The organism is Sphingobium agrisoli (genome assembly GCF_041877245.1).
Taxonomy (GTDB): Bacteria; Pseudomonadota; Alphaproteobacteria; order Sphingomonadales; family Sphingomonadaceae; genus Sphingobium.
In genome coordinates, this window is sequence record NZ_JBHDJI010000010.1 from 113849 (window position 1) to 165000 (window position 51152).

A 51152-nucleotide genomic window follows, 5' to 3' on the forward strand; every position below is an offset into this window, starting at 1 on the left:
AGCGTGTCGGCGGTGGCGGGCGTCGTCGCCATCATCATCGCCCCTGTCATCAGGGCGGCCAATTTACGCATGAACAGGCTCCTTGGGGTGCAATCGCGCCAGCAGATCGGCGTGCGGCGGCATGTGGCGGACCTCGCTGGTCGCCGCCTTGTGAACCGTGTCGAGAAAGGCGGCGAGCTGCCGCTCGTCCAGTTGCTCGGCCAGTGGATGCCACCCATCGGGCAGGATATTCTGGCCGACCATCACCTGCACCCACCCCGGCACGTCGAACAGTTCATCGCCCTCGCGGATGATCCGCCCATGCGCGCGGAACAGCGCGATCCGCTGCGCCAGCCGCTCGGACAGATCCATCTGCCGCAGCCGGTCCCAGAACGGCTCGCCCGCCCTTCCGTTGGCGGCATAGTGCAGGATCACGAAATCGCGGATTCGCTCGATCTCGAAGGCGGTCAGTCGGTTATAGGTGTTCCGGTCCGCCGCCGCGATCCTGCCCTCCGGCAGCAGGTCTAACAATCGGCTGATCCCGGTCTGGATGAGGTGGATGCTGGTCGATTCGAGGGGCTCGATGAAACCCGACGACAGGCCGATGGCGACCACATTATGCCGCCACGCCTCGCGCCGTCGCCCGGCCGTGAAACGGATCGTGCGCGGTTCGGCCATCGGTTCGCCGTCCAGCCCCGCCAGCAGCATCGCCGTCGCTTCGTCTTCGCTCATATAAGCGGAGCAAAAGACATGGCCGTTGCCGGTGCGATGCTGGAGCGGGATGCGCCAGCGCCACCCGGCGCGGCTGGCGATCGCGCGCGTGTAGGGCACCGGCCCCTCGACTCGCGCGCTGGGCACCGCGACCGCCCGGTCGCAGGCCAGCCATTCGCTCCAATCCTCATATCCCGCGCCCAGCGCATCGGCGATCAGCAGCCCGCGCATCCCCGAACAGTCGACGAACAGCGCGCCCTCGACCGACCCGCCGTCCGCCAGCCTGATCGCGCGGACATCGCCGCTCTCGCCGTCGCGCCGCACCTCCACGATCCGCCCCTCGCGCCGCACGACCCCGCGCGCCTCTGCATAGGCGCGCAGATGGCGGGCATAGAGGGTCGCGTCGAAATGATAGGCATAGGGCATGGGCGGCAGCGCGCTGCCAGGCGCGCGCTCGACCGGCGCGAAGCGACCGGCTTCGCACGCCGCGACGTTCAGCACATAATCGCCGATCGGCCGCGCCAGCCCCAGCGCCCGCCCGCGCAACCAATATTGGTGGAAGGGCAGCAGCCCCAGGCTCCGCCCGACCAGGCCAAAGCCGTGGATATAGCGTTCGTCGAACCCGCCCCAGCCTTCAAAGGCGATGCCCAGCTTGTAGCTGCCCTGCGTCGCGCGCAGGAAATCGGCTTCGTCGATGCCGAGCGACTGGTTGAACAGGCGGATCGCGGGGATGGTCGCCTCGCCGACGCCGATCGTGCCGATCTCGTCCGATTCGACCAGCGTCACCCGCCAGCCGCGCGGCAGGAAGCGGGCGAGCGCCGCCGCCGTCATCCAGCCGGCCGTGCCCCCGCCGGCGATCACGATGGTGCGCGCGGCCGTTCCATCCATGGGATGATCCCCCTTGCGAAGATATGCCCCGGCGGCGCGACCTGTGCCGCCGGAACCACTCTACATATCAGAAGCGGTAGTTGAAGCCCGCCATGAAGCGGCGGCCATAGCTTTGATAGTTGCGGATCTGGAGCGGCGCGCCCGGATCGATCGACACGAACGGTTCGTCGGTCAGGTTCTGCCCCTGGAGGAACAGCGACACGCCTTCGAGCGCGCTGCCCTTCTGGAACTCATAGCCGATCTGGCCGTCGACGATGGTCTCGCTCAAGGCCCGGCGCAATTCCCGCTCGCCGCCGAAGCCGACGAACTGGCCGACGAAGGAGGAACGGTAGCGGACCGATCCGCGTGCGGAGAAGCCCCATTTCTCGAAGAAGAGCGTACCGTTTGCGACCCAGCGCGAATAATCGGGCAAGTCCTCCGCATCGGCGCCCACGCCGGGGCGGATGCTCGTCTTGGTATAGCCGACACCGCCGGTCAGGCCGAACCCGTCGAGCGCGGGCGTCACCACCTCGAACGGCACCGTGCCTGCAAGTTCAAAGCCATAGAGCTTACCGCCATTGCCGTTGACCGGCCGGGTGATCGTGCCGCGCAGGTCGGTCACGCCCGGCGGCACCACCACCGGCAGGCCGTTATAATCGAACGGCACCGTCTCGCGATAGACGTAGCTTTGCAGCTTCTTGTAGAACATCTGGAGGCCCAAATACCCCTTGGTTCCGAAATATTTCTCGATATTGAAGTCCGCCGCCCAGGCGCGATAAGGCCGCAGATAGGGGTTGCCGCCGGTGCCGGTCACGATGCCGCTCGCGGTGTTGAACCCGTAATCCAGGCTCACCTTCATGTCCTCGAAGCGCGGCCGCTGGATTTCGCGCGCCGCCGCCAGCCGGACGACGAGGTCACTCGGCAGGCGCAGCGACAGGTTCATGCTGGGCAAGATATCCCAATAATCGTCGCCCCGGGTGGTTGGCACCAGCGATGCGGCGGCCAGATTGACGAATCCGCGCGACTTTTGCTCGGTATTCTGCGCCAGCACGCCGATATTGCCGGTGAGTTCCGACGCACCGACCGCGGTCTTGATGTCCGCCATCAGATAGGCCGACATGACCCGCTCGGTCACGGCATAGGCTTTGGCGGGCACGTCCTTGCTGGGGTTGAGCGTCTTTACATAAACCCCGTCCGCCAGCAGCTTGAACGGATCGTAGGACAGGATGGGGCCAGCGCCGATGAAGCTCAGATCCGTCGCGCCCATGCGATATTCCTGCGGCACCGCCAGCTGGCGCGCGCCGCCCGCCAGGTTCAGGAAATATTCGTCAGGGGTCTTGGCCTTGGTGCGGTCGGTATAGCCCAGACCCGCCGAAATCTTTGAGAAGAAGCCCCCTTCCAGCTCCTTGCCGACTTCGATCTGATAGCTTTTCAGCTCATCGTCGATGATGCGGTCGTTATAATAGCCTTCCTGATGGCCGAGCGGCGCGCCGCCGCCCCAGCCCAGCGGATCGGTCAGCACGATCTTGTTGACGTCCGAATAGTCGAGCTGGTGGCTGGTGAAGCGCGTACCCTTCTTGCCGCTGACGAAGGTCAGCGTGTCGGTCGCGCCCACGCCGCCGCCGGGGCCGGTGCCGGCATTGGTCTCCAGCGACAATTCGCTGCGGTCGGTGCGCGAATAGCCGAAGTCGAAGCTCGCCGACCAGCCGTCGTCGCCGATATATTTGGCGTTGAACCCGCCGGAGAAGATGGTGGAGGTGCGCTCATAGCCATGGTTGTTCACCACCGCCTCGACATTGGAGAAGGTGCCGCCCTTGATGAAGTCGCCATCGGTCTCAAGCCCCGTCGGCGACAGCTGCGCGCCCGACCAGAAGAGCGGGAATTCGATCCCGCGCTTGATCTGCTTGTCCTTGAAATCACCATAGAAGCCGTCGAAGGTCAGCATCAGCGTGTCGCTGGCGCGATATTGCACCGCGCCCTGGATGCCCAGACGCTTGAGCTGGGTCGACACGCCGAACGGCTTCATGCCGCCGATCACCTTGTCGCCGTTCGGCCCGTCGGCATAGCCCCAGGCCTCGAACTCCTCGCTCTGATAGGGTTCGTCGCTATAGGCGACCGACAGCGCGACACCGATCGTATCCCCGCCGAACTGGTCGACATAGGTGCCGGTCAGCCGATAACCCTTGTCTTTGCTGTCGGCATTGACCTTGCCGAGGTCGGCATAGACGCCGCGCGCGCCCAGCGCGACCAGCCGCTTGCCATAGTCGAGCGGGCGGATGGTGCGGATGTCGACCGTGCCGACCAGCCCCTGGTGGATGAGGTTCGCCTGCGGCGTCTTGTACACGTCGACCCGGTTGACGACTTCGGCCGGATATTGGTCGAACTCGACATTGCGCTGCTCGCCGGTGGAGGTCTGCGGCCGGCCGTTGAGCGTGGTGGAGGACAGGTCGGCGCTCGCGCCGCGGATCGCGATGGAATTGGCGCGGCCGAACAGCCGCTGCGATGTGAGGCCGGGCAGGCGGGCGATGGATTCGCCGATCGACGCATCGGGCAGCTTGCCGATATCCTCGGCCGACACCGATTCCACGATCGTCTGCGCATTCTTCTTGACGTTGACCGCGCTCTCCAGCGCGGCGCGGAAGCCCGTGACGACGATCGTGTCGGCCGGCTCGTCCTGCGGCGCGGCGGTGCTCGCCTGCGGCGCCTGCTGAGCGGTCGCCGGCGCGGCGATCGCGATGGCAAGCAGGGATGCGCCCAGCCACGGAGCGCGCGCGATATGGTTAGCCACTGTAAGATCCTCTCCCCTATGACATCGGCACAGCCCTCTTGGCCGATGCGGATACCCTGGTTCCGCAGGCGCGACCGTGCAGTGTCGCTGTCCTGCGGAGATTTCGTCATAGGCCCGTCCGGCCGTCAGCGGCCATACGGCATACGTATGCGCGGTTTATGCAACACGCCGCTGTGGCCGCAGCGTCACGATCCTGTCTGGCCGAAAGGACGCAATTGCCAAGGTTTCCGCGCTGCCCTATCGTCGTTGCGGCGTGACAAGCGCGCCTTTTTGGAGCGGAGCCATGGGGCGGCAGCCCAGCAGCAAGCCGACCAGTTTCGACATCGCCTATCTCGCCGGCGTGTCGCAGCCGACCGTCAGCCGCGCGCTGCGCGGATCGCGCTCGGTCAGCCTCGAAACCCGCGAGCGGATCGAGGCGATCGCGCGCGAACTCAATTATTCGGTCGACAAGAACGCCTCATCGCTCCGTTCGCAGCGGTCGAACACGATCGCTCTGCTCTTCTTTGAAGACCCGACCCCGGACGAATCGAACATCAACCCCTTCTTCCTCGCGATGCTGGGTTCGATCACCCGCCAATGCGGCGCGCGCGGGCTGGACCTGCTCATCTCCTTCCAGAAGATGGAGGATGACTGGCATGTCCGCTACCAGGACAGCCATCGCGCCGATGGCCTGATCTTGCTCGGCTATGGCGACTATACGCTCTATGAGCGGCGGCTCACCGATCTGGTCGGCCACGGCACTCATTTCGTGCGCTGGGGATCGGTGGGGGACGATACGATCGGGCCGACCGTGGGCTCCGACAATGTGGGGGCGGGGCGGCTGGCCGGCGAACATCTGCTGGGCCTGGGGCGGCGGCGCATCGCCTTCCTCGGCCATGCCGATGGCCATTACCCCGAATTCGCCGATCGCTTCGCGGGGTTTTGCCAGGCGCTGGCGGCGCACGGCCTCTCGCCTGATCCCAAGCTTCAGGTCGACGCGCTGACCGCCGAGGAGGCGGGTCAGGCCGCCGCCCAGACGTTGATCGCGCGCGGCGTTCCGTTCGACGCCATCTTCGCCGCCAGCGACCTCATCGCCATCGGCGCAATGCGCGCGCTCGCGCAGGCTGGTCTGCGCGTCCCCGAAGATGTGGCGATCATCGGCTTCGACGATATTCCCGCCGCCAGCCTGACCAGCCCGCCGCTCTCCACGCTGATGCAGGACTTGAAGGGCGCAGGCCGGTTACTGGTCGATACGCTGGTCGCGCAGATCGAAGGGCTGCCGGTGCCGCCCTCCACCCTGCCCGCGCGGCTCGTCATCCGCGCCAGCACGGCGGCCTGAAAAGAGCCGCTATCCGGCCGCGCTATGCTGGCCGCAGGACGCGGAGACCGCGACACTGCCGAGGTAGCCGAGCTGCGTCGCCTTGAACACGGTCTGGCTGCGATTGACCGCCTCCAGCTTCATCGCGGCATTGTGGATGTGGAACCGCACCGTCGCGCAACTGCGCGCCAGGATCATCGCGATCTCGACATCGGTCTTGCCGAGCGCCGCCCAGCGCAGGCATTCGACCTCGCGCTTCGACAGGCGGCAATTGCGCGGAATCCAGTGCCGCTCGCTCGCCACCCGCGAATAGCCGGTGATGAAGCGCCGCGCCTGATATTCCAGCACATCGGCATAGAGGTCAAACTCGCGCGATAGATCGTCGCTGCGGTCGTCGATCAGCGAGAAGCTGACCACCCCGATCTGGCCGAAGGGCAGGTGCACCGGCACGACGATCACCGCCTTGGCGTTCACCTCGTCGCGGAAATGCGACAGGTCGATCTGGTCCAGCAGCGGGTTGGGCGCGCGGGTATGGATGCCCTTGGCATTCACCCAGAAGGGTTCGCTTTCATAACGGCAGGCAAAGGTCAGCGGCGAACTCAGCGCCAGCAACGGCTTCTTCCACCACTGGTCCTTCGATCCGGGCCAGCCGAACACGGCGGAGGCCAGCGCATGGCCCTGCGCGTCCATCATCGGCGATTTGGAGGCGATGTTGGCACAGGCGGCGACCTGGAAATTGCCGATCTCCTTTGCAAGATCGCGCAACGCCTCCGCGGCCGGCCGCACGTCTTCGATCGACGCGATGCAGATGGTGCCCTGCCTGCTTGACCGGAAATCGACCGGGCTCATGCTCTCTGGGTCGAAACGATCCGTGCAGGCGACGAATGAGTCGTCTGTTCTCTCCATAGACGGAAAGCTACGCCTCTCCAGATGCTTAGACAAGTGTTCAAAAACCTGTGACTAGTGAGAGGTTTTTGGCGGCCATCGCCCCGATCCTATCGGAAAGCGCAGTCGGCCTGCCCGCCGTCATGATGCTTTAACCGGCCGCCGGGGCGCGACGCTTTTGCGCCACCGGCGTGGGAGAGCAGGGGTCAGGCCGCCGTGAACTTCGATTTGAATGACGAGCAGCTGATGCTCCGCGATCTGGTCGACCGCTTCGTCGCCGATCATTATGATGCCGCCCGCCGCCTCGCCTATGTCGCCCAGCCATTTGGTTTCGCGCCGGCGAACTGGCGGACGCTTGCCGACACTGGGTTGCTCGCGCTCCCCTTCGCCGAGGATATGGGCGGGCTTGGCGGCGGCGCGGCGGAGCTGATCACCGTGGCGGAAATCATGGGACGCGGTGTCGCGACCGAACCGCTGCTCTCCGTCATCCTGCTCGCAGCGTCGCTCATCGATCGATCGGGCGACGTCGCCGCGCGAGAAGCCATCCTGCCCGGCGTCATCGCCGGCACCCGCTTTCCCGCTCTCGCCCATATGGAACGTAGCGGCCGCTACCTGCCCGTCAGCCTCGCGACGCGGTTTCAGGACGGCACGCTCAGCGGCCAGAAGATCGCGGTACTGGGCGGCGGCTTCGCCGACCTGCTGCTGGTCACGGCCCGCGACGACAATGGGCATGATCAGGTCTTCACCGTCGATCCGGCTGGCCCCGGAGTCGCCCGCGCCGACTATCGGCTGGTCGACGGGTCGGTCGCGAGCGACATCGTCTTCACCGCCGCACCCGCGACTTTGCTCGCCGGCGGCGCGGCGGCGCTGGACGCGGTGCTCGATCAGGCCCGGCTCGCCATCGCCGCCGAACTGGTCGGCCTCATGACCCACATGTTCGACGCCACGCTCGACTATGTGAAGACGCGGCAGCAATTCGGCCAGCCGATCGGCCGCTTTCAGGCGATCCAGCATCGGCTGGCGGACTGCTACGCGCTGCTCGAACTCAGCCGCTCGCAGCTCTACCGCGCCGCCGCCCAGCCGCCGCCGCAGGCACGCGCCGCGATCCTGGGCGCGAAAGCCTATATCAGCGCCAGTGCGATCCATATTGCCGAGGAAGCGGTGCAACTCCATGGCGGCATCGGCACGACCGAGGAATTGATGGTTGGGCAGGCGTTCAAGCGGGTCATGCTCCTCACCCGCCTGCTCGGCGACGCCGATCATGACCTGCGCGCCTATGCCGCGCTCAGCCGCGCCGCATGACCCCCTTGCGCCGCATCCCGCCCGCATGGCAGACGCTCACACCCATGCAGGAGCGGAGATAGACATGGCCGGGACTTTCCACCGCGTCGCCAGGGCGGACGAAATTGAGGGCCTCGGCCCCCACCCCTTCATCGTGCATGGCTGGCCGGTGGTGCTGGTCCGGGACGAAGGCCGGCTGCACGCGCTCATCAACCGCTGCACGCACCAGGCCGCCGCGCTCGCGCCCGATGGCCGGGTGCGGCGCGGCGCGATCATGTGTCCGCTCCACGGCGCGCGCTTCAAGCTCGACAGCGGCGAATGCCTCGGCGGCGCGGGCTATGCGCCGCTGATCCGCTTCGACGTGCGGGAGGATGCCGATGGCTGGGTCGAAGTCGCCGTGCCCGACGAAGCGCCGGGCGCGGAGCATCTGCCGGTCGGGCCGCTCAGCTGACGGGCTTCTCCTTCGCCCATTCGATTCCCCGCCGCAGCAACTCGCGGAACACCGGCAAATCCCACGCGCAGCGATCCACCTGCGGCCACCAGTCCAGGAAAGGCTGCATGTCATAATGCCCCCGGCAATGGCCGAGCGTGTTGTAGAGGACCGCGCCCGCGCCCTGCGCCTTGATATACAGCACCGGATGCCGGTCCTGCGCCCATTCATGTTCGTCGAACCCGGTCGCCTGGCCCTGAAATTCCGTGTCCAGCAGCACATGCAGGTCGCCATGCCGCTCCATCAGATAGAGTTCGTCCTTCGTCTCGAACGGCGCGATTCCCTGTGTTAGCGGATGGTCGCGATCGGCCACCTCCACCTTGTAGGGCGCGATCGGCGGATGGGCGATGAACTGCGTGCCCAGCGTCTCCATCAGCAGCGGCGCCCAGCGCGGCGCGCCGTACAGGCCATTGTCGAACAGGCGCAACACGCTGTTGGTGCCATGGAGCGCATACCAGCGCCCGCCGCCCCGCACCCAATCGCGCAGCGCCTCCTGCACCTCCAGCGGCGGCGTCACGTCGCAGGTGTAGGTGATCAGGAAATCGGCCTGCCGGATGGCGTCCAGATTGCCATAATCCTCGAACACCCGCGTCCGCACGCGAGGGTCTTGCGCCAGCAGCGTCAGCAATTCCAGCCGGGCAAAGTCGAAATCATGATACAGCCCGCCCGCGATCAGGACGCAGTTGAGCCGGGGCGGATGCGCGTCCTCGCTCATGCCCGCCTCCGTCAAAACTGGACGCGCTTGGTCAGGCCGCCGTCCACGACCAGGCTCGCGCCGGTCATGAAGCGGCAGGCGGGCGACGCGACGAAGGCGATCGCCTTGCCGATCTCCTCGCCGCTGCACATTCGCCCCGTCGGGATCTGCGCCAATATGCCGTCGTGGAACTCGGTCATATTCGCCTTGATATAGGCCCATGGCCCGTCGTCGGTATAGACAGGGCCCGGGATCACGCAATTGACGCGAATGCCCTCCGCCGCATGTTTCTGCGCCAGTGCGCTACTGTAGTTGATCACGGCCGCCTTCAGCGCATTGTAGGGCTGCGGCCCCATGAACTCCTCCACCGCGCCGGTGGACGAAATGGTGACGATCGACCCAGCGTCGGACTTCTGCAAATGCGGCAGGGCGGCACGCACCCCGCGCGAGAGCGGCAAGATGTCGGCGTTCATCACCGCCATCCAGCCTTCGTCGCTGTCCACGCCCAAATTGGTAGATACGAAAGATATGAAGATGTCGCACCCGCCCAGAGCGTCGGCGGCCGCGTCGATGAAGGCGGGCAACGCTTCCGCGTCGCTTGCGTCGACCGCCTGGCCGAAGGCATCGACGCCCAAGCCGCGCACCGTCTCCACCACCCGGTCGACCTTCTCCTGGGTCCGGCCGCACAGCGCGATGGCGCATCCTTCCTGCGCCAGGATTTCGGCAGTGTGACGACCGACGCTCGCATTGGCGCCGATCAGGATCGCCTTCCTGCCCTTCAAGCCCAGATCCATGTCGCTCTCCCTCGTGCGGATTCTTGGGGATGCAACATAAAGCGCCACGCACGCTGCGGCACTGTCGATTTCGCCAGTCTCCGCCACCCAACCAATTTGACAGGGCACAAGCGCCGCGCCCCACGCTATGATGGCGCAGGATAACGGAGGATGACCGCGCATGAAGAGGATCGGCGACTATCTGCGCGATCATGCCGCAAACCGGGGCGACGCGATCGCGCTGTCGTTCGAGGATCGTGAAACGACCTTCGCGCAGCTCGACCGCCGCGCCAGCCAGGTCGCCAACGGATTGCGCGCTGCCGGTCTGGCCCCCGGCAGCCGGGTCGCCTATCTCGGGCGCAACCGCGACCTTTATTTCGAGTATTGGATGGGCGCGATCCGCGCCGGCATGGTGATGGTGCCGATCAACTGGCGGCTGGCTCCGCCGGAAATTGCCTATGTTCTCGCCGACTGCCGCCCCGCATTCCTTGTCGCCGATCCCGATTTCGCCGCCCGCCTCGAATCAGTCCCGGACTGCCCGCTGCTGCTGACCGAAGGCGAAGGCGCGCTCTTCGCCGACTGGTGCGACGCGCAAGACGATGCCGATCCGCACGCCGACGCCGGACGCAACGATGTCGTGCTGCAACTGTACACCTCGGGCACCACGGGCCATCCCAAGGGCGCGATGCTCACCAACCGCAGCCTGCTCGCGCTGCGCGACAGCGCGCCGCCCGAAGCGCTGCCCGCTTGGTATCGTTGGAGCGGGGAGGACGTCGCGCTCGTCGCCATGCCCATCTTCCACATCAGCGGGTCGGGCTGGGGACTCTGGTCGCTCCAGCATGGGGCGAAAGCGATCGTCGTGCGCGAATTCGATCCGCAGCAACTGCTCGACCTGCTCGTGCGCCACCGCATCACCAAGCTGATGATCGTGCCCACCGCGCTCCGCATCGTCTGCGATCATCCCGGCGCGGCGGAGGCCGATTTCAGCTTTCTGCGCTATATCTGCTACGGCGGATCGCCGATGCCGACCGATCTGCTGCGGCAGGCGATCGCCATCTTCGGCTGCGGCTTCGCGCAGATGTACGGCATGACCGAGACGGCGGGCACCATCACTGGCCTTCCGCCGGAGGACCATGACGTCGACGGCAACGAAAGGATGGGCAGCGTCGGCCTGCCGTTACCCGGCGTCGAGGTCCGCATCCTCGATGCGCAGGGAAACGACGTGCCGCGTGGCCAAGTCGGCGAAATCGCCATCCGCTCGCCCGCCAACATGGCCGGCTACTTCAACCGCGCGCAAGCCACGGCGGAGACGATCGACGCCGACGGATGGCTCCGCACCGGCGACGCCGGCCGGATCGACGCGGACGGCTATCTCTATCTCGCCGACCGGATCAAGGACATGATCATCACCGGCGGCGAGAATGTCTATCCCGCCGAAGTCGAGAACGCGCTGTTCAGCCATCCCCAGGTCCAGGACGTCGCCGTGATCGGAGTGCCCGATCCCAAATGGGGGGAGGCGGTCCGGGCGATCGTCGTGCCGGTCGCAGGTACGCAGCCCGATCCCGCCGACATCATCGCCTGGGCGCGCGCGCGCGTCGCCGCCTACAAGGCGCCCAAGTCGGTGCTGTTCACCGACAGCCTGCCCCGCAACCCCTCAGGCAAAATTCTGCGTCGCCTGCTGCGCGAGCGCTCAACCTGAGATTTTCAAGAGTAGGGGTCGCGACCGAACCGGCATAGCCTTGCTTGCAACAAAGCAGATCAGGAGAGACGCATGAGCCGCAACTATAGCGGGCCGCTCGAAGACCGCATCGCCATCCGCGAACTGATGGAAAGCTATGTCGACGCGGTGAACCGGGTCGATCGCGATCTCATGACCAGCCTCTGGGCGCAGGACAGCCACTGGGATCTTTCCCACTATCCGCAACTGGGCGTGGTTTCCGGCCGCGACGCGATCATGGACTTATGGGCCAGCGCCATGCCCGCCTACCCCGAACTTTCCTTCGTCGCCATGCCCGGCATGATCCGGGTCGACGGCGACACGGCCGTCGCCCGCACCTATTTCTCCGAAGTCTATACCGACCCCGAAACCGGCAAGGATAAGCGCGCGCGGGCCTGCTACAATGACCGACTGGTGAAGCGGGACGGAGAATGGCTGTTCGCCGAGCGCGTCTTCACCATCCTCCACCAGACCTGATCCGGCCCGGCGAAATTTGCCGGCATCCTCTCTCCATATCGGATGCCGCCAAGCGGAAGGGCTGGACCGTCCGGACGATCCAGCCCTTCTTGCGTCAGGTAAAGCGGCTCAGCGCGCCGTCATCCCGCCATCGATCACCAGTTCCGATCCGGTCATGAAACTCGCCGCCGGGCTGGCAAGGAAGGCGATCCCCTCGGCGATCTCCGCCGGCCGCCCCATCCGGCCCACCGCATGGCCGGCCGACACCGCCGCGCGCGCCGCATCCATGTCCGCGAACAGCCCTTCATCGACATAGCGGGCGAAAATCGTGTCCATCATGTCGGTCTCGATCCCGCCGGGATGCACCGAATTGACCCGGATGGGCAGTTTGAGCGCGGCGAACTCCAGCGCCGCCGACTTGCTGAACAGCTTCACCGCCCCCTTGCTCGCGCAATAGGTCGACATCATCGCCGCGCCGCGCAGTCCGCCCACCGACGACAGGTTGATGATCGATGATCCCCCCTCGCGCCCCTCACCGGACCGCGCCAGCAGCGACTGCGCCGCGCGCGTGCCCAAAAACACGCCCTCCACGTTGATCGCGAAGCATTTGCGAAACTCGGCCAGGCTGGTCGCCGCGACGCTGTTGGTCACGCTGATCCCGGCATTGTTCACCAATATGTCGAGCCGCCCGAATTCCCGCTCGGCCCGCGCGATCGCATCCGCCCACGCCGCTTCGCTCGTCACGTCGAGCGGCGCATAGGCCACCGCCCCATCGACCTGCGCGTCCACGCCGATGTCGGTGGCGATCACCCGCGCTCCCGCCTCTGCCAATGCCGCCACGGTCGCTCGTCCGATCCCGCCGGTCGCACCAGTCACCAACGCCACCGTGCCCTGAAGGTCCGTCTTTGCCGTCATGTCTTCGCTCTCCCTCAGCGCGCGGTCCAGCCGCCATCGACCACGACTTCGCTGCCCGTCATGTAGCTGGCGTCGTCGCTCGCCAGGAAGGCGACGACCTTGCCAATCTCCACCGGCTGGGCCAGCCGCTTGAACGGCGTGGTCTGCGCCATCGCCTCGATCATCGCGTCGGCCGTCGTGCCTTCGCGCGCGGCCCAATTCTCGAATCCTTTTCGCAGCAAGGGCGTTTCGACAAAACCGGGATGCACCGAATTGACGCGGATCGGCACGCCCGCGTCGGCGAACTCCAGCGCATTGGACTTGGTGAACAGCCGCACCCCGCCCTTGGACGCATTATAGGCGCTGACCTCGCCCATCCCGACCAGCCCCATGATCGAGCTGATATTGACGATGCTCGAGCCATAGGGGGTGGACGCCCCCGCTTTTGCCAGCAGCGGCTGGAACGTCTTGGTCCCCAGGAACACCGTGTCGAGATTGAGCGTGATGAGCCGCCGCCAGTCGGCCAGCGCCAGATCCTGCACCTTCCCGGTCAGGTCCGCGCCGACATTGTTCACCAATATGTCGAGCCGGCCGAAATCCTGCTCCACCTGCGCCCGCGCCGCGATCCAGGCGTCCTCGCTGGTGGCGTCGAGCCGGATATACTGGCTTGCCGCCCGCGCCGCCTCGCTGTCCGGCGCATCGAGGTCGGTCGCATAGACGACCGCCCCATCCGCCTCCAGGCAATCACAGATCGCCTTCCCGATGCCGCGCAACCCGCCGCTCACCAGCGCGATCCTGCCCTCCAGCCTGCCCGCCATGCCGCTCTCCCGCAATTTATCCATCCTCGCGTCTTGTCCACGCTTGGCCTTCGCCCGGCACCTGCTTCTTTTTGCAGGGTGACGTGCCCCGCGCCAGCCGGCATGGTCGGCCGGAGAGGCAGGATCAGGAGAGGCCCATGGACATGGAACGCTACGCGCAGGTCAAGGCCATGGTCGAGCGCATCTACCAGCTGAGCGCCACCGGCCAGTGGGACGCGGTGGACGACATGCTGACCGACGACTTCGTCATCCATGAGGCGGAAAGCCTGCCCTTCGCCGGCTTCTACCACGGCAAGCGCGCGCTCCAGGAACTCTATGGCAAGGTGTTCGGCTTCTGGGACGATCCCGCGCTCGAAACCGGCGACATCTGCGTCGGCGAAAATCATGCCGTCGTCATGGTCGTCGTCACCGCCACGGCCAAGCATAGCGGCGAACGGCTGCGGATGCCGCTCACCGAAGTCTTTCACCTGCGCGGCGACAAATTCAGCGGCATCACCCCCTATTATTTCGACACCACCGCCATCGCGCGCGCCAACGGCCTGATCCCGGCCTGATTGAAGGACAGGACGATATGGCAAATCTCTCCGGCAAGGTCGCGCTCATCACCGGCGGCACATCGGGCATCGGCCGCGCCTGTGTCGAGCGGCTGGTCGCCGACGGCGCCCGCGTCGTCTTCACCGGATCGAACGCGGACAAAGCGCAAAGCCTGTGCGACGCGACCGGCGCGACCTTCATCCGCGCCGCGGTGCAAAACCCGGACGACTGGGCGGCGGTCGAGGAGCAGGTCGCCCGCGACTTCGGCCGGCTCGACATCGCCTTCGCCAATGCCGGCACCGAGCGCGGCGACGCCCATATCGAGGCGCTGTCGCTCGACGCCTGGAACGAGATCGTCGCGATCAACCAGACCGGCGTTCTGCTGACCATCCAGTCCGCCATCCGCCTGATGAAACGCAACCCCGGCGGCACCGGCGGTTCGATCATCGTCAACAGCTCGATGAACGCCAACCGCGCGCTCAGCAACTATGTCAGCTATTCGGTCACCAAGGCGGCGGTGGTCGCGATGGTCAAATCGGTCGCGATCCATTGCGGCCTCGAACGGCTTAATATCCGCTGCAACGCGATCCTGCCGGGCGTGGTCGAAACCGACCTCATTTCCAACATCATCGCCAAATGCCCGGACCCGGACGCCGCCCGCGCCGCCTATAACGGCATGTCGCCGATGGGCCGCATGGCAAGGCTGGAGGAAGTCGCCGGCCTCGTCGCCTATCTCGCGTCGGACGAAGCCGCCTTCATCAACGGCGCGGATTACGCCATCGACGGCGCGACCACGGCCGGCATGACCGGGGTCTGACCTGAAATGACGCAGCCGCCCCGCCACCCGTTGACGCTGGACGGCCGCGATCCCGCCAATCTGCGCGGCGACCCGATCACCGGCGATCGCTACACCTCGCGCGATTTCATGCAGCGCGAATGGGACCATATGTGGACCCGCATCTGGCATGTCGCCAGCCGCACCGCCGAACTTGCCGAACCGGGCGACTATGTCGTCCATGACTTCCGCCATGAAAGCGTGATCTGCGTGCGGCAGGACGACGGATCGGTCCGCGCCTTTTACAATAGCTGCGGCCATCGGGGGATGCGCCTCGCCGATGGCGCGTCGAGCGTCCGCGCCTTCACCTGCCCCTATCATGGCTGGACCTGGGGCCGCGATGGCGTGCTCGCCCACGCCCAGGACGCGCATGATTTCCCGCAAGGCAATCCCTGCGGCAAGCTGAAACTACGCGAGTTGCGCTGCGCGACCTGGGGTGGCTTCGTCTGGTACACGATGGACGATCAGGCGCCCGACCTCCTCGATTATCTCGCGCCGCTGCCCGATCTCTACCGCGCCTATCCGATGGACAGCGCCGTCCGCGTTGTATGGATGCGGATCAACCTCAACACCAACTGGAAGTTCGCGACCGACAACTTCTCCGAAAGCTACCATACCCGCACCGCCCATCCGCAGGTGCCGCCATGGATCGACCAGGATGTCGACACCGCCCGGCACGAAATGTATCCGGGCGGCCATGGCCGCACGGTCCAGCCGATGCGCCCGTCCCTGAGCGACCGGCTGCCTGACGGCATGCCGCACCCCTTCGATCATATCCTGCGCCAGTGGGACATCGATCCCGACGCCTACCCCGACTATGAGACCAGGGCGATGCAGGGCTGGCGCGACCTCAAGGCCGCCAAGCGCCGCCTGTGGCGCGAGCGCGGCTACGTTCATTACGAACATATGGATGATGAGCAGATCACCGACAGCCCGCACACGGTGATCTTCCCCAATGTGACGATCAGCTTCCTGCCCGACAATCTCATCTTCTTCCGCACCGAACCGCATCCCGACGATCCCGGCAAATGCCATTTCGACCTCTGGTGCATGGCCTTCCCGGTCGCGGGGCAGGAGATGGTCGAATCGATCATGGCCGGGCCGCAGCCCTTGCGGGAGGCGGAGCGCGAGGTCCGCGATTTCGACAATGGCCGTGGCGTGCCCGAACTCGCCGGGCAGATCGTCTATCAGGACATGATGCTCGCCGAAGGGATGCAGCGCGGGATGCACTCGCGCGGCTATCATGACGCCTATCTCGCCGCCCAGGAAACCCGCGTCCGCTTCTTCCACGAAGTGCTGAACGACTATCTCGAAGGGCGGCGCTGACCGTCCTAGTAGGTCACCGAAATCCCGACCGTGCGCCGCTCGCCGATCCGCCGCGCCACCACTTTTTCGGCCATCCGTTCCAGCGCGATGCTGACGCGGCCGTCGCCCACCGGGATATTTTCCAGCATCAGATCGTCGATCAGGTCGGGCAAAGTCGGGTTGTCGAGCCGCGCCACCCCCTCCGCCGCGTCGAGCCGCAGCCCCAGGAAAGACTGGATCAGCATCAACGGCGCGCCCGCCGACCAGGCCTGCGGGCTGCACGCCACCGGGTAGAATGTCGGCCCCTGCGCCCGCCGGCGCGGGAAGCCGCAGAAGAGTTCGGGCAGGCGCAGCAGGTCGACATAAGTGGCCGCGCTCACCAACCCCTCAAAAATCTGTTTGGCCTCTCGTCGATAGCCATAGCGCGAAAAACCCGCTGCGATCAGCGCATTGTCGTGCGGCCAGATCGACCCGTTATGATAGCTCATCGGATTGTAGCGCGCTTCGGTCGACGCGATAGTGCGGATGCCCCAGCCCGAAAAAGAGGCCGGCGCCATCAGCGTCCGAACCACGCTCTCGGCGCGCGCCTCCAGCGCGAGCCCGGTGAACAGGACATGCCCGGCATTGGACGACCGCACCCGGCACGGCTTCTTCTCGCCATCGAGCGCCAGCACATAGGTGCCGATCTGCGTATCGAAGAAAGCGGCGTCGAACCGCTCGCGCAACTTCTCCGCCCGCGCCGCATAGTCCGCCGCCCGCGCTCCGTCCCCCCAAGCCGTGAACAAAGCCGCCGCGCTCGTCCACGCGCCATAGACATAGGCCTGCACTTCGGCGAGCGCGATTGGCCCCTTGGCTATGCTGCCATCAGCGTGAAACACCGAATCATGGCTGTCCTTCCACCCCTGATTGACCAGCCCCTGGTCCGTGAACCGGCCATATTCGACGAAGCCGTCGCCGTCCCGGTCGCCATGCTGGTCGATCCAGTCGAGCGCCGCCTGGATGTTGGGCCGCAGCCCCGCCAGGAAATCCCTGCCCCCTGTCCGCTCCAGATAGGCCCCTGCCAGCATCAGGAAGAGCGGGGTCGAATCGATGCTGCCATAATAGTGCCGGAACGGCACCTCGCCCAGTTCCGCCATTTCGCCATGGCGCACTTCGTGCAGGATCTTGCCCGGCTCGGCGTCGGACGCCGCGTCGAACGCGCTCGCCTGGTGCGCCGCCAGGTAGCCCAGCACCCCGCGCCCGATCGCCGGGTCGAGCCACAAGGTCTCCAGCGCGGTGATGATCGCATCCCGGCCGAAAATCGTGCTGAACCAGGGGATGCCGGCATAGGGATAGGGGCCATATTCGGTCTGGGTCGACAGCATGTGGATGTCGGCCACGGATCGCTGAGTCACCTCGTTGAACAGGCTGTTGGATGACCGCAGCGTGCCGCCCCGCGCCCGCGCCGCGCGCGCATCCTGCATCTTGCCGCGAAGCGCCCGCAGAAACTCCTTGGGCAACGGCGCGTCGCCTGCCTCAGCGCCATCGCAGGTCGCGCGCAGGAACAGGGTGCAGCGCTCGCCCGGTCGCAGGTCGATCTCGAACCGCGCCTCGCTTTCGCTGAGGTGATCGGGCTTGGGATCGAAGCGCAGATGCGTCTGCCGCAATAGATCGTCGCGCCCGCGATAGCGCAGCCACAGCTGGTCCTCCGCCACCTCCGCGGGCAGCATCTCGCCCTTGCGGAGCCGGGTCATTCCCCGAATCTCGAACAGGTCGGCGAAGTCCGCCGCGAAGGCCAGGCTGATCGTCGCCCGCCGGGCCACGCTGTCGAAATTGCGCAGCGTGATCCGTTCATAGATCGCCGCCTCGTGCAGAAAACGCGTGCGGCGCATGTGCAGCAGGTCATGCTCGATCGCGACCCGCCCGTCCGGCCCGTAGAAATCGGGGTTGGTAAGGTCGCAGGTCAGCAACGTATTGTCGTCGCGCAACGCCGAACTCAGCAGCATCGGCCGCATGGAGTTGATCGTCAGGTAAAGGTGCGACAAATGCCGCGTGTCGCGATAATAAAGCCCCTCCGGGCTGCCGATCCCGGCGATCGCATCGCCGCTATGGTCGAACACCGCGAAACTGTCGCCATGCTTCAATGTCCGCGGCCGCCGCTCGTGGAGCGAAGCGGTCGCGGGGATGAAGAATTGCGTCTGCGCCTGCGAAAGATTCTGCCCCGGCTCCAGGGTCGGATCGACCTGCGGCATGGACGACATGGCGGCTCCTTAGGCTACGATCTGCAATTCGGCTTCCTCCCCCCGCTCGCGGCGAAGCCGCGCCGCTTCGGTGCGGGCGCCGGGAAGCGCATGGTAGAGCGAGACATAGTCGATCGCCATCCGCTCCGCCGTGAAACGTGCGTCAAACGCGGCGCGCACACCGCGCGGGTCGAGCTCGGGCAGGCGGGCGAGCGCCGCGACGGCCCCGTCCTCACTATCCACGATCACGCCCGATCGACCATGGTCGATCACCTCGGGCACCGATCCGCACCGGAACGCGATGACCGGCGTGGCGCAGGCCATCGCCTCGATCATCACCAGCCCGAACGGCTCGGGCCAGTCGATGGGGAAGAGCAGAGCGCTCGCCCGGCCCAGGAAATCGGCCTTCTGATGCTCGTTGATCTCGCCGATATACTCGATATCGGGGTAAAGATCGACCAACGGCTTGATCTCGCTTTCCCAGTAGGCGCGATCGACATTGTCGATCTTTGCCGCGATCCTGAGCGGCAGCCCTGCGCGCGCGGCAATGCGGATCGCCCGGTCGGGGCGCTTTTCGGGCGATATGCGGCCCAGAAACGCCAGATAACCGTCCTTCTCGTAGCGGGGTAGCAGCAAGTCGGCGGGCAGGCCGTGATAGACGGTGCCGGCCCAGTTGACTGGCGGCATCGGCAGCCGCTGATGGTCGGAAATCGACACCAGGCTATGATCGGGGAAGGCGCGGTAGAAGGGCGCGAGGTCGGGCAGGTCCAGCCGCCCGTGCAGCGTCGTGATCGTCCGTCCGGCAAAGCCCTGCACCATCGGGTGATGCAGCAGATCGATGTGGAAATGGATGGCGTCGAACTCGTCGGCGCGCTGGCGCACCTGCTCCAGCAGGATCATATGGTGCGGGATGGGATCCCTGATCGCCGGATTGAGCCGCACCGCCGTCTCGATTACCGGCACCAGCTCGGCGCTGGTGACGGAGTCGCCGCTCGCGAACAAGGTGACCTCATGCCCCTGCCGCACCAGCTCTTCCGTCAGATAGGAAACGATCCTCTCGGTGCCGCCGTAGAGCTTGGGCGGGACGCTTTCGGCAAGCGGTGCAACCTGGGCGATCTTCATGCGGCGGTCCCTCGTCCTTGCAACGCCAACGGCATCGGCGCTGCGCCTCCAATCCGCGAAGGACGCGCAGGTTGCATCGTCATGTGCCCGACACGCGTCTAAAGCCCGCCTAAACCGTTGATTAAAGCCGAAAGAGCGCCGGCAAGCTGATCCTTGTTAATGACATTTTTGAAGGCGGCACGGGCTCAGAGCGGCAGCGCGGTGGTATATTTGGTCATCGCCAGCGCGAAATGCGACGCCGCGCCCGCGACCGAAGGATGCCCCAGCAATATCTGCATCAGGAAGCGGTTATAATCGGCCACGTCCGCCACTACGACGCGGATCAGATAGTCCCACTCCCCCGACATGGAAAAACATTCGACGATCTCGGGCCGATCATCGACGAACCGCTCGAACGCGTTGCGCGCGTCGTGCGCGTGGCTCCGCATCCTTATGTTGCACAGCACATTGACCCCGCGTCCCACCCGCGCCGGATCGACCAGTCGCACAGTGGCGGTCAGGATGCCGGCCGCCTCCAGCGCCTTGATCCGCCGCCAGCAGGACGCGCTCGACGCCCCTACCCGCTCGGCCAGATCCTGATGGCTGATCGCCGCATCCATCTGCAAGGCCGTCAGTATCTTTCGATCAATCTCGTCAAAGCCGCGATTCTGTTTCATATAGATGCCATATCCAGCCTTCCTGTTTCATAATCAAGCCGAACGGCGTGAAATCTGAAACCCTCTGCCCGCGCCCTTCTGCTATGATGTAGCGATGCCCCACCCGGACTCCACCCCGCCCAAAGGCGCTTCGCCCGACTGGATCGTGCCACAGGACTGGGCCGCCTACAGCGCGGACGACCATGCGCTGTGGGACCGGCTGTTCGCGCGGCAGGCGGCGCTGCTCCCCGGCCGGGCCGCGCCCGAATTTCTGAAGGGGCTGGACATATTGCGGATCGACCGCCCCGGCATTCCCGACTTCGCCGAATTGTCCGACCGGCTGATGCGCCGCACGAGGTGGCAGGTGGTCGCAGTCCCCGGCCTCGTCCCCGACCGAGTCTTTTTCGACCATCTCGCCAACCGCCGCTTTGTTGCCGGCCGCTTCATCCGCCGTCCCGACCAGATCGACTATCTTCAGGAGCCCGACGTCTTTCATGACGTGTTCGGCCATGTTCCGCTGCTCGCCAACCCCGTGTTCGCCGATTATATGCAGGCTTATGGGGAAGGCGGGCTGCGCGCCGACGCGCTGCGCGCGATCGACCGGCTGGCGCGTCTCTACTGGTACACGGTCGAATTCGGCCTGATCCGTCAGGATGGCGACCTGCGCCTCTATGGCGCGGGCATCGTCTCCTCCCGCGCCGAATCCCTGTTCGCGCTCGACGATCCCTCGCCCAACCGCATCGGCTTCGATCTGCGCCGGCTGATGCGCACGCGCTATCGCATCGACGATTTCCAGCAGAGCTATTTCGTCATCGACAGTTTCGATCAACTGCTCCGCAGCACCGTGGAGACCGATTTTGCCCCGCTCTATGCGGAGCTTGCGGACCTCCCCGACTACGACATCGACACCATCCTGCCGACCGACCGCGTCATCACGCACGGGACGCAGGCCCATGCCAAAGCCAGCAGCCAAGAGGATCGCCCATGACCGCCAGCCCCGAAAACCCCCTCGGCCTCAACGGCTTCGAATTTGTCGAGTTCACCTCGCCCGATCCGCAGGCGATGGCCGCGCAGTTCGAACAGCTCGGCTTCGTCGCCACCCACCGCCACCCGCGCAAGAACATCACCCGCTACAAGCAGGGCCGCATCAACCTCATGCTCAACCGCGACGATGCCGGCCGCGTCGCCGAGTTTCGCGGCGTACATGGCCCCTCGGCCAGCGCCATGGCCTTCCGCGTCGCCGATCCCGCGGCGGCGATGGACTGGGCGCTGGGGCATGGCGCGGAACGCACGCAGGAAGACGACACCGTCATCATGGGGATCGGCGGCGCCTATCTCTATTTCATTGCCGACGGGACGGACCCCTACGCCGACTGGGCGGAATTTCCCGGCTGGCGCGAAGCGGAAGCGGCCAACAGCGTCGGTCTCGACCTGCTCGACCATCTGACCCACAATGTCCGGCGCGGCCAGATGCGGGTGTGGAGCGAATTCTATCGCACTCTCTTCAATTTCGAGGAGCAGAAATTCTTCGATATCAAGGGCAAGGCGACCGGCCTCACCAGCCAGGCCATGATCGCCCCCGACCGCGCGATCCGCATTCCCCTGAACGAAAGCCAGGACGACAGGAGCCAGATCGAGGAGTTCATCCGCGACTATCATGGCGAGGGCATCCAGCATCTCGCGCTCACCACCGACGACATCTATGCGACGGTCGAAAAGCTGCGCGCGCGCGGCGTCCGCCTTCAGGACACGATCGAGACCTATTATGAGCTGGTGGACAAGCGCGTGCCGGGCCATGGCGAGGATCTGGAACGGCTGAGGGCCAACCGCATCCTCATCGACGGCGACGTCGAGAGCGAGGGGCTTCTGCTCCAGATCTTCACCGAGAATATGTTCGGCCCGATCTTCTTCGAGATCATCCAGCGCAAGGGCAATCAGGGCTTTGGCAACGGCAATTTCCAGGCGCTGTTCGAAAGCATCGAGCTGGACCAGATACGGCGCGGCGTCGTCAGCGTGGACGCTTGAGCCGCGCGGACGCCAGCGCGCGCTCATAGGCGGCGATCAGCCGAGCGAAATGCGCCTCCTCGCTGAAGCGCGCGGCGACGTCGCGATGCGCCGCCGTGCCTAGCGTGCGGCACAGCCTGTCGTCGGTCCATAGCCGTTGCATCTGCCGCGCCAGGTCGTCCGCATCATCGGGCGCGAAGTGCAGCCCGGTCGCGTCTTCCCGCACCGTGTCGCGCAGCGCGCCGATCCGCGCGGCGATCACCGGCACGCCCTGCGCCATCGCCTCGCCGGCGACGATGGCGAAGGTCTCGAACCAGCGGCTCGGCACCACCAGCGCCCGTGCGCCGCGATAGAAGTCGCGCAGCAGCCCGGGATCGCCGCCGATCGTTACGGGCACGCCCTGCGCCTCGAACGGCGTGGGGTCGGAACCGGGCGGGCCCGCCAGGCGGATCGGGATGCCCGTCGTCCGCCCCGCCTTCAGCAGCAGGTCCACGCCCTTTTCCGGCACGAACCGCCCGGCAAAGCCGATATAGCCGCCCCGCGCCGGGTCGACGGGGTCAGCGTCGGCGGGGATCGCACATTCGTTGACGCTGATCCGCTCCGCCGGAATGCCCGCGCGGGTCGCCAGCCAGCCCCGGCTATAGTCGGTCAGCACGATGAACTGATCGACATGCCGGTAGAAATCCCGCCACTGCGCGATGCTGTGCCGCGCCGCGAACGCCGCGCTCTCGAAGCGGTTGCCGCGACAATCGCGCAGCACGATTTGATGCGCGCCCTTGTCCAGGCATCGCGTGCACACCCCCCGCCCGTCATGGTGAGTCGCGATCGGGCAGGTGATGCGGAAATCATAGGCGCTGTGAACGAGCGCGATCCCCGCCTTCGCGCATAGTTCGAACAGCCATGGCGTCAGCAGCGGATAAAGTTCATGGGCATGCACGATGTCGGGCCGGTCGGCCGCGATCCGCGCCGCAAAGTCGCGCATCGCGCCCGGCGCATAGAGGCCGTTGGCGAAAGCGCTCAGCCGCCCCATCAATCCTGGCGGCAGATCGCGACTGTCCCGCTCGAACGTCGCGACCCGCAACCCCCGCCGCCGCGACAGGGCGATCGTCGCGTCCCAGGCATTGTCCGCCCCGCCGCCGCCGCGATGGCGGTTGAAGACATGCAATATCTTCACGCCACCGCCCGCCGCGCGAACAGATCGGGGCGATATGCCTCCCCGATCAGCGCCGCGCTCGGCGTCTGCCCGCTCGTCTTGAGCGCGACGATCCGCCGGAACAGCGCCGCATAGCCATCGACCACCGCGTCCCACCGGAATTCCGCGTCCGCCCTAGCCTTCGCCGCCCGCCCCAGCGCCGCGCGCCGCGCCGGATCATCGTCCAGCGCCCGCAGGATCGCGGCGAGGTCGCCCGCGTCCTTGCCGAAATAGGGGTTGTCCGGTCCCACATTCTCCCGGTGGAACAGCACGTCGATCGGCACGCAGGCCGCGCCCCAGTGCATCGCGCGCAGCAGGCTGGGGTTGGTTCCGCCCACCTCATGCCCGTGCAGATAGGCCGCGCAATGGCGATAGAGCGCATTGAGCGCCCCGGATTCGAACACCCCGCCCACGCACCGCACCTGCCCGTCATGCTCGGCCGCGACCGCGCGGGCATAGTCGCTCTCATAGGGCACGGACCCCACGACGATCAGCGGCCGCTTGACCTCCGACGCGCGATATTCGCGGATGATGAGGTCGACATTATTTTCCGGCTCCATCCGCGCGACCACCAGATAATAGTCGCCCGACGTCACGCCGTATCGCGCCAGCGCCGCATCGTCCGGCGCTTGCCCCACCGCCCCCGAATAGGGGATATAGGTCGACGCCGCGCCATATTCGGCCGCGTAATAGTCCTGCATCGCCCGCGAATCCGTGACCAGCCAATCGGCCGCCCAGGCGCTCACCTTTTCCGCCCATTTATAATAACGCTGCTGCAACCGGCTCCATTTGCGCCGCTGCCAGCCGAGCCCGTCGGTATGGATCACCACCGGCACGCCCCGCGCGCGCAGCGGCAGGACGAATGGCCCGTTGCCCGGATCGACCACGAAGACGAGGTCGAAACCGCGCACGCTCGCGTCCAGTATGGAAAGGTTGCTGTGGACGATGCTCTCGAAGCTTTTGCCGCCCGGCGCGGGCAGATATCGGCATCGTACCCCGTTCCAGACCGGCGGATGCACCTCATAATATTGGCTGCGGCAATAGACGGTGACGTCCATGCCATGATCGCGCACCAGCCCGGTCGCCAGTTCCTCGACCAGCGTCGAAAAGCCGCTGTAGCGCGCCGGAATGCCGCGATCGCCGATGATCGCGACGCGCAAGGAGGCCGCCTTAGCCATGGGGCCTGAACCCGATCCATACGTCCTGCGCCATGTCCGCCGCCGGATCGGGCCGCACCATCGCCACCCGCTCGAACCCGGCCAGCAAGGTGCCCCGCACCCAAGCCGGCGGATGCAGCGCGAAATACCATTTCTTGCCTTCCTCGAACCGCCTCTGCGTGACGATTTGCCCACGCGCATAGGCGTCCGCCTCAGCCTGCCGGGTCAAAAGGTAGCGATAATGGTCGCCATGGGTCGTTGCGATCAGCATCCCGCCCGGCCGCAGCACGCGGCGCAACTCGGCGATCCACGCATGATGCATCGCCTCCGACAAATGGGTGAAGACGGAAAAATTATAGACGACATCGACGCTGCCGTCCGTGATCGGCAGCGGCGGTGCCAGGCCGTTGAGCGCGAAGTCGATCCCCGGCAGCTTCGCCCGGCACCAGTCGATCGTCGCGACATTATAGTCGGTCCCCGTGATCCGCCCCGCCCGCGCGCCCAACAACTCGGGCATATGCCGGATCAGCCGCCCCGGCCCGCAGCCCCACTCCAACACATGCAACGGTGCGTCGCCCGCCATATGGTTGCGGATCAGCCCGGCGAACACCCCGGCCTGAGCGCGCCCGCTGTCATGATAATCGGCCCAATCCACCTTGTTATAGGCGTCGAATGCCAGATCGGCGGGCGGCACCGCAAAGCCAGGATGCGCGGCGACGAACGCCCGGTTGCGCGCCGCCGCCAGCGCCTGTTTGCGGACGAAGGCCACACGGTCCAGCACCGGCAGCAGGCCGAGCGACCGGGTCGCGTTCAATATATGATATTTCATGGCTCGCTCCTCTTGGCGGTGGATCGCGGCGCGTAGAGCCGCCGGACATAGTCGGGATCGCCGCGCACCACCGCGAGCAGCGGGAAGGGCGCGTCGGCCTGCGCCAGCCGAAAGCGGTTGGCGCGGTCGCCCACCAGCTCGACCAGCAGCGCGCAGCCCGCCCCGGCCGCAAGGCCCGCCAGCACGGCGGCAAGTAGCAGCAGCTTCACTTGCGGCGCGTCGGGCTTTTCGGGCAGCGCTGCGCCCTCGACGATGCGGATCGCTGATGGCACCGCCTGCGCCGTCGCCGCCGTCACTGCCGCCGTCGTCAGCTTGTCCTGCAACGCGAGATAGGTCTTCTCCAGCAGGTCATGCGCGCGGCCCAAATCATGGCTGTCCTTCATCTTCTGCGGGATGCGGTCGATCACCGCGCGCTTCGCCGCCACCTCGGCGGACAGCGCCGCCAGCGCCGCCCGGTCACCCGCCAACGTCGCCTCCAGCTCCGCCTTGCGCGCGCGCAGCGCGTCATAGCCGGCATTGCGCGCGATGCTGGTCTGCGCCACCCCGGTCGCCGGCAGCGCGCCAAGCTGCCCGTCCAGCGCCGCGATCCGCTCGTTCATATCGGCGACGTCGGGCGAATCGGCGCGATAGCGGATCAGCATCGCGTCGCGCGCGCTCACCAGCTTCGCCCGCTCCTGCCGCAGGGCGGCGGCTACCGGATTGTCCTGCACCAGCCGCGACGCGACCAAAGTCTGCCCTTCGCGCGCCAGTTGCGCGGAGACCGCGCCCAGCATCTTGCGCGTCTCGGCGATCGCGGTGCGCTTGGCGTCCAGTTCGCCCTGCCGCGCGAGATACTGGCCGATCTCGACCTTGTCCTTCTCGAACATCAGCAGCATGTCGTTCTGAGTGTAATAGCGCGCCATCCGCGCCTCAATCGCGCGCAGCCCCTGCCGCGCCCGCTCGGCCTCCGCCGCCAGCGCCGCTTCCGCCTCGCGCGCTTCCGCCGCGAAGCGCGTGCGCCGTTGCGCGATATAGGTCGCCGCTACCCGGTCGGCGATCTGCGCGACGCGCGGCGAAGGACCACGCACCGTCAGCAGCGCGACATGGCTGTCGGGCACCTGCGTCACGAACACGCCGGCCCGGAAGTCGTCGAGCGTCCGGGCGCGGTCAATCTCCTGCGCGCTCGCGACATAGGGCGATGCTGGGCGTGCAAACAGCGCCGCCTTGGTGGCCCGCCACGCCTGCCCCGGCCAGCTTTGCGTCCACAGCCAGGTCGCATAGCGCAGCGGAGGGTGATAAACGTCGCCATAGGTGAGCCGCTCGTCGGCGATCACCTGTTTCAGCACCGGCCCGGATGTCGCCAGCACCATCTCGTCCTTCAGCGCGTCTCGCCGAAACACCGCCCAGTCGCCATAGAAGGCCTCGCGCTCGCGGTCGTCGTCGGCCACGGCGGAGAGGGTGACGCTCGCCGAATAGACCGGCGGCCAGACGATGATGTAAAGCCCGACCAGCGCCACCGTCAGCAGCATCACCGCCCCCACCAGCCGCCGATGCGCCCGCACCGCATAGGCGACGATCCGCCCCGCGCGGCGAAAGTCAAAGCTGTCCGCCTCGCTCATCGGTCGATCTCCTGAAGCAGCCGAAGCTGGACATAGGGGGCCATCAACTGGGTCAGCCCGCCCAGCGGCGCATTGACCCAGGTCTGGAGGAAGCGGGCGAAGCGCGCCCCGCCGCTTTCCTGCACCACCAGCACGTCGCCCGCGCGCAGCGGCACATTCTGGAGCGACAGCAGCAGCCCCGCATGGCCGCGCGCCTCGTTGCGCAGCAGATGCGCGACCAGATGCCCGTTGGCGTCCAGCCGGATCAGCGCCACGCCCGACAGCGCGGCGGACTTGCCCGCATCGCCCGCCAGGATGATCGCCTGCGCGGCGGTGGGCGCGTCGCGCAGCGCCACCGCGCCCGGCCGGCTCACCTCGCCCGCGACAAAGACCTTCGCCTCGCGCGGATTGGCAACGCCGATGCTCACCTGCGGATCGCGCACCCGCGCCAGCAGTACGGCGCGGATCGCCGCGCTCGCCTGGCCCGGCGTCAGCCCCGCGACCGCCACATCGCCGGATCGCGGCAACGTCACCATCCCGTCGGGCCGGACAGTCGCGCTGCGCGACAATTCGGGCATATGATCGACCATGATCTCGATCATGTCGCCCGGACCCAGCAGATAGGCCTGCTCGTAGCGCGCGGTGGAGCGGATCACCTCCGGCGCGGCGGGCAGGGCAACCGGCTCCCGTAGCCCGCCCGAACATCCGCCCAGCAGCATCGGCACGATCAGCAGCAGCGCGGTCAGAATGTTGGTGCGGGCTTTCATGCGCCGCCCCTCCCCAGCCGCATCCGCATCGCCCAGGCGCGCGGCGACAGCGGATTGGCGGCGAGCGCCTGGCCCAGCGCCGTCTTCGCCCCGGTCGCGTCGCCCGCCTCCAGCCGCATCTCCGCCACCGCGCGATGCAGCCGCGCGACGATCCGTCGCCGCCGCCGCTCCGGCGCGCCCATGTAACGCCGCCGTTCCAATATGCGCAGCATCGTTCCGACCACATCGGGATTGCCCATCAGCCCCAGCGTGTGGCGCAGCGACCCGTCATGATAGCGGAAGCCGACCAGAGCCGCCGGATCGAACCATCCGCTCGCCCCCATGTCCCCCAGCCGGGTGAAGATATTCAGCTCGAACGGAAAATTGCCGTGGCAATCGGCATCGACGAAGCCCGACATGTGCAGCATCCGGGTGCGGAACAATGTTCCCGATATCGGCGTGAACCCGCTCGCCATATGCGTCTCCAGAATCGGAAAGCGCCCGCCGCGCCGCCGCCGCCCATGTGCGCGGCGATAGGCGGCGGTTCGCGCGGGTGAGGGCGCGCCGCCCTGATCCATCAGCCACGGATTGGCGACGAACAGGGCCGCGTCGGGCGCCGCCTCCAGCGCCGCCACCCCGCGCGCCAGCCAGTTCGGCGCGACCAGATCATCGTCGTGCAGGATGCCGAAAAATTCCGCCGATCCGGCCGCCGCCAGCAGATAGCGGCCCTGCCCATATTCGCCGCCATTCTCCGCCTGTTGCACAAAGGCGAAGCGCGGATCGCGGAGCCCCTCGACAAAGGCGCGCACCTGCTCGCCAACATCGCCGGGCGAGGCATTGTCGCTCACCACCGCGCGAAAATCGGTGAAGCTCTGCGCGCGCAGGCTTGCCACCGCCTCGCGCACATAGGCGGGGCGGTTGTAGGTCGGGATGCCGATGAAGGCGCGATCAGAAGAAATGGCGATGCTCCCTGTACCAGAGGAAGGTCTGCGACAATCGCTGGTCCAGCCCCGCGCCCGGCCGCCAGCCCAGCTTTTCGGCCGCCAGCGCGCTGGAGAGATATTGCGCCTGAATTTCGCCATGGGCGTGATTGCGGACCTCCGGCTCCAGGTCGGCGCGCCCCGCCGCCGCCAGCGTCCGGCGGGTGAGGTCGAGCACGCTCACCGGCTCGCCCGTCCCGAAATTGAAGGCGCGGCCCACCACCCCCTCGTCGCCCAAATGCTCGGCGACGCGCAGATAGCCCTGCACGATATCCTCGACATAGACATAGTCGCGCACCGGCGACCCGTCCGACCGGATCACCGGCCGCGCCCCGTCGATCGCGGCGAGGCAGGTGCCCGGCACGATGCGATTGACATTGAGGTCGCCCGGCCCGAACAGATTGCCGCATCGCGTGATCGCCACCGGCAGCCGATAGGTGTTGGCATAGCTCAGCGCGATCAGGTCGGCGCAGCTTTTCGACACGTCATAGGGGTGCCGCCCCTGCAACGGGAAATCCTCATGATAGGGCAGCGCCGCATGGTCGCCATAGGCCTTGTCCGAGGAAGCGACGACGATCCGCTCGATCGTCGCCACCCGCCGGCACGCCTCCAGCAGCACCCACGTCCCCTTGATATTCGCCTCGAAGGTGGAGAGCGGATTGCGGTTCGCCACCCCCACGATCGCCTGCGCGCCGAGGTGAAACACGGTGTCGACCGCATATTCGTTCAGCGCCCGCTCGATGACCCCATAATCCTCCAGCGCGCCGCGCACGATCTTCGCCCGCTTCGACAGGTCGGTGGCGGCGAAGCGCGACTGCGGCACCATGTCGCGCACCAGCGCCACCACCTGCGCGCCCTGCTCCAGCAGGTCGGCGACCAGGCTGCCGCCCAGAAAGCCCGTGGCCCCGGTGACGAGGCAGGTTCTGCCCCTCCAGAAGCCGCTCACGCGGCGCGCTCCTCTGGCTCGGGCGACGCGATCCACGGCGCCGGGCCGCCCAGCGCGAGCAGCTCGTCCATCTCGACCACATCCTTGTAGAAATCGAACGACTTGAAGAAGCCCTCATGCCGGTAGGTAAAGGCGTCCCCGCGCGCGATCAGCGGCGGGATGATGTCGCGCTCCAGATTGTCGCCATCCCATGTGTCGAACAGGCGCGGGTCCATCACCATGAACCCGGCGTTGATCCAGTAATCGGCGATCAGCGGCTTTTCCATGAAGCGCGCGATCCCGCCATCCTGCCGCACGGTAAGCACGCCATATTGCGAATACATCGGCACCGACGTGATCGACAGCCGTCCGCCATGCGCCCGGTGAAAGGCGACGACATCATGCATCGGCACGTCCGACAGCCCGTCGCCATAGGTGGCGATGAACGGCCCGTCGATCAGGTGGCGGCAGTTGAAGATGCGCCGCCCGGTATCGGCATCCTCGCCCGTGTCCACGATCTCGACATGCGCGCCGATATCTTTGCCCTCGAAATAATCGTGCAGCACGTCCTGCCGATATCCCGCCGCCAGCACGAATTCGCGAAAACCCTGGCGGATGAAATTCTTCATGACATGGACCAGCACCGGCGTGCCGCCCAGCGGCAGCATGGGCTTGGGCAGATAGGTGGTGAAGGGAAAGGCGCGGATGCCCTGGCCCCCGCAGAGAATGACGACCTTCATGGCTTGGCTCCTTGTGGTGATGGATGGACAGGAAAGGTGGCGAGGCCGATGCCGAATTCCGGCCCGCTGACGCCCCGCAGGATCAGCGGCGCCAGCCGGTCGCGCGCGACATGCCCGCCGAACCAGAGCTTCAATGCGCCGCCGTCGATCAGCGGCGCGGGCGCCAGGATTTCGCCGTCGGTCCAGCGCGTGCTGTCCCGCGTCAGCAGCGGCGAACCGTCCTCGACGAAATGGATGCCGTCGTCGGACCGGGCGCGTTGAATCGCCACCTGCTGCCATTCGGGGTCGGCGTGCCTTCGGACATGCGCGACCGAATAGAAAAGATCGACGCCACCATCGTCCCGCGCCAGCGCTGCGGGCGACGCATAGCCGGCATAGCCCTCCGCCGCCGGATAGAGCGGCCCCTGGGTCAGCACCTGGCGCGGTGCGCTGAACCGCCTGCCATCCTCGCTCTCGATCATGCCGATCGACTGCACCGGCGGGCCGCCGCCGGGCCGCGCGCCGACCGCCGAAAAATAGATGACCAGCCGGCCGCCCAGCACCACCGCGCCCGGTTCGCTCACCAGATAGCCGTCCCAAGCCTCGGTCCGCCCGCTCGCCTTCAGCAAAGTCCAGCGCGCCACCCGCCAGGCGATCCCGTCCTCCGACGCCGCCAGCCCGATCGCCATCGGGCTAGGCCCGCCGGCCGGGTAGATGCCGGTGAACGCCATCCAGTAACGCCCCGCAAAGCGCACCACGCTCGGCGTCTCGATGCTGGCATAGGGGCCGCCAGCCGGCGTCAGCAGCGGACGGTCTGGCGACAGGGTCCAGCGAACCCCGTCCCCCGACACCGCGCGAAACGGCAGGATCGGCGGCTCGAACGGCGCGCCCGTGCTGCTCGTCATATAGAGCACATAGCGCCCGCCCTCGCGCAGCAGGCTGGGGTCATTCCACAACCCCTGCCGGCGCATCGCGCCCGCCGGGATGACCGGCGCGTCGGCGCTCACGCTGGCCGCCGCCTTGGCGCTCGGCAGCACCGGCGCTGGGTCGGGCTGCGCGCACCCGGCGACCAGCGCCAGCAGAGGCAGGGCGGCGCGCATCAGTAGGCGTTCCGCTGCACGAACGGCACCAGCAATGTCCGCGCCAGGATCGTCAGGTCCAGCCACAGCGACCAGCGGCGCAGATAATCGATATCGTGCGCGACCCGCTGCTGCATCTTGTCCAGCGTCTCGGTCTCGCCGCGCCACCCGCTGACCTGCGCCAGGCCCGTGATCCCCGGCTTGATCTTGTGTCGCACCGCATAGCGGCGGATCATCGGGCGGAATGCGTCGTCCAGAGCGACCGGATGCGGGCGCGGCCCCACCACCGACATGCTGCCCAGCGCCACATTGATGAACTGCGGCAGCTCGTCGAGCGAGGTCCGCCGCAGCAGCGCGCCCACGCGCGTCACCCGCGCGTCTCCGCGCCGCGCCTGCGCGAAGTCGGCGTTACCGGCAACCCGCATCGACCGGAATTTCCAAATGGTGAACGGCCGCCCATCCAGGCCATAGCGTCGCTGCCGGTAGAAGACCGGCCCCGGCGTATCGATCCGGATGGCGATGGCGATCAGCAACCCCAATGGCAGGATCAGCGGCAGCGCGACCAGCGTCACGGCCACATCCTCGACCCGCTTCACCACCCGCGACCAGCCGGCGAAGGGCGATTCGACGATGCTGATGACCGGCTGCCCCTGCACATCGTCCCAGCGCGCGCCGATGAGGTCGAAGCGGAACAATGGCGGGCAGTAATAGAGCGAGGCGGTGGTGTCCCCGAACCGCTCGATGATCGCCTTGATCCGCTGCTCCGCCGCCATCGGCAGCGTCACATAGATGCGGCTCACAGCGCCCTGCCGCGCGAGATCGTAGAGCCGGTCGACCGGGCCGCCGAACGGCCCCGTATCGAGCGCCGCCGTGCGCCCCGTCCTCGGCTGACGGTCGTCATAAACGCCCAGCGCCCGCATGCCCATCCAGCGCTGCCGCGCGAAGGTGGCGCACAGCCGTTCGGCCGTCTCGGTCGCGCCGATGAAGGCGGCGCTGCGCTGGTCGTGCCCGAGCGCGCGCCAGCAGCGCAGCGCCATCCGCACCGCGACCCGTGCGCCCAGGATCGCGGCGAGCGCGCTGCCATACCATCCGATCGCCGCTCCGGTCGGCGGCGCATCGCCCATCAGCGCGGTGAGCGCCATCAGCAGGGCGAAGCTCAGCGTCCAGTGCGCGGCAAGATCGGCCAGCTCATGCCGCAGCCGCACCATCCGCCACGATCGGCTCAGGCGAAAGGCCGGCGCGGTCAGCTCCAGCATCGCCAGGCACAGCAGCGCATCGACCGCGATCGGCCGCGTCGCCGACCATCCGCTCCGCGCCGCCAGCAGCAGGCAACCGAGGATCAGCAGGCTGTCGGTCAGCCGGCAGAAGCGCCCGAGCGCCGTCCCCCACTGGCCGATCGGCCCGCTCGCCCTGACATCCGCGTCCCAGCTTGGTTGATGCATATTCCGCCACACTCATGATGAAATACTGAAATTACGAATAAATCGAATAACGAATTACATGAAATGCAATAAACAACTCGACGAATCATCAAATCATGAAGTCATGGAAATTGAAAATCGATGACCCTTCCATAGGCATTAACCACGATAAATTTGGATGTTTCATTTTGATCCATCTGATTTCGGCAAGTTGATTCATGATTTTGGCGCAGTGATAATGCACTTGATGGCAGTGCTACCGATTCTTCATTGCCATCCAACAAGAGGAAGCCAGCAGTCATGTTGTGCACATTGGGTTTTCATCGCGCGGATCAGGCAGCGACCTGGAATGGCGGCATCGGCTTTGCGCGGTGCCGCGACTGCGCGACCGACCTGGTGCAACGGCCCGGCGCGCGTTGGCGGGCGGTGCCGCGAGGTTATGCCGTGGTCTGGCGTCCGGCTGATCCTATCGCGGCTCCCGCCGCCCGCCTCGCGCCGCCCCCGGCGGCGCCTGCCTCCCGAGACTATCGCCACCTCGTCCGCCGCCTTGCGGGACAGCAGGGGCCGCGCATCCTGGTCGTCAGCGCCGAATGCCCGGCCTCTGCCGCCAACGACACGCTGCTGCTGCTCGCCGCCATGCTCCAGGACGAACTGCGCGGCCGGCTTCTCCTCATCGACGCGACGCTGGCGCAGGACGGGATCAGCGCCCCGCTGGGCGCCACCGGCGCGGCCGGTCTGTCCGACATCATCGGCGACGACCCCTGGCTCGCGGTCGAGCGGATGCGGATGCTCGCCCGTCCCGACCTCTATCTCCTGCCGGCGGGACAGAACCCCGCCAGCGGCAGGCCCGATCGGCTGGCGGCGATGCTGCCCTTCCTGACGCGCCATTTCGACCATCTGCTGATCCAGCAGCGCTCGATCGCCGCCGACACCCGCAACCTGGCGCTTGCCGCCCGCGCCGACTGCGTCGCCCTGGTGGCGGAGGAAGGCCGCACCCCTATGGCCCGGCTCGACACCGCCCGCGCCCTCTATGCGGCGAGCGGCATCGCGCCGGCCGGCATCATCCTCGCCACGCGCGGATCGCGCCATGGCGACTGACACGCGGCCGCCCCGCGCGACCCTGCCGCTCGCCCTCGCCGCAGCGCTGCCCGCCGCGCTGATCGTCGCCGGCGGAACGGCCGCCCGCGCGCCGCTGGCGCTCGCCGGGGCAGCGCTGCTCGGCGGCGGACTCTGGGCCAGCGGCAATCCCCGCCTCGCCTGCCTCTGGGGCGTCGGCCTCACCGCGCCGCTCGCGATCGCCAAGCGTTTCTCGCCCATGCCGCATATGGGCGGGGCCGGGGCCTATGCGATCGAGGCGGTGGACATCTTCCTCGCCGCTCTTGCCCTGTTCCAGCTGCGCGACGGCATCCGTATGCGGCTCCCGCTCCCCGCGCTCTGCTGGGCCGGCATGATCCTGCTCGGCCTGCTGGACGCGCTCGCAGGCCCCTGGCGCCAGCTAGCCCTTGCCGAAGCGGCGCAGATGGCCAAGTCGCTCTTCCTCTTCCTCATCCTCGCCGCCGAACTAGTCCGCGTTCCCCGCTTCCTGCACCTGTTCGCCTCGCTCTGCTGCGGCCTGCTGCTCCAGTCGGCCGTTGGCATCGCCCAATATGTGAAGCGCGGCGACATCGGCCTTCAGATGCTTGGCGAAGCGACGATGACGACACTCGATTACGCCAACCGCGCGACATACATGGATGGCGGCGCGACCTTTCGCGTCGGCGGCCTGCTCGGCCATCCCAACATCCTTGCCGGCTTCCTCGCGATGCTCGCGCCGATGCTGCTGGCGATGCTGATGACCCGGCTGACACTCCCGGCGAAGGCCGCCATCGGTGCGGTGCTTGGCCTCTCCCTGCTGGCGCTGCTCCTCACCCTGTCGCGCTCGGGCTGGCTCGCTTTCGCGCTTGCGCTGCCGGTCGCCATCGGCCTGATGCTGCGCGATCGCGCGTCCCGCCGCCGCACCCTTGCCGTCACCGCGCTCGCCGGCACGATCGGCCTGATCGCCGCGCTCGCGGCCGCCCCCGCCATCGTGCGCCGCTTCACCCGCAGCGATCCGGGCGCGGTCGATTTCCGCTGGGAATGGATGGGCGTCGCCTGGGACATGGTGCGCGATCATCCGCTGACCGGCGTCGGCCTCAACAGCTTCGTCTATCACCTCCCCGGCCGCACGGCGCATGGCGGTGCCGAAGGGCTGACGCGCAGCTTCGGCGCGAACTGGCCGGTGGTCCACGACATCTACCTGCTGATCTGGGCGGAGCAGGGCACGATCGGCCTCGCCCTCTTTCTCCTGATGCTGGCGCTGATGCTCCGCACCGGCTGGCGCAACGCCCGCGCGCGCGTCGATCCCATGCTTCACGCGCTCAACGCCGGCGCGCTCGCGGGCCTCTGCGCCAACATGATCGACGGCTTCGGCAGCTTCTTCCTGCGCCAGATGCCGGCCGGCCGGACCTTCTGGATTCTCGCCGCGATCCTCGTCGCGATCGACCGCTGTCGGCGGAGGCTTGCGCCATGAGCCGCCTCATCCGCAACGGCCTCAGCCTGATCGCCGGCCGCATCCTCCTCTCCGCCGCGCGGATGCTCGCCGCGCTCGCCGTCGCGCGGCTTGCCGGGGCGGAGAGCTTCGGCGCCTACGCCCTCCTTCTCAGCCTCATCGGCATCGCCGAATGGCTGGTCGATTTCGGCCAGACCGACATCGCCGTCCGCGACATGGCCCGCCGCCCCCACCGCCGCGCCGCGACCCTCGCCGCGCTTGCCCGCGCAAAGCTATGGCAGGGGACCGCCACCGCGTTCGCCCTGCCGCTGCTGCTGCTCGTGAGCGGCCAGGGAGCATTGGTGCTCGCCGGCTGCGCGGGCAGCGTCGCCATTCTCGCCATCGCCGCGCTCCAGCCTGCCCGCGTCGCGCTGCGCCTCGCGCTGCGGATGGACCGCGACATCGGTGCGGAGCTTGCGGGCGTCGCACTGATGCTCCCGCTCCTTTTCCTCGCCAGCCTTGCCCATGCGCCGCTCCCGCTCCTGATCGCCAGCCTCGCCGCCGGCCGCCTGCTGCAAGCCGTGCTGACGATCCGCTGGGCCGGCCCGCTGGGGCATCCTGCCCGCCACGCCCTCGATCCTCTCCACCTCGCCCGCCGCGCCGCGCCCTTGGGCTTCGCCGGTCTCCTCGTCCTCCTTTACGACGCGCTCGCCCCGCTGCTGCTTGCGCGCCTCACCGACTGGCGCGCGGTCGCGCTCTTCGCCGCCGCCAGCCGCTTCACCAGCCCCGCGCTGGTCGCGATCCAGGCGCTGAACGGCGCCTTCTTCCCCGTTCTTTCGGGCCAGTCGCGGCGCGACCCCGCCGCCTTCGCCCGCACCCAGCAGGATGCGCTGCTCCTCGCCATGGCGCTCGCCGCCCCGCTCTTTGCCGGTCTCCATGTCGCGGCCGAAGCGATCATGCGCCTGCTTGGCCCCGATTTCGCCGCCGCCGCGCCGCTGTTGCGGCTCATGGCCTGGGTGCTGCTCGCCCGCGCCGTCACCACCGCCATGTCGCCGCTGATCCTGATCGCGGGGCGACAGGGCAGGGCGATGCGCCTCACCCTCGCCGCACTCATCGCGCAATGCGCCGCGCTTCTCCTGCTCGTGCCGCGCTTTGGCGCGCTGGGTGCGGCGATCGGCTATCTCGCGATCGAATTCACGCTCGGCACGCTGGCGGTCTCGGCGCTGGCGCAATCCAGCACCGGGGTCCGGCTCGACTGGTCGCCGGTCGCGCGCGCGGCCGGAGCCGCCATCCTCCTGACGCTGCTGATCGGCGCGACACCCCTTGCCGGCACGCTCGCCGGCGGCGCGCTCGCCGCGCTGCTGACCTGCGTGGCGACGCTCGCCCTCTCCCACCGCCGCCTCGCCACCCTCCGCCCGCAGGAGCGGCCCGCATGACCACCCCCCGCATAGCTATCGCCTGTCCCGGCGTCGGCCTCGTCCAGCGCGGCTTCGAGCGGCTGTTCCGCGACCTGTTCGACGAGATGCGCGGCGAGTTCACCATGACTCTCTTCAAAGGCGGCGGACCAAAATCGCCTGACGAAGTCACCCTCCCCTTCCTCGCGCGCGGCGGGCGAGCAATCGGCTACCTGCCGCTCCACCGCCTGATCGGCCGCACCCCGATGCACGCCGAATGCCTGACCTTCGCGCTCGCGCTGCTGCCGCATCTGACCGCCGGCCGCTACGACATCGTCCATGTGATCGACCCGCCCCTCGCGCGCCTGCTGTTCCACCTGCGCCGCCTGCTGCGCCTGCGCTTCCGCCTCCTCTATACGGAGGGCACGGCGATGCCGCCCGCCGACTATCCCCCCTGCGACCGGCTGCACCAGATGTCGGCGGCGACGCTGAGCGACGCCGTGGCGCACGGCCACGACCCCCGCGCCATGACCCTCATCCCCTGCGGCTACCGGCCCCGCCGCTTCACGCCCAGCACGGACCGCGCGACATTGCGCGCCCGCCACGGCATCGCCCCCGACCGCTTCGTCATCCTCTGCGTCGCCGCGCTCAACCGCGCGCATAAGCGCACCCATCATCTGATCGACGAAGTCGCCGCCATGCCGGGCGACCCCCTTCTCTGGCTCGACGGCAGCCTCGACCATGGCGACCCGGACCTCCCCGCTTATGCCCGGGCGCGACTGGGCGACAATGTCCGCGTCACCCATGTCCCAACCGAGCAGGTCGCCGATCTCCTCGCCCTCGCCGACGTCATGCCCCATGCCGCCACGTTCGAGGCGTTCGGCATCGCCATCGTGGAGGCCGCCGCCGCCGGCCTCCCCGTCCTGACCCACGACGCCCCCCATTTCCGCTGGCTGCTGCCCAACCCCGCCTGCTGGATCGACATGACAGCGCCCGGCGCGCTCGCCGCCGCCCTCGCCCGCTTGCGGCTCGACCCGGCCGAGCGCAGCGCCCGGCGCATGCAGGGCTATGCCCGCACCACCTATGCCTGGCCCGCCCTGCGCCCCGCCTGGGGCACCCTTTACCGGAGCATGATGCCATGACCGCCCGCCTCGCCATCGTCATCGTCAATTGGAATGTCCGCGACCTGCTGCGCGAATGCCTCACCGCCCTCGCCGCCAGCACCGGCCTGCCCGACGCCGCCGTCGACACCATCGTCGTCGACAACGCCTCGCACGATGGCAGCGGTGCCATGGTGGGCCGGGACTTCCCTTGGGTCCGCCTGATCAAAAGCGGCGCGAATCTCGGCTTCGCGCGCGGCTGCCAGCTTGGATACGAGGCGACCGCCGCCCCCATCGTCATGCTGCTCAATCCCGACACGGTCGTCGATCCCGACGCCATCGCCGCGATGCTCGCCACGATCGAGGAGGACGCCGCGATCGGCATCCTCGGCTCGCGCCTGCGCAACAGCGACGGCAGTTTCCAGCGGGCGAGCGGCGGCGCGTTCCCGACCCTCGCCAACCTCGCCTGCAACTATCTCTTTCTCGGCCGGCTGCTGCCCCGCCGCTGGCGGCCACCTGCCGTCTATCTGGACGACGACCCGCCCGGCGTGCGGGCCATCGACTGGGTATCGGGCGCGTCGCTCACCTTCCGTCGCGAAGCCGTCGGCCCGACCATCTTCCACCCCGCCTTCTTCATGTTCGGCGAGGATATGGAACTGTGCCAGCGCGTCGCCAAAGCCGGCTGGCGCGTGGTCTATTCCGCCCGGCAGAGCATCACCCACCATCATGGGGCGAGCTTTTCGCGCCAATCGTCGCTGGACGTGCTCGCCAGCGTTTACAAGGGCCCGCGCTTCTTCTTCCGTCAGGGCAGGGGGCCGCTCGCCCGCGCCGCCTACGACGCGATCCTGTTCATCGGTTATGCCGCGCGCTGGGTGGCCTTCAGCCTGCTGGGCGCACTCCGCCGCAATCCCGACCATCGCGCCATGGCGCGCTTTTCCCGCCGCTACCTCGCGGCGATGACCGCATCCATTCTGAACCGACAGGAGGCAAGGCCATGAACAAGGGCGTCAAGAAGATACTCGTGACCGGCGGGGCGGGCTTCCTCGGCTCGCATCTGTGCGACCGGCTGGTGGCGGCGGGGCATGACGTTTTGTGCGTCGACAATCTCTTCACCGGATCGCGCAGCAACCTCACCCAGTTGCTCGACCGGCGCAATTTCGAGTTCATGCGCCATGACGTGACCGTGCCGCTCTATGTCGAAGTGGACGAGATCTACAATCTCGCCTGCCCGGCGTCCCCGCTGCAATATCGCATCAACCCGGTGCAAACGACCAAGACCAGCGTCCATGGCGCGATCAACATGCTGGGCCTTGCCAAGCGCACCGGCGCGAAAATCCTGCAAGCCTCGACCAGCGAAGTCTATGGCGATCCCGCCGTCCACCCGCAGCCGGAGGATTATTGGGGCCATGTCAATCCCATCGGCCCGCGCGCCTGCTATGACGAGGGGAAGCGCTGCGCCGAAACGCTCTTCTTCGACTATCACCGGCAGGGGCGGGTGCGGATCAAGGTCGCGCGCATCTTCAACAGCTACGGCCCGCGCATGGACCCGGCGGACGGGCGCGTTGTCTCCAACTTCATCTGCCAGGCGCTGACCGGCCAGCCCATCACCCTCTATGGCGACGGCGCGCAGACCCGGTCCTTCTGCTATGTCGACGATCTGGTCGATGGCCTCATCCGCCTGATGGACAGCGCGGACGCCATCACCGGCCCGATCAACATCGGCAATCCGGGCGAATTCACCATCCGCGATCTCGCTGAAACCGTGCTGGACCTCACCGGCTCCCAATCCGCCCTGATCCGCAAGCCGCTTCCCGCCGACGACCCGCGCCAGCGACGCCCGGACATCACGCGCGCGCGGGCGGACCTTGGCTGGAGCCCGAAAATCCCGCTGCGTGAAGGGCTTACCCGCACCATCGCCTATTTCGACGCCCTCTTGAGCGGCCCGGCGGCCGGCCCGTCCCCGCTCCAGGGCGACCTGCTGTTCCCGCTGCCCCCCCGCCCCGCCCCGCCCCAACTCAGCCTCTGAAGACCGCCCAAGACCCTGTGCTAACAAAGTGCGATAACCAAAATTATGTTAAATAGTGCGTCCTGGAAACCGCCAAACAACTGTCCAGCTCGCTGTCCAAATCAGAAATCGGCCCGCCTGTCCGCCACCACCGCATCGATGAAATCCATCACCGCCCGGACCCTGGGCAACCGCTGCATGTCGGCATGGACCGCCAGCCAATAGCTGCGGTGTATCTCGACCTCGGGCAGCAGCCGAACCAGCGCGGGATCATGCTCGGCGGCGAACAGGTGCAGCACCCCAAGGCCAAATCCCCCCGCCACCGCCGCATGCTGCGCCGCGATCGATGTCGACCGGAACACCGGGGTCGCATCGGCCGATACTTCCGACAGGAAGCGCAGCTCGGGAATGTCGATCCGCGCGTCGATGTACCAGGCGAAGGGATGATCGGACAGACGATCCGCCGTTACCGGACCATGCGCCTCCAGATAGGCGCGCGAGGCATAGAGCCCCAGCCGATAGTCGATCAGGCGCCGCGCCACCACCGGGCCACTTACCGGCCGGTTGAGCAGCACCGCGACATCCGCGTCCCGGTTGGCCAGGCTCACCATTCGCGACTCGGGCGCCAGCTCCAGCCGCAATTCGGGGTGCGCCCGGTGCAGCCTGTGGATTTGCGGCGCGACCAGATAGGCGCCGAACGCCTCGGGCGTCGCCAGCCGCACCGCGCCCGTCACCCGCGCGTCCCCGCCGCCCAGCATCTCGGTCGCGGCCGCCATCTCGCCCTCGATCCGTTCGGCATGGTCGAGCAGCTTCTGCCCCGCCTCGGTCAGCTGCACGCCGCGCGGCCCCCGGTCGAACAGCCGGCTCCCCACCGCGGCCTCCAGATTGCTGAGCCGCCGCGCCACCGTGCTATGGTCGAGCCCCAGCCGCCGCCCTGCCCCGGCCAGCCGCGCCGTCCGCGCCACCGCCAGGAAGAGGCGGACATCATCCCAGTTCAGTGCCGACATATATGCACAGCCCTATCGGCAATTTCCTATGTTCCTGTGGCAATTTGCATGGACTAAACCGCCATCCTGCACAAGCATCACGCCACAGGAGAGCCGCCATGCGTCTGATCAGCCACTTCATCGACGGCCAGACCGTCTCGCAGCCCGACCGTCTGGGCGACGTCTATGCCCCCACCATCGGCCAGGTGCAGGCGCAGGTCGAACTCGCCGACATCGCCATGCTGGACCGCGCCATCGCCAGCGCGAAGGCGGCGCAGCCCGAATGGGCCGCCACCAACCCGCAGCGCCGCGCCCGCGTCATGTTCGCCTACAAGGCGCTGATCGAAGCGCATATGGACGAACTCGCCGAACTGCTCGCCTCCGAACATGGCAAGGTCGTGTCCGACGCGAAGGGCGACATCCAGCGCGGGCTGGAGGTCGTGGAATTCGCCTGCGGCATCCCCCATCTGCTGAAGGGCGAATATACACAGGGCGCTGGCCCCGGCATCGACGTCTATTCGATGCGCCAGCCGCTCGGCATCGCGGCCGGCATCACCCCCTTCAACTTCCCGGCGATGATCCCGCTCTGGATGTCCTCGGTCGCCATCGCCTGCGGCAACGCCTTCATCCTGAAGCCCTCGGAGCGCGATCCCTCGGTCCCCGTCCGCCTCGCCGAACTGATGATCGAGGCCGGCCTGCCCAAGGGGATCCTGAACGTCGTCCATGGCGACAAGCTGATCGTCGACGCGATCTGCGACCATCCAGACATCAAGGCGGTCAGCTTCGTCGGCTCGTCCGACATCGCCAACTATGTCTATCAACGCGCCGCCGCGGCGGGCAAGCGCGCCCAGTGCATGGGCGGGGCCAAGAATCACGGCATCGTCCTGCCTGACGCCGATCTCGACCAGACCGTCGCCGACCTGCTCGGCGCGGCCTATGGATCGGCCGGCGAACGCTGCATGGCGCTCCCCGTCGTGGTGCCGGTCGGCGAGAAGACGGCCGAAGCGCTGCGCGCCAGGATCGTCGAGGGCATCGAAACGCTCAAGGTCGGCATCTCGACCGACGCCGACGCCCATTATGGCCCGGTCGTCAGCGCCCAGCACAAGGCGCGGATCGAGGATTATATCCAGATGGCGGTGGACGAGGGATCGGAACTGGTGGTCGATGGCCGGGGCTTCTCGCTCCAGGGCTATGAGGAAGGCTATTTCCTCGCCCCCACCTTCCTCGACCGCGTGACGCCGACCATGCGAAGCTACCAGGAAGAGATTTTCGGCCCGGTGCTCCAGATGGTCCGCGCCGAAAGCTTCGAGGAAGCGGTCGGCCTCGCCACGCGCCACCAATATGGCAATGGTGTCGCCCTCTTCACCCGCAACGGCGACGCCGCCCGCCGCTTCGCCAGCGAGGTGGAGGTCGGCATGGTCGGCATCAATGTGCCGATCCCGGTCCCGGTCGCCTATCACAGCTTCGGCGGCTGGAAGCGGTCGGGCTTCGGCGACATGGATCAATATGGCATGGACGGCGTGCGCTTCTACACCCGCACCAAGAAGGTGACGCAGCGCTGGCCGAGCGGCGGTTCCGTGATCGACCAGAGCTTCATCATTCCGACGATGAAGTAAGCCGGGGCAGGGGCCGGGACGCTCAGCCGTCCCGGCCTTACCCTTTCATGTCGATGGTGGCGATCAGGCCGCCATCATCGGCATTGCGCAGCCTCACCGACGCCTCGAAACTCATCGCCAGAGACCGCGCGATGGTGAGGCCGATGCCGGTGCCGTGCCGCCCGCCCGGCTGGCCGCCCTGCCCCCGCGTGAAGGGCTCGAACATCTGGTCGAGCTGGTCGGCGGGAATGCCCGCGCCATGGTCGCGGACATGGATCATCAGCCGGCCATGGCCCCGGGCGCAACTGATCTCCGCCCCGCCGCCATATTTGACCGCATTGTCCACCAGATTGCCGATGCAGCGGCTGAGCGCATTGGGCTTGACCCGAACCGTCCCGCCGCAGCCGCTGACGAAGCGCACCGGCTGGCCCAGATCCTGCGCGTCCTCGGCCATGCTGGCGAGCAGCGAATCGATGTCGAGCAGCGACCATTCCTCCCGCGCCTCGGTGCTGCTGGCCAGGTCCAGCCCCTCGCGCACCAAAGTCTGCATCGCCTGGTGATCGGCCAGCAGCCGCTCGCGCAGCTCGCCATTCTCGACCAGCTCCAGCCGTAGCCGCAGGCGCGTCAGCGGCGTCTGGAGATCATGGCTGATCGCCGCGAGCAGCTGCGTCCGCTCCGCAAAGCCTGCCCGTGCCCGCCGCTGCATCAGGTTGAAGGTGGATAGCGCCGCGCGCACTTCCTCCGGCCCCGTCTCGGGTATTTCCTCCGGGTCGAGCGACAGCGAAAAGGCTTCCGCCGCCCGCTCCAGCCGGCGCAACGGCTTCGACACGAAGCGCCCGACCAATATGGCCAGCCCCGCCGACGCGACGATGATGACGATCAAGTAGAGCGGATTGAACACCGTGCTCGGCGGCTTGGCGATGCGCGGGAAGGTCAGCGCCATGGCGCGCCGCTGCCCGCCCATGTCGGTGAAGCGCACGATCCAGCAATCGGGGCGCGGCGCGTCGATCAGCCCCGCAGCACGGTTCTTCCGCAGATTTTCCGGCAGGCACAGGCCCATCGGCACTTGCCCCGCTTCGGGCTGCGATCGCGCCCCGAACCGCTCTTCGAGCGCATCGATCAGCCCCGCGTCCGGCTCGCTCAGCGCCACCCCCTCGGGCGCGGGATAGGCGCCGACGATATTGTGCGCCGCCATCATCGCCTCGACGCGCACGGGATCGCGCCGCAGCCGCTCGGCGATATCGACCGCGCTCGCCACCACCCTCTGCCGCCGCACCCGCTCGAAATCGCGGTGCCGCGCCTGCTCCGCCACCAGCAGCGCAATGATCGCCGCCACCGACATGCCCAGGGTCAGGATGAGGAAGATCTGCCCCGCCATGCTGCGGAAGAAGGCGCGCCCCCGCAGCGCCCAGCGCGCCATCATGAATAGTCCACCCCGCTTGCCAGCACATAGCCTTCGCCCCGCACCGTCAGGATCAGGTCGCCGCCACCGGGAATCGTCGCCAGCTTCTGCCGCAGGCGGCTGACCTGAAGGTCGATCGATCGGTCGAACGCCGCCGTCGCCCGCCGCTCGGGCAGCAATGTCTCGCGCGCCAGCACGACATTGGGCTCCTCGATGAAGCGGCCGAGCAGGCGGAATTCGGCCGACGACAGCATCACCAGCCGCTCATCGGGCGCGACCAGCCGGCGCTGTTGCAGGTCCAGCCGCCACGGCCCGACATGGGCATAGCGCGCCGGGCTACGCCCACCGCCATTCTCGCCCCGTCCCCGCCGCAGCAGGTTGCGGATGCGCACCAGCAATTCGCGCGGCTCGAACGGCTTGGTCAGATAATCGTCCGCGCCCAGCTCCAGCCCCAGCACCCGGTCGATCGCGCTGCCGCGCGCCGTCACCATGATGATCTGCACGTCCGACCCCTCGCCGCGCAATTCGCGGCACAGCGCCAGCCCGTCGCCATCGGGCAGGTTGAGGTCGAGGACGATGAGGTCGATCGGCTCGGCCGCCATCAGCGCTCGCAATTCGCCGATGCTCGAAGCGCCCAGCAGCCGGTAATTCTGCTGCCGCAGCTGCGCGACGATCAGATCGCGAATGTCGGCGTCGTCATCGACCACCACGATCGTCGCGCCGCCTTTGGGGCTGAAGTCCGGCATTCTTTCTTCCTAACGCCGTCCTGAGGCCGAGTCTGCCCCCGCGCGCACCTGATACAGGCTGATACAGAGCGATACGTCCCGATGCCACGCTGCGACAGATTGACGACAAATTGCTCTTTTGCGTGACTGGCGAAATGGGGATGACAGACCTGTCGGCACCCCCCGCCGACGCCAGCCGGAGCGTCCGCCCTGCGCCCGACCGCATGGTATCCCTCCCCAAGCCCCCCCCCCCCGCCATGCGGCCGGGACAAGCGAGCGGCGGCGCTCCGACTGGCAAGCCCTAGGATGTGCGTATCGACATGCCCTTGCCCACATGCCTTCAGAGCCTTCGGGTCGCGCCGCTGGCTTTCTCTCTCCTGATAACCGCCTGCGGACAGCAAAAGCCGCCGCAGAAGGGTCCGGTGGAAGTGGGCGTGGTGACGTTGACGGCGCAGGACGCCACGGTATCGACCGAACTGCCGGGTCGCACCGTGTCGACCATGATGTCGGAGGTGCGGCCGCAGGTCGCTGGCCTTATCAAGCAACGCCTGTTTACCGAAGGCGCGATGGTGCGCGCCGGCCAGCCCCTCTACCAGATCGACCCGCGCCTCTATCGCGCCTCGCGGGACGAGGCGCAGGCGGCGCTGATGAGCGCGCAGGCGACCGCCGCCGCCGCGCAGGCCCGCGCCCAGCGCTATCGCAGCCTCGGCGAGACCGAGGCAGTCAGCGCGCAGGACCGCGACGACGTCATCGCCGCCGCCCGCAAGGCGCAGGCGGCCGTGGCGCAAGCGCGCGCCAGCCTTCAGACCAGCAGCGTCAACCTTGATTTCACCCTGGTCCGCGCCCCGATCGGCGGGCGGATCGGCCGCACGCTCTTCACCCCCGGTGCGCTGGTGACGACCAGCCAGGCCGATCCGCTGACGACGATCCAGCAGCTTGATCCCATCTATGTCGACATCACCCAGTCGAGCGCCCAGTTGCTCCAGCTGCGCCGCTCGCTCGCGGCGGGCAGGACGCTGCCGGCGAGCGCGACCATTCGCTTGAAGCTGGAAGACGGCACCGATTATCCGATCGAGGGGCGGGTCGAATTCGCCGAGCCGATCGTCGACGTGAACAGCGGCACCGTCACCCTGCGCGCACGCTTTCCCAATCCTGACGGGCTGCTTTTGCCCGGCATGTTCGTCCGCGTTATCGCCCCGCAGGCAGTCGTCCCGCGCGCCATCCTCGCCCCGCAGCAGGGGATCAGCCGCGACCCCAAGGGCAATGCCACCGCGCTCGTCGTGACGAAGGGCAACAAGGTCCAGCGCCGCACCGTGACCGCCGGCCAGGCGATCGGCGACAAATGGCTCGTCACCGCCGGCCTCAAGCCCGGCGACCGGCTGATCGTCGAGGGCACCGACAAGGTCAGGCCCGACGATGTCGTGAAGCCCGTCGCCGTCGCTGCCGCAAAATAGGGCGGACCGATGCTCAGCCGCTATTTCATCGACCGGCCGATCTTCGCCTGGGTCATCGCCATCGGCATCATGCTGGCGGGCCTGGGCGCAATGCTCTCGCTGCCGATCGCCCAATATCCCGACATCGCCCCGCCCGGCGTGTCGGTCAGCGCCACCTATCCCGGCGCGTCCGCCGAAACCGTCGAATCGAGCGTCACCCAGGTCATCGAGCAGCAACTGACCGGCGTCGACGGCCTCATGTATTTCTCGTCCTCCTCCTCGTCCAACGGCCAGGCCCAGATCAGCGTGACCTTCCAGAAAGGAACCGATCCGGACACCGCGCAGGTGCAGGTCCAGAACAAGGTGCAGCAGGCGCTCAGCCGCTTGCCCAACGCCGTGCAGCAGCAGGGGCTGACCGTCACCAAGCAGCAGACCGACTTTCTGATGCTCGTCGGCCTCTATGACGAGACCGACGCCGCCAGCCAGGCGGATATCGCGGACTATCTGGTCAATAATTTCCAGGATTCGATCGCCCGCATCGACGGCATCGGATCGACCCGCATCTTCGGGTCGCAATATGCGATGCGAGTCTGGCTCGATCCCTACAAGCTCGCCGCCGTGGGGCTGATGCCTTCCGACGTGCAGAGCGCGATCGCGGCGCAGAATGTCGAGGTATCAGCCGGGCAGATCGGCGCCGATCCCGCGCCCAAGGGACAGCAGATCAACGCGACCGTCACCGCCCGCGCCCGGCTCCAGACGCCCGAGCAGTTCCGCGCCATCATCGTCAAGACCCAGAGCGACGGGTCGATCGTCCACCTGTCCGACGTCGCCCGCGTGGAACTGGGTAACGAAAATTACACGACCTCGGCCCGCATCAACGGCCATCCCGCGTCGGGCATGGCGCTTCAGCTCTCGCCCGGCGCGGACGCGCTCAAGACCGCCGAACTGGTGAAGGCAAAAGTCGCCGATCTCTCCGGCGCGCTGCCGCATGGTTACAAGGTCGTCTATCCGCGCGACACCACCCCCTTCATCAAGCTGTCGGTCGAGGAGGTCGTCCACACGCTGCTCGAAGCGGTCGGCCTGGTCGTCGTGGTGATGTTCGTCTTCCTGCAAAGCTGGCGCGCGACCCTGATCCCGGCCATCGCGGTGCCGGTGGTGCTGCTTGGCACCTTCGGCATCCTCGCGCTGTTCGGCTATTCGATCAACACGCTCACCCTGTTCGGCATGGTCCTCTCGATCGGCCTGCTGGTGGACGATGCGATCGTCGTCGTTGAAAATGTCGAGCGGCTGATGGAGGAGGATGGGCTGTCCCCGCGCGACGCGACCATCGTATCCATGTCGGAAATCGGCGGCGCGCTGGTCGGCATCGCGCTCGTCCTCTCGGCGGTGCTGCTGCCCATGGCCTTCTTCGGCGGATCGACCGGCGTCATCTATCGCCAATTCTCGATCACCATCGTCTCCTCGATGCTGCTGTCGGTGCTGGTCGCGCTGATCCTCTCACCCGCGCTCTGCGCCACGCTGCTGAAGCCCGTCAGCGCGGGCAAGAAGCACCAAGGCTGGGCCGGCAAGTTCAACCGCTGGTTCGATCGGATGACGAACGGCTATATCCGCCGCACGGAGCAGGTCATGGGCCGGCGCGCGCTGTTCTGGGGCGTCTATGCCGTCCTGCTCGCCCTTTTGGTGCTGATCTTCACCCGCCTGCCGTCCAGCTTCCTTCCCGTCGAGGATCAGGGGCAGGTCATGGTGCAAATGACCCTGCCCGCGGGCGCCAAGTCGAGCCGCACGGCGGCGGTCGCCGAACAGGTGCAGAACTACCTCTCCAGCGACGAGAAGGACAATGTGGCCTATAGCTTCATCCTGACGGGATTCAGTTTCCAGGGGCAGGGCGAAAATGTGGGCCAAGGCTTCATCAATCTCGCACCGTGGGAGGATCGCAAGGGCGCTGCCAACAGCGCGACCGCCATCGCAGGGCGGGTCAACAAGCAATTGTCGGCGATCCGGGACGCCAAGATATTGGGCATGACGCCGCCGCCGATCCGGGGACTCGGCCAATCGAGCGGCTTCACCTTCGAACTGCTGAACAGCGGCGGCCTCCCCCGCGAGCGGTTCCTGGACCTTCGCAACCAGCTGCTCGCCGCCGCGCAGAAAGACCCGCTGCTTGCCGGGGTCCGCGCCGCCACGCTGGAGGATACCCCGCAGCTCAAGATCGACATCGATTCGGAGAAGCTTTCCGTGCTGGGCCTCACCCAGCGCGACGTTGACGACGTGCTCCGCTCGGCCTGGGGCAGCACCTATGTCAACGATTTCCTCGATCGCGGCCGGGTGAAGCGCGTGTTCATGCAGGCCGACGCCCCCTATCGCGCCTTGCCGACCGACCTCGACAACTGGATGGTGCGCTCCGCCGGCACCGGGCAGATGGTGCCCTTCTCCGCCTTTGCCACCACCCGCTGGGTGATGGGGCCAACCAGCGTGCAGCGCTTTAACGGCCTTTCCGCCTACGAGCTTCAGGGACAGGCGAGCGAGGGGGCAAGCTCGGGCGAGGCGATGGACCGCATGGTCGAACTGCAAAAGCAGCTGCCCGCCGGGACCAGCTATGCATGGAGCGGCCTCTCCTATCAGGAACAGCTCTCGGGCGGGCAAGCGCCGCTGCTTTACGCGCTATCGGTGCTCGTCGTCTTCCTTTGTCTCGCAGCGCTCTACGAAAGCTGGTCGATCCCTCTCGCGGTGCTGCTGGTCATCCCGCTGGGGCTCATCGGCGCGGTGATCGCGGTGTGGGCGCGCGGGCTGGAAAACAACATCTTCTTCCAGGTCGGCCTGCTCACCACCATGGGCCTGGCCGCCAAGAATGCGATCCTGATTGTGGAGTTCGCCGAAGCCGCGCACCGCGAAGGCAAGGACGCCTACGCTTCCGCGCTGGAGGCCGCCCGGTTACGCTTTCGCCCGATCCTTATGACATCGCTCGCCTTCATCGTCGGCGTCATCCCGCTGGCGATCGCCACTGGGGCCGGCGCGCAGAGCCGCGTGGCGATCGGCACCGCCGTGGTCGGCGGCATGACGACCGCGACCTTGCTCGCTATCTTCTTCGTGCCGCTCTTCTTCTTCACCATCGCGAAACTGTTCGGATCGGACAAGCCCCGGCCCGACAAGCTCACACCTGCCGGAGTTCCGGCATGACCCGCGTTCTGTTCATCGCGCCCAGCCTGCTCACGCTCGCCGCCTGCAACCTGGCGCCCCCCTATGTCCGCCCGGCGGCGCCGGTCCCTTCCGCACTGCCGACCGGCGAGGCCTATGCGCCGCGCGCGGACGCCACTGCCGGACTGGCTTGGAACGAACTCGTGCAGGATGCCAAGCTCCGCACGATCATCGAGCGTGCCCTTGCCAACAACCGCGATCTGCGCGCCGCGCTCGCCAATGTGCAGGCGGCGCGCGGCCTCTACCGGGTGCAGCGCTCCGCGCGGCTGCCCACGATCACGGCGGACGCCGGCGCAAATTTCAGCCGCCAGAACGACCAGCGCCAGAACAGCTACAGCGCCGATATCGGCTTCAGCGTGTTCGAAATCGACCTGTTCGGCCGCGTCCGCAACCTCACCGAATCGGCGCTGCAATCCTATCTCGCGACGGAGGAAGGCGCGCGCGCCACCCGCATCAGCCTGATCGCCGAGACGGCAGATGCCTATGCGACGCTAGCGGCGGACCAGGATTTACTGGCCCTGTCGCGCAGCACGCAGGCAAGCGCCGAGCGGACATTGGCGCTCACCCGCTCGCTCAACGCCGCGGGCCTGGCGGGCAAGCTCGACGTCTATCAGGCGGAAACCACGGTCGAGCAGGCCGCCTCCGACGTTGCTGCCAATGTCACCCAGGTGGCGCAGGATCGCAACGCCATCGACCTGCTGGTCGGCGCGCCGGTCGAGCAGGCCTTGTTGCCCGGCCCGATCGACAGCCTGATCCCCGCCATCGCCCGAGCGCCCGCGGGCCTATCCTCGGCCATCCTCCTCCAGCGCCCCGACGTGTTGCAGGCCGAACATCAACTCATGGCCGCCAACGCCGACATCGGCGCGGCACGTGCGGCGCTGTTCCCGACGATCAGCCTCACATCGGCAATCGGGGTCGCAAGCTCCGCCCTGTCCTCGCTCTTCACCGGAGACGCCTTTGCCTGGTCGGTCAGCCCTTCCGCGCGACTGCCCATCTTCGGCGGCCCCAATCGCGGCAATCTCGCCTACAGCAAGGCGCAGCGCGACCTCTATGTCGCGCAATATGAGAAAGCCGTGCAGACCGCCTTCCGCGAAGTCGCCGACGCGCTTGCCCGCGATGGCACGATCGACGCGCAGCAGGCGGCGCAGCGGCGGCTGGTGCTGGCGAGCGAACGCGCCTTCGCCCTTGCCGAGCAGCGCTACCGCTCGGGCATCGATAGTTTTCTGACCGCGCTCAGCAGCCAGCGCGCGCTTTATACTGCCCGCCAATCCGCCATCGCCACGGACCTTGCGCTCGTCAGCAACCGGATCACCCTCTACCGCGCAATCGGCGCGGCCCAGTAGGGCTTTGCGTTTTTGAAACGGATCAAGCGCTCCGTACCGGAGCGTATCATTTCGTTTCGCTACGGTTTATCGCTCTTTTCCGGCACGGCGCTTATGATATTCTCCAGAAAAAGATGTTGGAGAGAGAATAGCCATGCTGTTTCTGGCACGGTGCTTGGACTGGATATGCCACGCCTTCGCGTCGGGTGCGCAGGATGAGGTGCGGCTCAACCAATTGATCTGCCCCCTTGGCCAGCGGCGTGACGCCGCTGATCGCCACAAACACTAATCGGCGTCCTCCCGACTCGCGACAAAAAAAGGCCAGTCAAAAGACCGGCCCATGAAGTTTTAGGAGAGGATGCCTGAAAGGCGGCTTCCTTGTCGCTGTACAAAATGTTGTTCGCAAATGCAGAATTCGCGCTTGATGGTTGCGAGATTTGCATTTGGACGCAAAGGCTTTGCTTCCGTAATGTCGGCTTGGTCGCTAGAGTCGGATGACATTAGATTGATCCGTACCCCGAGTTGGTGAGATAATTGCGGCATTCGGCGGGACTGAAGGTATC

At 67.1% G+C, this 51152-nt stretch carries 46 protein-coding genes (1 of these 46 cut by a window edge); 20 read left to right on the plus strand and 26 right to left on the minus strand.

Annotated features, from left to right (window positions below):
* The 3 genes from ACETPF_RS16025 to ACETPF_RS16035 form a co-directional block, all read right to left on the minus strand.
* On the minus strand, window positions 1–71 hold the start of the coding sequence (locus ACETPF_RS16025) for an alpha-amylase family glycosyl hydrolase (RefSeq protein ID WP_373935552.1). The gene continues 1741 nt to the left of window position 1, outside the view; only the first 71 of its 1812 coding nucleotides appear in the window; its start codon is at window positions 69–71; its stop codon lies off the left edge, out of view.
* Window positions 64–1578, minus strand: coding sequence for a tryptophan halogenase family protein (locus ACETPF_RS16030; protein ID WP_373935553.1), 1515 nt, complete (start codon window positions 1576–1578; stop codon window positions 64–66). Before ACETPF_RS16030 ends, ACETPF_RS16025 begins: the two co-directional genes overlap by 8 nt.
* 67 nt (window positions 1579–1645) lie before the next feature.
* A complete protein-coding gene (locus tag ACETPF_RS16035; protein WP_373935554.1) occupies window positions 1646–4345 on the minus strand; it encodes a TonB-dependent receptor in 2700 nt (899 codons plus the stop codon).
* A gap of 283 nt (window positions 4346–4628) precedes the next feature.
* On the opposite strand from ACETPF_RS16035, the gene ACETPF_RS16040 reads away from it, so the two are divergent.
* Window positions 4629–5663, plus strand: a complete 1035-nt coding sequence (locus ACETPF_RS16040) for a LacI family DNA-binding transcriptional regulator (RefSeq protein WP_373935555.1) — start codon at window positions 4629–4631, stop codon at window positions 5661–5663.
* A 9-nt stretch (window positions 5664–5672) separates the two neighbouring features.
* On the opposite strand, the gene ACETPF_RS16045 is transcribed toward ACETPF_RS16040, so the two are convergent.
* Window positions 5673–6491: a helix-turn-helix transcriptional regulator gene (locus ACETPF_RS16045; protein WP_373935556.1), complete on the minus strand. Its 819-nt coding sequence runs from the start codon at window positions 6489–6491 to the stop codon at window positions 5673–5675.
* A 252-nt stretch (window positions 6492–6743) separates the two neighbouring features.
* Here ACETPF_RS16045 and ACETPF_RS16050 point away from each other — a divergent pair, with 252 nt between their 5' ends.
* Both ACETPF_RS16050 and ACETPF_RS16055 read left to right on the plus strand, forming a co-directional pair.
* The gene (locus ACETPF_RS16050; RefSeq protein WP_373935557.1) at window positions 6744–7829 is read left to right on the plus strand and encodes an acyl-CoA dehydrogenase family protein; all 1086 of its coding nucleotides are present in this window, start codon (window positions 6744–6746) and stop codon (window positions 7827–7829) included.
* Window positions 7830–7854: 25 nt separating this feature from the next.
* Complete coding sequence (locus ACETPF_RS16055) at window positions 7855–8259, plus strand: Rieske (2Fe-2S) protein (RefSeq protein WP_373935558.1); 405 nt, start codon at window positions 7855–7857, stop codon at window positions 8257–8259.
* Here ACETPF_RS16055 and ACETPF_RS16060 read toward each other — a convergent pair.
* On the minus strand, window positions 8252–9013 hold the full coding sequence (locus tag ACETPF_RS16060) for a ThuA domain-containing protein (RefSeq protein WP_373935559.1): 762 nt from the start codon (window positions 9011–9013) through the stop codon (window positions 8252–8254). The genes ACETPF_RS16055 and ACETPF_RS16060 overlap by 8 nt on opposite strands.
* 11 nt (window positions 9014–9024) lie before the next feature.
* Window positions 9025–9786, minus strand: a complete 762-nt coding sequence (locus tag ACETPF_RS16065) for an SDR family NAD(P)-dependent oxidoreductase (protein WP_373935560.1) — start codon at window positions 9784–9786, stop codon at window positions 9025–9027.
* A 160-nt stretch (window positions 9787–9946) separates the two neighbouring features.
* Here ACETPF_RS16065 and ACETPF_RS16070 point away from each other — a divergent pair, with 160 nt between their 5' ends.
* Both ACETPF_RS16070 and ACETPF_RS16075 read left to right on the plus strand, forming a co-directional pair.
* The gene (locus ACETPF_RS16070; protein WP_373935561.1) at window positions 9947–11464 is read left to right on the plus strand and encodes a fatty acid--CoA ligase; all 1518 of its coding nucleotides are present in this window, start codon (window positions 9947–9949) and stop codon (window positions 11462–11464) included.
* 72 nt (window positions 11465–11536) lie between these two features.
* A complete protein-coding gene (locus ACETPF_RS16075; protein WP_373935562.1) occupies window positions 11537–11959 on the plus strand; it encodes a nuclear transport factor 2 family protein in 423 nt (140 codons plus the stop codon).
* A gap of 108 nt (window positions 11960–12067) precedes the next feature.
* Here ACETPF_RS16075 and ACETPF_RS16080 read toward each other — a convergent pair whose 3' ends face one another.
* Window positions 12068–12853, minus strand: coding sequence for an SDR family NAD(P)-dependent oxidoreductase (locus ACETPF_RS16080; protein ID WP_373935563.1), 786 nt, complete (start codon window positions 12851–12853; stop codon window positions 12068–12070).
* Between the two features lie 14 nt (window positions 12854–12867).
* Window positions 12868–13674 carry an SDR family NAD(P)-dependent oxidoreductase gene (locus ACETPF_RS16085; protein ID WP_373935564.1) on the minus strand — a complete coding sequence of 269 codons (807 nt, stop codon included), beginning with the start codon at window positions 13672–13674 and terminating at the stop codon, window positions 12868–12870.
* 113 nt (window positions 13675–13787) lie between these two features.
* Between ACETPF_RS16085 and ACETPF_RS16090 the strand changes: the two genes are divergently transcribed.
* Genes ACETPF_RS16090 through ACETPF_RS16100 form a run of 3 tightly spaced genes read left to right on the plus strand, consistent with a single transcriptional unit; the run spans window position 13788 to window position 16345 of the window.
* A complete protein-coding gene (locus ACETPF_RS16090) occupies window positions 13788–14204 on the plus strand; it encodes a nuclear transport factor 2 family protein (protein WP_373935565.1) in 417 nt (138 codons plus the stop codon).
* A gap of 17 nt (window positions 14205–14221) precedes the next feature.
* Window positions 14222–15001, plus strand: a complete 780-nt coding sequence (locus tag ACETPF_RS16095; RefSeq protein ID WP_373935566.1) for an SDR family NAD(P)-dependent oxidoreductase — start codon at window positions 14222–14224, stop codon at window positions 14999–15001.
* A 6-nt stretch (window positions 15002–15007) separates the two neighbouring features.
* Window positions 15008–16345 carry an aromatic ring-hydroxylating oxygenase subunit alpha gene (locus ACETPF_RS16100; protein ID WP_373935567.1) on the plus strand — a complete coding sequence of 446 codons (1338 nt, stop codon included), beginning with the start codon at window positions 15008–15010 and terminating at the stop codon, window positions 16343–16345.
* A gap of 5 nt (window positions 16346–16350) precedes the next feature.
* On the opposite strand, the gene ACETPF_RS16105 is transcribed toward ACETPF_RS16100, so the two are convergent.
* The 3 genes from ACETPF_RS16105 to ACETPF_RS16115 form a co-directional block, all read right to left on the minus strand.
* Window positions 16351–18564, minus strand: coding sequence for an amylo-alpha-1,6-glucosidase (locus ACETPF_RS16105; protein ID WP_373935568.1), 2214 nt, complete (start codon window positions 18562–18564; stop codon window positions 16351–16353).
* Between the two features lie 9 nt (window positions 18565–18573).
* On the minus strand, window positions 18574–19665 hold the full coding sequence (locus tag ACETPF_RS16110; RefSeq protein ID WP_373935569.1) for a glycosyltransferase family 4 protein: 1092 nt from the start codon (window positions 19663–19665) through the stop codon (window positions 18574–18576).
* A 185-nt stretch (window positions 19666–19850) separates the two neighbouring features.
* Window positions 19851–20321 (minus strand): Lrp/AsnC family transcriptional regulator, encoded by a 471-nt coding sequence (locus ACETPF_RS16115; RefSeq protein ID WP_373935570.1) that lies wholly within the window; start codon window positions 20319–20321, stop codon window positions 19851–19853.
* 94 nt (window positions 20322–20415) lie between these two features.
* Here ACETPF_RS16115 and phhA point away from each other — a divergent pair, with 94 nt between their 5' ends.
* Window positions 20416–21288, plus strand: a complete 873-nt coding sequence (gene phhA / locus ACETPF_RS16120) for a phenylalanine 4-monooxygenase (RefSeq protein ID WP_373935571.1) — start codon at window positions 20416–20418, stop codon at window positions 21286–21288.
* Window positions 21285–22325 carry a 4-hydroxyphenylpyruvate dioxygenase gene (gene hppD, locus ACETPF_RS16125; RefSeq protein ID WP_373935572.1) on the plus strand — a complete coding sequence of 347 codons (1041 nt, stop codon included), beginning with the start codon at window positions 21285–21287 and terminating at the stop codon, window positions 22323–22325. The genes phhA and hppD overlap by 4 nt, the downstream gene beginning before the upstream one ends.
* On the opposite strand, the gene ACETPF_RS16130 is transcribed toward hppD, so the two are convergent.
* From ACETPF_RS16130 to ACETPF_RS16180, 11 genes are all read right to left on the minus strand, one after another.
* The gene (locus ACETPF_RS16130; protein ID WP_373935573.1) at window positions 22309–23478 is read right to left on the minus strand and encodes a glycosyltransferase family 4 protein; all 1170 of its coding nucleotides are present in this window, start codon (window positions 23476–23478) and stop codon (window positions 22309–22311) included. The genes hppD and ACETPF_RS16130 overlap by 17 nt on opposite strands.
* Complete coding sequence (locus tag ACETPF_RS16135; RefSeq protein WP_373935574.1) at window positions 23475–24674, minus strand: DUF1972 domain-containing protein; 1200 nt, start codon at window positions 24672–24674, stop codon at window positions 23475–23477. The genes ACETPF_RS16130 and ACETPF_RS16135 overlap by 4 nt, the downstream gene beginning before the upstream one ends.
* Window positions 24667–25482, minus strand: a complete 816-nt coding sequence (locus ACETPF_RS16140) for a class I SAM-dependent methyltransferase (protein ID WP_373935575.1) — start codon at window positions 25480–25482, stop codon at window positions 24667–24669. Before ACETPF_RS16140 ends, ACETPF_RS16135 begins: the two co-directional genes overlap by 8 nt.
* Window positions 25479–27080: a GumC domain-containing protein gene (locus ACETPF_RS16145; protein ID WP_373935576.1), complete on the minus strand. Its 1602-nt coding sequence runs from the start codon at window positions 27078–27080 to the stop codon at window positions 25479–25481. Before ACETPF_RS16145 ends, ACETPF_RS16140 begins: the two co-directional genes overlap by 4 nt.
* A complete protein-coding gene (locus tag ACETPF_RS16150; protein ID WP_373935577.1) occupies window positions 27077–27826 on the minus strand; it encodes a polysaccharide biosynthesis/export family protein in 750 nt (249 codons plus the stop codon). Before ACETPF_RS16150 ends, ACETPF_RS16145 begins: the two co-directional genes overlap by 4 nt.
* Window positions 27823–28866: a glycosyltransferase family 2 protein gene (locus ACETPF_RS16155; RefSeq protein ID WP_373935601.1), complete on the minus strand. Its 1044-nt coding sequence runs from the start codon at window positions 28864–28866 to the stop codon at window positions 27823–27825. The genes ACETPF_RS16150 and ACETPF_RS16155 overlap by 4 nt, the downstream gene beginning before the upstream one ends.
* On the minus strand, window positions 28754–29731 hold the full coding sequence (locus tag ACETPF_RS16160) for an NAD-dependent epimerase/dehydratase family protein (RefSeq protein ID WP_373935578.1): 978 nt from the start codon (window positions 29729–29731) through the stop codon (window positions 28754–28756). Before ACETPF_RS16160 ends, ACETPF_RS16155 begins: the two co-directional genes overlap by 113 nt.
* Window positions 29728–30450 carry a sugar phosphate nucleotidyltransferase gene (locus ACETPF_RS16165; protein WP_373935579.1) on the minus strand — a complete coding sequence of 241 codons (723 nt, stop codon included), beginning with the start codon at window positions 30448–30450 and terminating at the stop codon, window positions 29728–29730. The genes ACETPF_RS16160 and ACETPF_RS16165 overlap by 4 nt, the downstream gene beginning before the upstream one ends.
* Window positions 30447–31529, minus strand: a complete 1083-nt coding sequence (locus tag ACETPF_RS16170; RefSeq protein WP_373935580.1) for a glycoside hydrolase family protein — start codon at window positions 31527–31529, stop codon at window positions 30447–30449. The genes ACETPF_RS16165 and ACETPF_RS16170 overlap by 4 nt, the downstream gene beginning before the upstream one ends.
* The gene (locus tag ACETPF_RS16175; RefSeq protein ID WP_373935581.1) at window positions 31529–32950 is read right to left on the minus strand and encodes an undecaprenyl-phosphate glucose phosphotransferase; all 1422 of its coding nucleotides are present in this window, start codon (window positions 32948–32950) and stop codon (window positions 31529–31531) included. The genes ACETPF_RS16170 and ACETPF_RS16175 overlap by 1 nt, the downstream gene beginning before the upstream one ends.
* A 101-nt stretch (window positions 32951–33051) precedes the next feature.
* Window positions 33052–33231: a hypothetical protein gene (locus ACETPF_RS16180; protein WP_373935582.1), complete on the minus strand. Its 180-nt coding sequence runs from the start codon at window positions 33229–33231 to the stop codon at window positions 33052–33054.
* Window positions 33232–33241: 10 nt separating this feature from the next.
* On the opposite strand from ACETPF_RS16180, the gene ACETPF_RS16185 reads away from it, so the two are divergent.
* Genes ACETPF_RS16185 through ACETPF_RS16210 form a run of 6 tightly spaced genes read left to right on the plus strand, consistent with a single transcriptional unit; the run spans window position 33242 to window position 39955 of the window.
* Entirely contained in the window at window positions 33242–34027 is a 786-nt protein-coding gene (locus ACETPF_RS16185) for a P-loop NTPase family protein (RefSeq protein ID WP_373935583.1), read from the plus strand.
* Complete coding sequence (locus ACETPF_RS16190) at window positions 34017–35477, plus strand: O-antigen ligase family protein (RefSeq protein WP_373935584.1); 1461 nt, start codon at window positions 34017–34019, stop codon at window positions 35475–35477. The genes ACETPF_RS16185 and ACETPF_RS16190 overlap by 11 nt, the downstream gene beginning before the upstream one ends.
* Window positions 35474–36871: a lipopolysaccharide biosynthesis protein gene (locus ACETPF_RS16195; RefSeq protein WP_373935585.1), complete on the plus strand. Its 1398-nt coding sequence runs from the start codon at window positions 35474–35476 to the stop codon at window positions 36869–36871. The genes ACETPF_RS16190 and ACETPF_RS16195 overlap by 4 nt, the downstream gene beginning before the upstream one ends.
* Window positions 36868–37971: a glycosyltransferase family 4 protein gene (locus ACETPF_RS16200; protein WP_373935586.1), complete on the plus strand. Its 1104-nt coding sequence runs from the start codon at window positions 36868–36870 to the stop codon at window positions 37969–37971. Before ACETPF_RS16195 ends, ACETPF_RS16200 begins: the two co-directional genes overlap by 4 nt.
* Complete coding sequence (locus tag ACETPF_RS16205) at window positions 37968–38927, plus strand: glycosyltransferase family 2 protein (RefSeq protein WP_373935587.1); 960 nt, start codon at window positions 37968–37970, stop codon at window positions 38925–38927. The genes ACETPF_RS16200 and ACETPF_RS16205 overlap by 4 nt, the downstream gene beginning before the upstream one ends.
* Window positions 38924–39955 (plus strand): UDP-glucuronic acid decarboxylase family protein, encoded by a 1032-nt coding sequence (locus tag ACETPF_RS16210; protein WP_373935588.1) that lies wholly within the window; start codon window positions 38924–38926, stop codon window positions 39953–39955. Before ACETPF_RS16205 ends, ACETPF_RS16210 begins: the two co-directional genes overlap by 4 nt.
* 101 nt (window positions 39956–40056) lie before the next feature.
* On the opposite strand, the gene ACETPF_RS16215 is transcribed toward ACETPF_RS16210, so the two are convergent.
* Complete coding sequence (locus ACETPF_RS16215; protein WP_373935589.1) at window positions 40057–40941, minus strand: LysR family transcriptional regulator; 885 nt, start codon at window positions 40939–40941, stop codon at window positions 40057–40059.
* A gap of 98 nt (window positions 40942–41039) precedes the next feature.
* On the opposite strand from ACETPF_RS16215, the gene ACETPF_RS16220 reads away from it, so the two are divergent.
* Window positions 41040–42536: a CoA-acylating methylmalonate-semialdehyde dehydrogenase gene (locus tag ACETPF_RS16220; RefSeq protein ID WP_373935590.1), complete on the plus strand. Its 1497-nt coding sequence runs from the start codon at window positions 41040–41042 to the stop codon at window positions 42534–42536.
* A 37-nt stretch (window positions 42537–42573) separates the two neighbouring features.
* Here the strand turns inward: ACETPF_RS16220 and ACETPF_RS16225 are convergent, their stop codons facing one another.
* Both ACETPF_RS16225 and ACETPF_RS16230 read right to left on the minus strand, forming a co-directional pair.
* Window positions 42574–43938: an ATP-binding protein gene (locus ACETPF_RS16225; RefSeq protein ID WP_373935591.1), complete on the minus strand. Its 1365-nt coding sequence runs from the start codon at window positions 43936–43938 to the stop codon at window positions 42574–42576.
* Complete coding sequence (locus ACETPF_RS16230) at window positions 43935–44663, minus strand: response regulator (RefSeq protein WP_373935592.1); 729 nt, start codon at window positions 44661–44663, stop codon at window positions 43935–43937. The genes ACETPF_RS16225 and ACETPF_RS16230 overlap by 4 nt, the downstream gene beginning before the upstream one ends.
* Before the next feature lie 299 nt (window positions 44664–44962).
* Here ACETPF_RS16230 and ACETPF_RS16235 point away from each other — a divergent pair, with 299 nt between their 5' ends.
* Genes ACETPF_RS16235 through ACETPF_RS16245 form a run of 3 tightly spaced genes read left to right on the plus strand, consistent with a single transcriptional unit; the run spans window position 44963 to window position 50610 of the window.
* Window positions 44963–46096, plus strand: coding sequence for an efflux RND transporter periplasmic adaptor subunit (locus ACETPF_RS16235; RefSeq protein ID WP_373935593.1), 1134 nt, complete (start codon window positions 44963–44965; stop codon window positions 46094–46096).
* Window positions 46097–46105: 9 nt separating this feature from the next.
* On the plus strand, window positions 46106–49249 hold the full coding sequence (locus ACETPF_RS16240) for an efflux RND transporter permease subunit (protein ID WP_373935594.1): 3144 nt from the start codon (window positions 46106–46108) through the stop codon (window positions 49247–49249).
* Window positions 49246–50610, plus strand: a complete 1365-nt coding sequence (locus tag ACETPF_RS16245) for an efflux transporter outer membrane subunit (protein ID WP_373935595.1) — start codon at window positions 49246–49248, stop codon at window positions 50608–50610. The genes ACETPF_RS16240 and ACETPF_RS16245 overlap by 4 nt, the downstream gene beginning before the upstream one ends.
* A 327-nt stretch (window positions 50611–50937) precedes the next feature.
* Here ACETPF_RS16245 and ACETPF_RS16250 read toward each other — a convergent pair.
* On the minus strand, window positions 50938–51152 hold a 215-nt coding region (locus ACETPF_RS16250; RefSeq protein ID WP_373935596.1), incomplete at its 5' end, for a hypothetical protein.

Coding starts and splice junctions, on each gene's coding strand:
- ACETPF_RS16150 (WP_373935577.1), bottom strand. CDS start 27,826: ATGAAAGCCCGCACCAACATTCTGACCGCGCTGCTGCTGATCGTGCCG.
- ACETPF_RS16175 (WP_373935581.1), bottom strand. CDS start 32,950: ATGCATCAACCAAGCTGGGACGCGGATGTCAGGGCGAGCGGGCCGATC.
- ACETPF_RS16070 (WP_373935561.1), top strand. CDS start 9,947: ATGAAGAGGATCGGCGACTATCTGCGCGATCATGCCGCAAACCGGGGC.
- ACETPF_RS16220 (WP_373935590.1), top strand. CDS start 41,040: ATGCGTCTGATCAGCCACTTCATCGACGGCCAGACCGTCTCGCAGCCC.
- ACETPF_RS16245 (WP_373935595.1), top strand. CDS start 49,246: ATGACCCGCGTTCTGTTCATCGCGCCCAGCCTGCTCACGCTCGCCGCC.
- ACETPF_RS16110 (WP_373935569.1), bottom strand. CDS start 19,665: ATGAAGATCGCCCAGGTTGCACCGCTTGCCGAAAGCGTCCCGCCCAAG.
- phhA (WP_373935571.1), top strand. CDS start 20,416: ATGCCCCACCCGGACTCCACCCCGCCCAAAGGCGCTTCGCCCGACTGG.
- ACETPF_RS16180 (WP_373935582.1), bottom strand. CDS start 33,231: ATGACTGCTGGCTTCCTCTTGTTGGATGGCAATGAAGAATCGGTAGCA.
- ACETPF_RS16235 (WP_373935593.1), top strand. CDS start 44,963: ATGCCCTTGCCCACATGCCTTCAGAGCCTTCGGGTCGCGCCGCTGGCT.
- ACETPF_RS16065 (WP_373935560.1), bottom strand. CDS start 9,786: ATGGATCTGGGCTTGAAGGGCAGGAAGGCGATCCTGATCGGCGCCAAT.
- ACETPF_RS16135 (WP_373935574.1), bottom strand. CDS start 24,674: ATGGCTAAGGCGGCCTCCTTGCGCGTCGCGATCATCGGCGATCGCGGC.
- ACETPF_RS16145 (WP_373935576.1), bottom strand. CDS start 27,080: ATGAGCGAGGCGGACAGCTTTGACTTTCGCCGCGCGGGGCGGATCGTC.
- ACETPF_RS16170 (WP_373935580.1), bottom strand. CDS start 31,529: ATGCGCGCCGCCCTGCCTCTGCTGGCGCTGGTCGCCGGGTGCGCGCAG.
- ACETPF_RS16190 (WP_373935584.1), top strand. CDS start 34,017: ATGGCGACTGACACGCGGCCGCCCCGCGCGACCCTGCCGCTCGCCCTC.
- ACETPF_RS16230 (WP_373935592.1), bottom strand. CDS start 44,663: ATGCCGGACTTCAGCCCCAAAGGCGGCGCGACGATCGTGGTGGTCGAT.
- ACETPF_RS16030 (WP_373935553.1), bottom strand. CDS start 1,578: ATGGATGGAACGGCCGCGCGCACCATCGTGATCGCCGGCGGGGGCACG.
- ACETPF_RS16075 (WP_373935562.1), top strand. CDS start 11,537: ATGAGCCGCAACTATAGCGGGCCGCTCGAAGACCGCATCGCCATCCGC.
- ACETPF_RS16205 (WP_373935587.1), top strand. CDS start 37,968: ATGACCGCCCGCCTCGCCATCGTCATCGTCAATTGGAATGTCCGCGAC.
- ACETPF_RS16100 (WP_373935567.1), top strand. CDS start 15,008: ATGACGCAGCCGCCCCGCCACCCGTTGACGCTGGACGGCCGCGATCCC.
- ACETPF_RS16085 (WP_373935564.1), bottom strand. CDS start 13,674: ATGGATAAATTGCGGGAGAGCGGCATGGCGGGCAGGCTGGAGGGCAGG.
- ACETPF_RS16210 (WP_373935588.1), top strand. CDS start 38,924: ATGAACAAGGGCGTCAAGAAGATACTCGTGACCGGCGGGGCGGGCTTC.
- ACETPF_RS16040 (WP_373935555.1), top strand. CDS start 4,629: ATGGGGCGGCAGCCCAGCAGCAAGCCGACCAGTTTCGACATCGCCTAT.
- ACETPF_RS16140 (WP_373935575.1), bottom strand. CDS start 25,482: ATGAAATATCATATATTGAACGCGACCCGGTCGCTCGGCCTGCTGCCG.
- ACETPF_RS16090 (WP_373935565.1), top strand. CDS start 13,788: ATGGACATGGAACGCTACGCGCAGGTCAAGGCCATGGTCGAGCGCATC.
- ACETPF_RS16080 (WP_373935563.1), bottom strand. CDS start 12,853: ATGACGGCAAAGACGGACCTTCAGGGCACGGTGGCGTTGGTGACTGGT.
- ACETPF_RS16045 (WP_373935556.1), bottom strand. CDS start 6,491: ATGAGCCCGGTCGATTTCCGGTCAAGCAGGCAGGGCACCATCTGCATC.
- ACETPF_RS16225 (WP_373935591.1), bottom strand. CDS start 43,938: ATGATGGCGCGCTGGGCGCTGCGGGGGCGCGCCTTCTTCCGCAGCATG.
- ACETPF_RS16095 (WP_373935566.1), top strand. CDS start 14,222: ATGGCAAATCTCTCCGGCAAGGTCGCGCTCATCACCGGCGGCACATCG.
- ACETPF_RS16055 (WP_373935558.1), top strand. CDS start 7,855: ATGGCAGACGCTCACACCCATGCAGGAGCGGAGATAGACATGGCCGGG.
- ACETPF_RS16215 (WP_373935589.1), bottom strand. CDS start 40,941: ATGTCGGCACTGAACTGGGATGATGTCCGCCTCTTCCTGGCGGTGGCG.
- ACETPF_RS16060 (WP_373935559.1), bottom strand. CDS start 9,013: ATGAGCGAGGACGCGCATCCGCCCCGGCTCAACTGCGTCCTGATCGCG.
- ACETPF_RS16200 (WP_373935586.1), top strand. CDS start 36,868: ATGACCACCCCCCGCATAGCTATCGCCTGTCCCGGCGTCGGCCTCGTC.
- ACETPF_RS16115 (WP_373935570.1), bottom strand. CDS start 20,321: ATGAAACAGAATCGCGGCTTTGACGAGATTGATCGAAAGATACTGACG.
- ACETPF_RS16240 (WP_373935594.1), top strand. CDS start 46,106: ATGCTCAGCCGCTATTTCATCGACCGGCCGATCTTCGCCTGGGTCATC.
- ACETPF_RS16165 (WP_373935579.1), bottom strand. CDS start 30,450: ATGAAGGTCGTCATTCTCTGCGGGGGCCAGGGCATCCGCGCCTTTCCC.
- ACETPF_RS16105 (WP_373935568.1), bottom strand. CDS start 18,564: ATGTCGTCCATGCCGCAGGTCGATCCGACCCTGGAGCCGGGGCAGAAT.
- ACETPF_RS16195 (WP_373935585.1), top strand. CDS start 35,474: ATGAGCCGCCTCATCCGCAACGGCCTCAGCCTGATCGCCGGCCGCATC.
- hppD (WP_373935572.1), top strand. CDS start 21,285: ATGACCGCCAGCCCCGAAAACCCCCTCGGCCTCAACGGCTTCGAATTT.